Origin of the sequence: Parvibaculum sedimenti (assembly GCF_009184905.1) — a bacterium.
Lineage (GTDB): Bacteria > Pseudomonadota > Alphaproteobacteria > Parvibaculales > Parvibaculaceae > Parvibaculum > Parvibaculum sedimenti.
On sequence record NZ_WESC01000014.1, the window covers coordinates 56,557 to 98,622 of the forward strand.

Here is a 42,066-nt window from a genome sequence, read left to right on the forward strand (position 1 = left end):
CCCGAGACGTCATGGCCTTGAGCGACCATGCGAGCTTTCTGACCAGCAACATCAACTTCATGCTCGATGCCACGCTCGGCATGATCAATAACGAGCAGAACGGGATCATCAAGATATTCTCGGTGGCCGCCGTGGTCTTCCTGCCGCCGACGCTCGTTGCCAGCATTTACGGCATGAATTTCGACATTATTCCCGAACTGAAATGGCAATTCGGCTATCTCTGGGCCATCGGATTGATGGTCGCTTCCGCCATTGTGCCCTACTGGTATTTCAAGCGGCGCGGATGGCTCTAGACGATTGAACCTGTGAATATGAAAGCTGAGTAATAGGGGGCACTTATGTGCCAAATTCCCTTGCGGTAGTATGTGATAAAATGTTCACTACGCGCCGAACGGGGCGGCAGGTTCCGCCCGAAAAACCGGAGAAATCTGCGCTTTTTGGGGCGGTCCTGAACTGGTCCCGGAGACTGCAAACGGCGCGTCTGGCGCCTGAGAGGGACGAATGGGCCTCAAGGTTCTAATTCTGGGTGTAAACGGCTTCATCGGCAGCCATCTCAGCGAAGCGATATTGAGAACGAAGAGCGACTGGGAGGTCTATGGAATGGATCTCCAGCAGGACAAGCTGGAAGGCTGCATGGGCCACCCGCGCTTCCACTTCGTCGAAGGCGACATCACGATCAACAAGGAGTGGATCGAGTATCACGTCCGCAAATGCGATGTGGTGCTGCCGCTGGTCGCCATCGCGACGCCTGCCATCTATGTCTCCGACCCGCTGCGCGTCTTCGAACTCGACTTCGAGGCCAATCTCGCCATCGTGCGCTATTGCGTGCGCTACAAGAAGCGCGTCGTCTTCCCCTCGACCTCGGAAGTCTACGGCATGTCGCCGGACCAGGAGTTCGACGAGGAGACCAGCAATCTGGTGCTCGGCCCCATCGGCAAGCAGCGCTGGATCTATTCCTGCTCGAAGCAGCTTCTCGACCGCGTGATCCACGCCTATGGCCTGAAGGACCAGCTGCGCTATACGCTGTTCCGTCCCTTCAACTTTATCGGTCCGCGCCTCGACAACATCATGGCCGCCAATGAGGGCTCGTCGCGTGTGCTGACGCAGTTCCTCGGCAATATCCTGCGTGGCAAGGACATCCAGCTCGTCGATGGCGGCGCGCAGAAGCGCTGCTTCATCTATATCGACGACGCGATCGAGGCCCTGATGCGCATTCTCGAAAACGAGAACGGTATCGCCGATCAGCGCATTTTCAACATCGGCAATCCGACGGCCGAACTGTCGATCGCTGAGCTCGCCGAGATGATGCTTTCCGTTGTTGCCGAGTTCCCCGGCTATGAGAACGTGGCGGACCGCGTGAAGCTCGTGAACACGAGCTCGGGCGAATATTACGGCAAGGGCTATCAGGACATGCTGGTGCGCGTGCCTTCCATCAAGGCGATCCAGTCGCTCGGCTGGAATCCCTCGACCGATGTTCGCTCCGCCATTCGCAAGACGGTCGAATATTATATCGACCAGTTCGGTCCCGCCGCCGACCAGAATGCTGTCGAAACAGAGTTGCTGTGACAGACGGCAAATTGCCGTCTGCCTTTAGTGGAATGACATGAGCGCATCGAGGCTCGCCATCAAGATCGACGTCGACACCGACCGCGGTACGCGGGAGGGCGTGCCGGCCTTGAGGGACCTTCTCGCGCGAAAGGGCATTCCCGCGACCTTTCTCTTCTCGCTTGGGCCGGACAATACGGGGCGCGCCATTCGCCGTATCTTCCGGCCGGGCTTCTTCAGCAAGGTGAGCCGCACCAGCGTCGTCTCGACCTATGGGTTGCGGACGCTGATGAACGGCGTCGTCCTGCCGGGGCCGATGATCGCGAAGAAAAATGCTGCCATCCTGCGTTCGGTCGTCGATGCCGGGTTCGAGACGGGCATTCACTGCTGGGACCATGTGTTCTGGCAGGATAAGCTTTTCTCGCTGAGCGAGACGAGGGTGGCCGAAGAGTTCGGCAAGGCGGGCCGAGCCTATGAAGAGGTTTTCGGACAGGCCGCAAAAACGGCGGGCTCTGCGGGCTGGCAGGCCAATGCGGCGAGCCTCGCCGCCTATGATGCCGCCAATCTCGACTATGCGACCGATGTGCGCGGCGGCGCGCCCTTCATTCCGGTGGCGGATGGGCGCCGGTTCCGGACGTTGCAAATCCCGACGACCTTGCCGACGCTCGACGAGTTGATGGGCCGTCCGGAATATCCGGCGGAGCGCCTTGCCGACGCGTTGCTCGATCACCTCGCGGGTGGGCTCGATGTCTTCACCATTCACGCCGAAATCGAAGGAATGAGCATGGCCCAATGGTTCTCGGCGTTTCTCGACCGGGCGAGGGATCGCGGCGTCTCCTTCGTGTCGCTTGCCGACGAGGCGGCGAAGCTCAACACGGATCGCGCCTCCATTCCGGTCGCAACGCTTGAACAGGGCGAGATCGACGGGCGCTCAGGCACGCTTGCCGTGCAGGGCGCGCGCATTGAAGGGCTGGCCGCATGACGCGCTATCTTCCGCTGATTTTCACCGGCGTTCTTCTCAACGCCGCCGCGCAGCTGGCGTTGAAGCAGGGCATGCGCCAGATCGGCCATTTCGATTTCAGCCCCGCGACGCTTTTCGCCATGAGCTGGCGCATCGGCACCAACGGCTATGTCGTTTTCGGGCTCGCTTGCTATGTCGTCAGTGTCGCTGTCTGGCTGCTAGCCCTGTCGCGTGTCGAAGTGAGTTTCGCCTATCCCTTGCTCTCGGTTGGCTACATCGTGACCGCCGTTGCCGCCTGGTATTTCTTCGGCGAGGCGGTGACGCCGGTCCGCATTGCCGGGATCGCCGTCATCATTGTCGGCGTCATCATGATCTCACGCAGTTGATCGAGAGCGTAAAACCATGAGCGAAGACATGACCACCGAGACGCATGCACAAACGCTGACCAAGACGCCCGATATCAGCATCGTCATTCCCGTTTACAACGAGGAAAAGAACCTGCCGCTGTTGTTCGAGCGACTGACGGCTGTAGTCGACAAGCTCGACCGCCCGGCAGAGATTGTCCTCACCGATGACGGCAGCAAGGACAATTCGCTCGCACTGATGAAGAGCTATGTCGAAAAGCGCCCCGACATCATGCGCGTCGTCGAGTTCGACCGGAATTACGGCCAGCACATGGCGGTCATGGCGGGCTTCGAGACCGCGCGGGGCGACATCATCGTGACCCTCGACGCCGACCTCCAGAACCCGCCCGAGGAAATCCCCAAGCTGATCGCCGAGATGGATGCGGGGCACGATGTCGTCGGCTCCTATCGCCGCAACCGGCAGGACAGCGTTTTCCGCACGCTGCCGTCGCGTATCATCAATCTTATCCGTGAGCGCATCACCGGCATCAAGATGCGCGATCAGGGCTGCATGCTGCGGGCCTATCGTCGAAACATCGTGCGCATGATCGTCGAAAGTGGAGAGACGTCGACCTTCATTCCCGCGCTCGCCCAGTTCTATGCCGAGCGGCCGAGCGAGGTGGAGGTGGAACATGCCGCGCGCCACGCCGGCACGTCGAACTACAATCTCTACAAGCTCATCCGTCTGAACTTCGACCTGATGACGGGCTTCAGCCTCGTGCCGCTGCAGGTCTTCACCATGGTCGGCATGGCGGTTTCGGCAGCGAGCCTGCTTCTCGTCGTCTACATGTTCCTGCGCCGCATTTTCCTCGGGCCGGAAGTCGAGGGCATCTTCACGCTCTTCGCCATCCTCTTCTTCCTGCTCGGCGTGGTCATCACGGGTCTCGGCATCGTCGGTGAATATGTCGGGCGTATCTATCAGCAGATCCGGCAGCGCGCGCGTTTCCGCATTCGCGCCATCCACGAGAAAAATTGAGGATGGCCGAACACAAGCCCGCCAAGCAGGGGATCGTCGTCTTCGCTTATAGCGAGGTGGGCCATGCCTGCCTCAAGGCGCTGATCGATCGCGGCGAAAACATACTCGCGCTTTTCACGCATGAGGATTCGCCGGACGAGCGGCAATGGTTCCGCTCCTGCGCGGCGCTGGCAAAGGCGCATGGCATTCCCGTCTATACGGTGGAGCCGAGAGAGGGCGACACGGTCGAGCGCATCGTCAGCGATCTCGCGCCGGATCTGATCTTCTCCTTCTACTATCGCAAGATGATCCCGGAGCGCATTCTCCGCCATGCGCGGCTCGGCGCCTACAATATGCATGGCTCGCTCTTGCCGCGCTATCGTGGGCGCGCGCCGCTCAATTGGGCGATCATTCACGGCGAGTCCGAAACGGGCGTGACTCTGCATGTCATGGTGAAGGAAGCCGATGCGGGCGACGTCATCGACATGGAAGCGGTTTCGATCGGCCCCGAGGAAACGGCGGGCCAGGTCGCGGAGCGCATTCCTGCCGCCGCCGTGCGCCTCGTCCTGCGCCAGATCGACGGGCTCAAGGCGGGCACTGCGCCGCGCCATGTGCAGGATGTCAGGAAGGCAACCTATTTCGGCATTCGTAAACCGGAAGATGGCCGTATCGATTGGCGCCAGACGGCGCGGCAGGTCTTCAATCTTGTCCGCGCCGTGGCGCCGCCCTTTCCGGGCGCCTTCACCGATGCGGCGGGCCGCCGCGTCATGATCTGGCGCGCGCGTGTGAGCGAAGGAAGCGGTAAGCCCGGGGAGGTGCTTTCGCTGCGCCCGCTCGTCGTCGCGGCGGGCGAGGGGGCGGTCGAGGTCGTGCATTTCGGCTTCGAAGGAGAAGATGAAGCGGGCGCCAGCGAGGCAATGCTGGCGACGCTCAAGGTTGGCGACAGACTGGGAGAAAGTGCGTGAAGCTCGACGAGATTCTGAAAGGGCACCGCGCCGTCCCGCTGCTCTTCGCGGCGCTGCTCGCGCTCTTCTTCCTGTTCGACATTGGCGGACGCAGCGTCTCATCGCCGGACGAGGGGCGTTATATCGAAATCCCCCGCGAGATGGTGGAAACCGGCGACTACGTGTTGCCGCGCCTCGACGGCGTTCTCTATTTCGAAAAGCCGCCACTTTTCTACTGGCTCGAAGCATCGGCTGTGAAGGTTCTGGGCATTACGGAAGGCACGATGCGCCTCTGGCCTGCGATCCTCGCCTTCATCGGTTGCCTGATGACCTATGGCATCGGCCGCCGCTTCTATGGCCGAACCGCGGGCCTCGTCTCGGCGGCAATCCTTGCGACGACGCTTCTTTATTACGCGCTGGCGCGGTTCATCATCCTCGACATGCTCGAAAGCGTGACGATGGCGGCATCGCTTTTCGCTTTCCTGCTCTCCGCGGAAGAGAAGGACGACAAGCGCGCGATCTGGTGGGCGCGGGCAGGGCATGTCGCTGCGGCGCTCGCGGTGCTCTCAAAAGGCCTTATCGGCTTCGTGCTGCCGGGCGCGGTCGGCCTGGTCTGGATTGCGCTGTCCGGCCGCTGGTCCTTCGTTCGGCGCGCGCTTTGTCCGTCCGGCATTCTTCTCTTCCTCCTCATTGCGACGCCGTGGCATGTGCTGGCCGCGATGCGGAACCACGACTTCCTCTGGTTCTACTTCGTCCATGAACATCTGATGCGCTTCACGACCGATGTGCATCGGCGTGACGGACCGATCTACTATTTCGTCGCCATCCTCGCCGTCGGTTTCCTGCCCTGGACGGGCTATCTCTGGCATGCGGTGAAGGACGCGCTGCCCTCCGGCTGGAAGACGCGCGGCGAAAAGCCGGTCGAGCTTTTCTTCCTTGTCTGGGCGGCGGTCATCTTCGTCTTCTTCTCCGTGTCGAGTTCGAAGCTGCCGCCTTACATCCTTCCGATCTTTCCGCCGCTCGCGCTGCTCGTCGGCAGGGTTGTTGCGCCGCGCATTGAGGCGGGACTGCCGGATGCGTTGCCGGTGGGTCGATATTTCTTCGCCGCAGTCTTCGGGCTTCTCGGACTTGCCGTGCCGGTTGCCTACGCCGTCCCCGCCTTGCGGGCGAATGGCGACGTCGGCCCCTATCTCGATGTCGTGAAGCCGCTCGTCTTCACGATGTCGGCGCTTTTCATCGGCGCGTCGCTCGCCGCGCTCTTCCTGTCGCGGCGTTTCGGCATGCGCGCGACTTTCGTGAGCGTCATCGTCGCGGGCGCGCTCGGCTGGATCGGCGTCAGTCTCGTCGCCTCGAAGGCCGATCCAAATTCGATCAAGCCGGTGGCGGAAGTCATCAACAAATATCGCCAGCATGGCGAGCGCGTCGCGAGCGTCGGAACCCTGTTCTATGACCTGCCCGTCTATATCAAGGACAAGGTCATCGTCGTGAACAACAGGGCCGAGTTCGACTTTGGCATGACGCAGGAAGATGTCAGCCAGTATGTGATGCAGATGGACGACTTCTCGAAGCTCTGGAATGGCCACGACCTCATGTTCATGGTGGTGCGGACCAATCTCTTCGAGACATGGAAGGCGCAGGGCATGCCGCTCCATATGTGCGTCATCAAGCGCACGGAACGCGCCATCGGCCTTTCGAATTATCCGATCTTCGACGGCAAGGGGCAGATGATCTGCGACCCCTGGTACGATCTTGAGGACAAGCCCGATTTTCACCCGAAGGATGGCGATCAGCAGACGCGCCACACGCCGGAATGACGAGTCGCGCATCATGAGCTTGCCGAGCCGCACGGACTGGATCTGGATCAGGCATGCGCCCGTGCAGGGGCAGGAGTCGCGCTATTACGGCCAGCTCGATGTCGCCTGCGAGCCGGTGAATCCGGTCGTGGCCTCGGTGCTTGCCCGCCAGCTTCCGCCGGTCGCCGTCTGGATGGCGACGCCGATGAGCCGCACCAGGGCGACGGCGCTGGCATTGAAGCCCGGCGTTGATCCCATCGAGATACCGGACCTGAACGAGCAGCATTATGGCCTCTGGCAGGGCCGCAGCCACAATGATGTCTATGCGGCGAGCCGTGGTCTCGAATGGACGAACCCGGCCCATATCCGCCCGCCCGAAGGCGAGAGTTTCGCCGACCTCGCGATCCGCGTGGCTGGTGCTGTGGATCGCCTGACAGAGCATTACGCGGGTCATTCCATCATCGCCGTCGCTCACGCCACGACGATCCGTGCCGCCATCGGCCATGCGCTCGGCCTCGATCCCGCGACGTCTCTCCGTATCGAGATCGCACCCCTGTCGCTGACGCGCCTCAACTGCCGCATCGTGAATGGCGATGCCCTATGGGGCGTCGGCTGCATCAATTTCGAAGTGCCGGCGGTGCGTTAATCCGCGGCGTGGGCCGCCTTGCCGCGCTTGTGCGTCAGTATGGCGTTGAGCCTCTGTTCCAGATAGCGCAGTGCCGCCACCAGCTTCGACGTGCGCTGGCCTGTGATGTCCTGAAAGGACGCGGCCATGAAGATGCCCCGCGCATGGGTTTCGATCTCGTCGCAGAGATCGCCATTGGCGCCCTGACGGCGCAATTGTTCGCCAATGTCCTGTAGCCGCTCGACGGCAGCCAGAATGTCGAGAGTCGCCCGCTCGGCCGAAGCGGCAATCGCCTCGGCGTCCTGCGCGGGCTCCACAGGGCGTAGCACGAGTCCCTCGCGCGGTTTTACGGCGGCGAGATCCTGCTGCGTTTCCACGATGGACCGGCGCATGTCCTCGAGATCGCGGTAAAGCGCGTCGAGGTCGGCCGAGGATTTGGCGTTCCTGGCCGCTTCGGTGTGCCGCTCGATCGCTTCGAGCAGGCGGTCGGTCTCGGCGGCGCGGGTGCGGCGCGCGAATTCGGCCAGGAACCAGCGCCCGCGCGGCGTCTCCATGACGGCGCTTTCGATGGCGTCGAAGTCGTTGGGCGCGTCGAAATCGCGCTGGGCGTCGGCCGGTTCGCTCATCATGGGTCCGCCGGACTTGGGAAAGATCGTTCAAGTATCCGGGCGATTGCTTACCTTTTGCTTACCATGTGTCCGCGCTTGCCCGGGCCCGCCGGACGTGGCACCCATGTGCCGATATTTTCGATACATGAGGCCGCCATGACCACCCGCCGACTTCCCATCGATATCGAGGCCGTGAAAGGGTTCATGGACGTGGAAGAGGGCTGGGCGCTCCATGACGCGGCGCTTGAAGCCTCGAAGCTCGGGCCGTGCCTTGAAATCGGCTCCTATTGTGGCAAGTCGACAGTCTATCTCGGGACCGCCTGCCAGCGGAACGGCGCGGTGCTCTATGCGCTCGACCATCACTATGGGTCGGAGGAAAACCAGAAGGGCTGGGAGCATCACGACACGACGCTCTACGACCCGGAGACGGACAGGCTCAACACCTTCCCGATCTTCCGCCACACGCTACGCATGGCAAAACTCGAGGACACCGTGGTCCCCATTGTCGCGCCGTCGGCCGTCGCCTCGAAAGGCTGGGCGACGCCTCTCGGCATGGTCTTCGTCGATGGCGGGCACGGCATGGAGCCGGCGCTTGCCGACTACCGCCACTGGGCCCCGCGCGTCGTCCCCGGCGGCATCCTCGCGATCCACGACGTCTTTCCCGACCCGAAAGACGGCGGCCGCCCGCCACATGAGATTTTCATGATGGCGCTGGCGTCGAACCTCTTTGCGGAGGAGCGGGCGGTGAAGAGTCTGCGGGTGTTGCGGCGGGCGATTTAAGCCAAGTCGACTTCTAAGCGCCGACGTTCGTAGATTTCTATCGTCTGCCGGTCGCCATCAACCAGTCGTTCATAGAAATGTTCGTCGTGAGCCCATTCGGGGAAGCTAATGCAACGGACTACGATGTCGTCTTCCACCGTCGCAAAGGACAGGGCCCAGTCATTTGGAAGGCTGGTCTCCACAAAATCAAAGAACTCTGCCGGATAAGGCGTGGGCCACCAGTGATCTCGTACGCTGTGGATATATATCCGAATTCCGCCGTCATCCCAACGCGCGATGGCCCAAACCGGGTATGCCTCGCCTAGCGCTAAATCCTGAATCTCTCCGCCTATGCGGATGTATTGCTGAAGCCGATTTTTAGTAGCCCCGTCCGGCAACTGATCCAGGTCGTTGATTGTGCAGCGGGCTTTGATCATCGGGCGTCTACTCCGTCGTTTCCGCGAACGTCCGTTACATGTCGCGATCGCGCGTGACGTGATACGCAAAGCAGCCTGCCAGCTTCTCAGGGATGTCGGGTAAGTTTTTCTTCATCCAGACCTTTATGTCTTTCTCTTCGGAGGGAGATGCGCCGCCGCTCCATTTTGTAATGTAGTGATTGTTGAGCGGATCGCCGGAAAAGAAGAGAAACGTCTCATCAGACACGAAGGTCTGGACATAGATAATGCTCCAGTCGTTGTCTCTGAACGATTGAAGAACTGTCACTTTTGGCAAATGCAGCTGCTGGGAAATCGCCGGGGCCAAAGCAGCCTTGCGTTCTGTGGTAAGGCTGCGATCTACGCCCTCGCATGGCGAGGCGTTTCCGTGAGATGCAGAGGCGAGGGTGGCGATGGCGGAAAGAGCGATGCAGAACCAGAGCGACCTTTTCTTCGTTGGTCTCTGGCGGTTCATCGGTCGCTACTCCGCCGCTTCCGCCAACGTCCGCTCGGCGAATAGGCGCGAGGCGGGCGTTGCACCTGTCACGGCATCCGTCGCGAGGATGACGGCAGCCGCCGTCCAGGCGGGCTTTTCCGCCGGCCAGGCAACATTTTCGACGAACTGATAGCCCATCCAGTAGGCGCCGCAATCGGCGCGCCATTGGTGCTGCCATGAGAGCAGCGCTTCCGCCTTCTGGCGCTCGCCCGCGACGAGCAGCGCCATGACGAGTTCGGCGCTTTCGGCGACTGTCACCCAGGGCTGGTCGAGCACACAGCGGCAACCCTTGCCCTCGGCGACGAAGATGTCCCACTTGGAGGCGAGGCGGCGGCGTGCCGCTTCGCCGGTGATGACGCCGGCGAGGACGGGGTAGTACCAGTCCATCGAATAGCGCGCCTTCGACTCCCATGTGCGGTCGAAGCGATGCGGCTTGTCGCGCAACGCCTCGCCGAGGCGGGTGCGGGCGGCCGCCCAGTCATGCGAGGACTTGCCAAGTTCCTGCGCGATATGGATCGCGCATTCGAGGCTCTTGTAGATCGAGGACGAGCCGGTGATCAGCGAGTCGTCTTCCGGCGTATGCGGATCGTTGGCGGCCCAGCGAATGTCGCCATGTGGGCTCTGATGCGCGACGACGAACTGCATCGCCGCTTCGACATGTGGCCAGATCGTGCCGAGCCATTGCTTGTCGCGCGTGATGAGATAATGGTGCCAGGCGCCGGTTGCGATATAGGCGGTGAAATTCGTGTCGCGGATGGGCTTGCCCGCGCCTTCGTCGCCGCCCGTGTAGTGGTCGTCCTCGTCGAAGGGCACGGCGCTGCCGAGCTGGCCCCACCAGGAGCCATCCTTCAACTGCGTTTCCATCAGATAGCGGAAGGCGAGCCGCGCGCGCTCCACCTCGCCGATAACGGTAAGGCCCATGGCCGCTTCCGTATGGTTCCACGGATCGATGACGCCGCCGTCATACCAGGGGATAGCGCCATTATCGCGCTGCAGGTCCAGAATGCGGGAGCGGGCGCCGTCGAAGAAATCTTCCGGGATCGGATCGCCATAGGTCAGATGCGTCATGCCGTTCCCTTGGTGAAGTAGAGAACGACGCTCTTGCCCATCAGCGGCGCGGCGACCTTTTCAAGCGTGCGCGTCAGCCGCGGACGCTCCAGAATGTCCCATTCGAGAAAGCGCTTGTAGGCGTTGACCGCAGGCACATCCTCGCGCTTCACGCCGAAGGCGCATTTGAGCCACCAATAGGGCGAGTGAAGCCCATGCGCCCAATGCCGGTAGAAATGCTTGAGACCTTTGGCTTCGACCGCACCCTTGAGCTCGCCTTCCTTGAAGATGCGAACATGGCCGCCGGGCTCATTGTGATAGTCGTCGCTGAGCGCCCAGCAAACCCATTCGGTCCAGAAGCGCGGCACGCTGATGGCGAGCGTTCCGCCCGGCTTCAGCACACGCTCGATCTCGCTCACGGCCTGGCGGTAGTCGGGAATGTGCTCCAGCACTTCCGAACAGATGATCTTGTCGAACGTGCCGTCCGCGAAGGGGAGGGACAGGGCGTTGCCGACCGAGAGCGAATAGTGATGCTTGTTAATTTCGTCCGCATCCGTCCAGGCCGGGAAGAGGCCGGGCTTGCCCGGCGTCTCGTCCGACGCACCGAAACAGGCGGCAAAGCCGTCGCGCGTATGCTTCACATCCTCGAAGCCGAGGTCGATGCCGACCACGTGGCAGCGGGCGTGAAAATACATGGCATGGACATGGCGTCCCCTGCCGCAACCGAGGTCGAGAGCGCGGTCGCCCTCCTTAAGCCCTAGCACGTTCAGATCGACGGTCTGCATCAGCTATTGTCTGCCTGTAAATTTCGGTGACCTCGCGTGCGGCGCGTTCCCATTTGAAATTCCTGAGAATGCGTTCGCGGCCGGCCGCGCCGAGACGGGCGCGCAGTTCCGGATCGTCGAGCAGGGTGGCGATCGCCTGAGCGAGCGCCGGCGGATTGGAGTGGGGCACGACGAGGCCCGCATCGCCCACGACTTCCGGCAGCGAGCCGCCCGTGGTGGCGATGACCGGCGTGCCGCAGGACATGGCTTCGCCGCAGGGAAAGCCGAAGCCTTCATAGACGGAGGGCGAAATGGCGATGGTCGCCTCGGCATAGATCTCGGTGATCTGCTCGTCGGTGATACCGCCGACGAATTCCACCTTGTCCATGATACCGAAGGCGCGCAGCTCGTCGGATGTATTGCCTTCGCGCAGCCGGCCGATGACCTTGAGCTTCAGGTCGGGCCGCGTCTTCAGCAGTTCCGCATAGGCGCGGATGAGATAGATGAGGCCCTTCAGCGGCACGTCGGCGCTGGCGCAGGCGACGATCAGATCGTCGCGGCGCTTGATATGCGGCATGGGGCGGAACTGGATGTGGTCGATGCCGTGCAGCACCAGCCGCGTGCGCTCCGGCTTCACGCCGAATTCGCTCACGATGTCGCGCCGCGTGCTTTCGGAGACGACGATCAGCGGATCGAGCTCGCGCGCGACCTTGATCTGCATGTTGAGGAAAGAATACCAGCGGCGCTTGAGTATCTTCAGTGTCAGCGTCTTGGCGTGTTCGATGTCGATGCGGCGATCCATCGTGATCGGATGATGGATGGTGCCGACGATGGGCAGCCCCATGTCGCGGAGCTTGAGAAGGCCCCAGCCCAGCGTCTGGTTGTCGTGGCAGATGTCGTAATCCTGCACCGTGCCGCGCACGTAGCGCGCCATGCGCTCGCAGAACGTATAGGGCTCGGAGAAGCCGCCGGTCGCATGGGCGAACCACTCATAAAGGTCGATCGGCCAGGCAAACATCCAGGGGCGGAGCGACTTGATCGGATGGGGATTGGCATAGAGATCGAGGGAGGGAAGCTTGATGAGCTTCACGCGGGGGTCGAGCTCGGGATAGGGCGGGCCGGAGATCACGTCGATCTGGTGGCCCATATCGGCCAGTGCCTTGGAGATGTGGCGCATATAGACGCCCTGACCGCCCGTGGTCGGGTTCGAGCGGTAGCTCGGCAGCAGGATGCGGAGCGGCCGGTCGCCGGCAATCGCCGCGAGCCGGGAATGCTTGTCCCTATGTTCCGCGGCGGGCGCCGGCTCGATCAGAGCTTCGGCCGCGTCTTCCCGTTCCAGCGCCTGCTGCGACATGCGTCGTCTTCCTTGTCTTATTTCGTCGCCGCAGTCGGCGCGGTCAAATCGGGGCTAACCCCTCATTTACCCCATGCTGCGTCGCATTCAAAATGGCGGCGGATCATAACGGCTAGGGGGGATTCCAACAACCCACTAACAATTATGTAAGCCGCTTTCGGGGCATGCGAAAACGCCCCGGATTCGGTCCCGGGGCGCTTGTCGATGCGAGGGATCAGCCGAAGCGGCGCTTCAGCCAGTCGGTCATCAGCCGGTTGAGCGCTTCCGGCTGCTCTGCCTGCGTCCAGTGCCCGCACTCAGGGATTACATGCTTTTCGAGGTCTGGAACAAATCGCTCCATGCCGTCCGCCATTGAAGGCCGGAGCACGATGTCGTCCGCCGCCGAGATCATAAGGCTCGGCACGCTCACCTTCTCGACGAGACCTTCGGAGTCCTTCCAGTTGCGGGAGAAGTTCCGGTACCAGTTGATGCCGCCGGTGAAGCCCGATTTCCTGAAAGCGGCCGTGTAATAGGCGAGCTCTTCCTCGTTGAGCAGCACCTTGCCCGGCCAGAGGCTTTCATCCGCCGCGAAACCCTTGAGGAAGGCGAGATTCTTTTCAGACGCGGGCCGCGCGTCGAACTCGGCAAGCGTCATGCCGCTCTTGCGATACCAGAAGCGCATGGAGCGGGCGACGTCCTTGTCGAGCAGCGCGTCGGCCTCGCCATATTTCTGGAAGAAGACGATATACATGTCCTCGCCGAAGACGGCGCGCATGCCTTCGATGGGATCGATAGGGGAGCGCGGCATGAAGGGCGTGTTGACGCCAATGACGCCTGACACGCGGTCGGGATGACGCAGCGCCATCTGCCAGACGACGATGCCGCCCCAGTCATGGCCGGCGAAGATCGCCTTTTCGAGGCCGAGCGCGTCGAGCATTCCGGCGAGGTCGTCCGTCAGATGCTTCATGTCATAGAGCGGCACGGCTTCCGGCCCCTTTGGGCCCACCGTGTTGCCATAGCCGCGCTGGTCCGGCGCGATGACTCGGAAGCCTGCCTTGGCAAGCGCGGGCAACTGGTGCCGCCATGAATAGGCGAGTTCGGGAAAGCCGTGGCACAACACCACCGGCACGCCGTCCTTCGGGCCCTGTTCATAAACGGCCATGTCGATGCCGTTCGTCTTGACGTAATACGGCTCTGGAAATGCCATGTGGTGTCCTCCCTGTTTCTTTTAAGCCGCCGTCTTCAGCCGCTCGAAATCCGCCGTCGGCGAAAGGCCGAGCTTGGACAGCATTTCGCGACGGCCGGGCCCGAGCTTCGGCGGATAGAAGGCGGCGTTGCGTTTCTTGCCCTTCGCCCAGATGAAAAGAACCTTTGCGAAGTTCCACGGATTCTTCAGCCAGAGCGAGGGATGCTCGATCATGTGGAAGCCGCGCATGAAGGCGCGCATCAGCTGCATGTCGGAGCGTATGGCGGTCATCATGCCGTCCTCGACGAAGCTGCCGATGAGCCGCGCCTTGAGGCCTGGTTTGTAGTCGGGATCGAGTGCGTTCTTCGCGGTGCGGATCGCGGCCATGTCCTGCTGCACCATCGTGTCGTAATAGGGGCGCAGCTCCGCATCGACCTTCGCGTGGTATTTGACGGCGCGTTCAGCCGCGTCGCGCGTTTCCTCGAGCACGTCGCGCAGGATATGCGCCGACACGGCGGCAAAGGAGCAGCCGCGCCCGTAGAGCGGATTGGTGCGGATGAGACCGTCGCCGATGGGGAAATAGTTGAGAGCGACGGGCTTGCCGTCCTTGATCATATAGCGCCAGCGGCTCACCAGCTCGCCCATGCCATAGACGCGGCCCTTCGGCTCCGATGTCTCCGCCGCCGTCCATTTGGCGATGCCCGGAATCTCCGCGCAGATCGCGTCGAAGGTTTCGGGCTTCACGATGCAGCGGCGGATTTCCATTTCGGTTTCCGGCACTGCGAGCGTGATCGAGAAGCAGCGGTTGTCGGCGGGGAAAAGGCCGTATTTGATGTAGCGCATGTCGGCCGCGCCGGGCGCGTCGCCACGCTCCGGCGGCTCCACGCCATCTCGCAGGCGATAATGCCGCGTGAAATAGACGATGCCCGCGGGCGCCGCCACTTCATTGATCGCTGCGCCTTTCTCGCGCAGCCAATCGATGCCGAGGCTGTTCTTGCCGCCTGCATCGACCACGATGTCGGCGAATATCTCGCGCCGGCCCGTATCGTCATCCTCCGCGATCACGCCCCGCACACGCAAACTGCCGGCGCTGCGTTCGGTAATGAGACCGCGCACACGCGTCGGCGTATGAAAGTGGATATGCGGCTGGCGGGCCACATAGCGGCGCATCACAAGTTCGAGTGTCGTGCGGCGGCTGGTCAGAATGGTAAGGTCGTCATCCTCCGGCACCGGTTTGTAGAGGTGGCGGAGCTTCGGCGGAATATTCTCGGCAAAACCGATCTCGACGCAGCCCGCATCGAGCAGGTCCTTCATGAGGTCCGGGTAATTGTCGCGAATGAGCTTGTGCAGCCGGGCGAGGAAGGCGTGGCTGTGGCGCAGATGGCCGACGCCTTTCCGCTCCCATTGCTCGAATGCTTCGTCGGCGGAGGTTTCAGGCGGGGGCGGGTCACGGTCGAGGATCGTGATTTCGCGGCCCGTCGGCCCGAGCGCCAGTGCCGTCGAAAGTCCGGCGATCCCTGCGCCGATGATCAGAACCTGTTCGCCCATGCCTGCTCCCCACTTCGCCCGTTTTCGGGTCTCTCCACGAAACTGGACCGTGGTATAGTGATAAAGATAGGGAGCGGGGTGTGGCCTGTCCAGCGGGGCTGTGTGCGATTTCGTGGTTTATCCCGCAGACGGGAGCTTGAGCCCCGCCACGACAAGGCAGAGCCAGCCGATCATGAAGGCGACGCCGCCCAGGGGCGTGACCAGCACCAGCGCCTTGCTGCCCGTCAGTCCAAGGAAATAAAGCGAGCCCGAGAAAAGCACGATGCCCGCGACGAAGGCCCAGCCTGCCGTCGAGACGAGGGCGCTCGGCTCGCGTGAGGCGAGCCAGGCGACCGCCAGCAGCGCGAGCGCATGATACATATGGTAACGGACGCCAATTTCGAAGGTGGTAATCTGCTCCGGCGGCACGCGATGGGCGAGACCATGAGAGCCGAAGGCGCCGAGCGCGACCGCGAGGAAGCCAGACAGAGCGCCGATGGTGAGCCAGAGTTTCATGATCCTGTTTCCTTTAGCGGGCATGTTGATGACGCGCAGTCTAGGCGAAGAAGTGCAATCGCCCAAGCCGACGGAAGGGCCTATGCGGCAAGGTAAAAAACTGACCCAAGGAGATTTTTCATGAGGTCGTGTGCGTTGTGGATTCTTTCCCTGATCGTTGCCTTGTTTATCTCGGCTCCAGCTTCTGCAGGGCTCTTCAACAAGCGCATGGATATTCCGGCAGGCACGAAGGTCGAGCGCGACATTCCCTATGGCCGCTACAAGGACCAGCGCCTCGATGTCTTCATGCCTGCAGGCGTGAAAGGCGCGCCGATCATCCTGATGGTGCATGGTGGCGCATGGGCCGTGGGCGACAAGGAAATGGATCGTGTGGTCGAGAACAAGGTCGCGCATTGGGTGCCGAGGGGCGTGATCTTCGTGTCGGTCAATTACCGCATGATCCCGGATGCCGATCCTGTAACACAGGCGGACGATGTCGCGCGGGCGCTCGCCTTTGTGCAGAACAATGCAGCTTCATGGGGCGGAGATCCGGCGCGTGTGGTTCTGATGGGGCATTCGGCGGGCGCGCATCTGGTGATGCTTTTGACCGCGGACACAAGGATCGCGGCTGCTCAGGGCGCGAAGCCCTGGCTCGGCACGGTGTCGCTCGATAGCGGCGCGATGAACGTGCCCGAAATCATGAACGCCAAGCACTACCGCTTCTATGACCGCGCCTTTGGCGACGACCCTGCCTATTGGGAAAAGGCTTCACCCTATCAACGCCTGATGGGGCGTCCGAAACCCATCTTCATCGTCTGTTCGACAAAGCGCGAGGACTCCTGCCCGCAGGGACGCGCCTTTGCCGAGAAGGCGAGGGCGATGGGTGGCCGCGTCGGCGTGCTGCCGGTCGCGCTCACGCATCGCGAGGTGAATGAAGAGCTTGGCCTTCCGAGCGGCTATACGAACGCGGTCGATGACTTTCTGCGGATGTTGGGCTTGCCATGAGGCTCAATCCGCTCGTCCCGGAACTATATGTAAGCGATTTCGATCGCAGCCTTGGCTTCTACCGCGACGGGCTCGGCTTCGAGATTCTCTACATGCGCGGCGATGAGCGCTTCGCCTTCCTCGTCCGCGAAGGTGCGCAGCTGATGATTGAGCAGCCCGTCGATCCGGAGCGCATATGGAATACGGCGGAGCTTGCGGCGCCTTTCGGGCGCGGCATCAACTTCCAGATACGCGTCGGCGATGTCGATGCGCTACATGCCTCGCTTGAGGCGCATGGCGTTCCGTTCTTCCGGCCGATGGAAGAGAAGTGGTATCGCCGCGACGACGAGCTTCTCGGCAATCGTCAGTTCCTCGTGCAGGACCCGGATGGCTATCTGCTGCGCTTCTATCAGGATCTCGGCGCAACGCCGGTGACCCGCGCCTGACCGGCCTTATTTCGGCGCGCCGAGGCTGCGGCGAAGCGTGTTGAGCGCGGCCTCGCGGACGCTGGGAAGGTCCGTCGTCGGATCGATCAGGCATTGGGTGCTGATGCCGAGGAGAAGACTGCCCACCATGAGCGCCGATGTCTCGGCCACGAGGTCGAGCGCCACCGTGCCGTCTCTCTGGCCCTTTTCGATGAGTGTCCGGAAGCGTTCCTTCGCCCGCTGGTGAGAGGCGGCAAATGCGGTTCGCAGGCGGGAGAGGGTGGCGACGGAACCCGCCAGGGCGACGAAATAGGAGCGCACCGCCTGCTCCTCCTCGAGGTTCCGCAGATAGACGTCCACCGAGGCGAGAATCGCTTCGAGACCGGAGAGGTTTTCGATGTGATGGCCCGCCGCCAGTTCGTCCGACCGATCATGCAGATAGTCGATCAGCGCCTCGATCAGCCCGTCCTTCGAGCCGAATCGTTGGCTGGCGAGGCCGCGGCTATAGCCGGCCCGTGCGCCCACCTTTTCGAAGGTCGCTGCCTGAAAGCCTTCTTCTGCAATGAGTTCTGCGGCCGCGAGCAGCAGGCTGCGGTCGGATTGGGCGCGCCGTTCCGCCTGGGTGCGGCGAGCGGGCGCATGCTTTTCGGTCTCGAGCGACATATTTTCTATTTACATAGTTGTTGGACGTATAGCAACATTCATCCCAAGAACCAATGCCGCCGGAGAGGTCCGGCGTCCCGCCTGCGACGGCAACGACTGAACGGGGCGGTAGAACAGGGAGAGAGAACCTATGACGATTCCTCAGGAAATCGCCGACACCATTGTCGATCCGAAGGCCTATGCCGATGGAAAGCGTATCGACGACGCCTTCTCGTTTCTCCGCAAGGAAATGCCCCTCGCCCAGGCGACGCCGACGGACTACGACCCGTTCTGGGTGGTGACGAAGCATGCCGACATTCAGGAAGTCGAGCGGCAGAACGATCTCTTCCACAATGGCGACCGCGCCGCGACGCTGACGCCCCGGGAAGTCGACCAGAAGGTGCGCGAGATGATGGGCGGTTCGCCGCACCTCGTCCGTTCGCTGGTCCAGATGGATAACCCGGACCACATGGCCTATCGCCGCATTACGCAGGGCGCCTTCCTGCCGCAGAACCTGCGCAAGCTCGAAGACCGCATCCGTGAGATTGCGCGCGGCTTTGTCGATCGCATGGCGGAGAAGGGTGGCACCTGCGATTTCGCCCGCGACATTTCTTTCCTCTATCCGCTGCATGTCATCATGGAAGTGCTCGGTGTGCCCGAGGTCGATGAGCCGCGCATGCTCAAGCTGACGCAGGAACTTTTCGGAAGCGCCGACCCCGAGCTGAATCGCCTCGGTGCCGAGGTGAAGGATCCGGCGGCCGGTCTCGCCGCCGTCGCCGAGACGGTGGGTGAGTTCATCACCTATTTCAACGAGATGACCGAAGACCGCCGCCGCAAGCCGCGCGAGGATCTTGCCAGCCTCATCGCCAATGCGACGATCGACGGTCAGCCGCTCGATCATTTTGCAGCCATGTCCTACTACATCATCGCCGCAACAGCGGGCCATGACACGACCTCGAACACCACGGCGGGCGGCCTCTGGGCCATCGCCGAGCGTCCGGACCAGTTCAAACGTCTCAAGGCCGATCCCTCGCTCATCCCGTCCTTCCTTGAAGAGACGATCCGCTGGGTGACGCCGGTGAAGCACTTCATGCGCACGGCGACTGCCGACGCCGAAGTGCATGGCCAGAAGATCGCCAAGGGTGACTGGATGATGCTTTGCTATCCGTCCGGCAATCGCGATGAGGACGTGTTCGCCGATCCCTTCGAGTTCAAGATCGACCGTTCCCCCAACAAGCATGTCGCCTTCGGCTATGGCGCGCATGTCTGCCTCGGCCAGCATCTCGGCCGCATGGAAATGCGTGTGCTCTGGGAAGAGCTTCTGCCGCGTTTGGAGAGCGTCGAGCTGAACGGTACGCCCAGGCTGATGCAGGCGAACTTCGTCTGCGGACCGAAGTCGGTCCCGATCCGTTACAAGATGCATTGAGCGCATCTCTAGGAGGGAGAGCGTTTCATGAAAACCTGGCAATGCCGGACCTGCGGTTTCATCTATGACGAAGCCGAAGGTCTGCCGGAGGAAGGAATTCCTGCCGGCACAAAATGGGAAGAAATACCGGACGACTGGATCTGTCCAATGTGCGGAACGCCCAAGGCCGACTTCGACATGATCGAACTCGACTGAACGATAAGGAGCCGGCGCCTTATGAGGCGCCGGTTTTCCTTCGTTGGTTGACGTAGCGGCATGTGGCGCGAGTGTTGACCGCGCCGATGCCGCACTTCATTGTTCTCAAAACACGAAAATAACGGTCGGCAAGGTCGGCCAGGGGAGGTTTTGCCATGCTTACCAAGGCGGATGATTTTCCGATTCATCAAACAGCGGAGCCGATTGCCTATTCGGGCACGGACCGCAATTTCTACGACCGTTATTTCTTCAACGGCTACACCAAATCGGGAGACGTTTTCTTCGCCGCCGCGCTGGGCGTCTACCCGCATATCAACATCATGGATGCGTCCTTCTGCGTCGTCGTGAACGGTGTGCAGCACAATATCCACGCCTCGCGCTTCCTCAACATGGAGCGCATGGACACGCATGTCGGTCCGATCTCGGTCGATGTCGTCGAGCCGCTGCAGTCGCTCCGCATCCGTGTCGCCGACAACGAACATGGCATCCGCGCCGATGTGACTTTCCATGCGCGCACCCGCGCCCTGAAGGAGCCGCGCTTCACGCGCCGCAACGGGCCGCGCACGCTTATGGACCTCACGCGCCTCACGCAGAACGGCACTTACGAAGGCTGGATCGAAGTGAAGGGCCAGCGGTTCGAGGTGAAGCGCGACACCTTCTGGGGTACACGCGACCGTTCTTGGGGTGTGCGGACCATCGGCGCTTCCGATCCGCAGCCCATGGTTCCGCCCATGCCTTTCCAGTTCTACTGGCTCTGGGCGCCGCTCAACTTCGAAGACCGCATCACGCTTTATCACGTCAATGACGATGAGCATGGCGATGCGTGGAACCAGAACGCGGTCATGTGCCCCGAAGGCGGCGAGCCGGAAGAAATTTCGAATTGCCATTCGGAGCTTCAGTACATTCCCGGCTCGCGCCATGCCAAATCCGCGACCATCTTTCTCGACCACCACAAGGGTGGCCGGTCGCGCATCGACCTCACGCCCAAGTGGAACTTCTACATGCTGGGCCTCGGCTACGGCCATCCCGAATGGTCGCATGGTGCCTATAAGGGCGAGCTCGCGGTTGGCTATGAGGAGTTCAAGCTCTCCGAAGTGCCGAGCTACGTGCCGCCGCACCTCCACATCCAGGCCTTTGTCGATGCGAAGCTGACGCTGCCCGACGGTTCGACGCGCGCGGGCTCGGGCGTTCTCGAGCAGCTCATCATCGGCCCGCATGCGCCGTCCGGCTTCAGCGACATCCTCGATCCGTTCAAGGGCTGAGAGGGCATCATGGAAGAACTTGCAAGGCGCTTTGGTGTCTACCTTGCGCACAAGATGCCCCAGGCTTCGAATATCGAGGTCGCGGACGTCTCGCGCATTCACGGCGGCGCCAGCCGCGAAACCTTCCGGCTCAATGCGGCCTGGGACGAGGGCGGGCATCGCGTGGTGCGTCCTCTCATCCTGCGTCGCGATCCTGTGGCGAGCCTCATCGAGACCGAGCGCGATCTGGAATACAACGCCTATCGCGCTTTTCATCCCACGGGCCTGCCGGTGCCGGAGCCGCTCTATCTCGAAACCGATCTGAAATGGCTCGATCGGCCTTTCTTCGTGATGGAACAGATAGTCGGTTGCGCGGCGGGCGCGCCCTTCACGCCCGATCCCTATGGTCCGCTTGCGGAGAAGCTCGGCAAGCAATTCTGGACCCATCTCGGTCACATCGCTGCCGCCGATCCGGAGAAGCTCGGCGTCAGCATGGAGCCCGTCGCGCCTGATGAAAGTTGGAAGCGCGAACTCGACAAGTGGGAAAAGGTCATCGACGAGGATGAGCTTTGCCCGCAGCCGGTCGCCCGCGCGGCCATTCGTTGGATGCGTCGCAATCCGCCGCCGCCCGCGCAGAAGATCTGCGTCGTGCATGGTGACTACCGCACCGGCAATTTCCTCTTCAATCCGGAAGGGGAGATCAAGGCGATCCTCGATTGGGAAATGTGCCATCTCGGCGATCCGCTGGAGGATTTGTGCTGGGCGGCCGACCCGCTCTGGGGCTTCGACAACAAGGAGCGTCCGGGCGGCATGTTGAGCCGCGCGGAATCGCTGCGCCTCTGGCAAGAGGCGAGTGGCCTTGAGATCGATCCCAAGGGCTTGCGCTGGTGGGAGATCTTCAATTCGCTGAAGGGTCTCGCCATCTGGATTTCGGCGGGCAAGGAATATCAATCGGGCGCGAATCGCGATCCGATCCTCGCCCTGTCGAGCATCTATCCGACCGACGTTCACAACCGGGTGCTTGCGAAGGAACTCGCTGCCCTGTCGAAGGAGGCCCGCGCATGAAACCCGATGCAGACGTCATGCTCGGCGGCTTCGCCGGCACTCTGTTGATGGACATAGCCCCGCAGCTCGGTGGCGAATATACGCTCGGAAGCGTCGGCATCATTTCGATGTCGATGCTGATGATGGCGCAGGAAGTCGATCGTGCCGCCGAGATCCGCTACCAGGAGAATGCGCAGTTGCGCGCGCTTTTCGCAGAAGCGGCCAGGATCGTCGATGACAAGGATCTCGCAAAGAGGCTCGATGCCGCCTCTGCGACGAAGGACGAGTCGCTCCGCGTTCGCGCGCTCGACGCTTCGAACGACGCCCTGAAGAAGCTCCTGATCGAGCTTCAGGCCCTCGCCGAGGTTTCGAAAGCTCCCTGGGCCGCCGGTCTTGAGAGCAAGATCTGGGACTTCCTGCTCGGCAGCGTCGAAGCCCGCCGCTTCGTCTTCCCGGCCCTCGGCTAGGCTGAAATCGGGCAGCTCCTCCTCGGTCGGGGGAGCTGCCCCCCTCTTGCGCGGGCTATCCCATCGGCTATGACTGAGCGGCCCGGACAAATGGGTCACTCGGGGGTCATTCGGGCCACATCATGCCGCTCGCACTACGCCTGTCCGTCTTCTATGCCTCGCTCTGCCTGTTCTCGGGCGTGCAGGTGCCTTTCTTTCCCGTCTGGCTGAAGGCGAAGGGGCTCGGACCCCAGGAAATCTCCATCATCATGGCGGCGACCATGTTCCTGCGCATCGCCGCGGGGCCATTGTTCGCCTTCCTCGCCGACCGGCTGGATAATCGCCGCCGTGTCGTCATCGCGCTTGCCTGGGGTTCGCTGATCGCAGTCTGCCTCTATACGGTGAGCAACGGCTTCTGGCAGATATTCCTCGTCACGCTGCTGCTGATGTCGCTCTGGCCGTCGATCACGCCGCTGATTGAGGCACTGGCCATGAAGGCGGCGCATGACCACGGCATCGATTACGGACGTGTGCGCCTCTGGTGCTCCATCACCTTCATTGGCGCGAGCCTCGGCGTCGGCTGGCTGCTCGGGTGGCAAAGCCCGCTCGTCATTTCCACCTGTCTCATCCTCGCGATCATGGTCAATCTCGCTGGCGCCTATCTCCTTGCGCCGGAAGTGCCAACCCGGATGCGCAGTACACGGAATGGCGGTCAGCTCCGCGCCGCGCTTGCCATCGCCCGCGAACCCTTGTTTCTCATCGGTCTCGTGACCGCGAGCCTCATCCAGTCGACCCATGCGGTATATTACGCTTTCGGGACGTTGAATTGGCAGAAGCTCGGCTACAGCAACGAAGTGATCGGCATTCTCTGGGGTGTCGGTGTCGTGGCCGAAATTATCCTTTTCGCCTTTTCGGGCAAGGTGGTGGCGAGGGTAGGGGCTGTGCGTATGATGTCGCTCGGCGCGGCGGCTTCCGTCCTGCGTTGGGGTGTCACGGCCATGAGCCCGCCGCTCTGGGTGCTCTTTCCGCTTCAAACCCTCCATGCCTTCACCTATTGCGCGGCGCATCTCGGCACGATCCATTTTCTGGCGCGTGCCACGCCGCGCTCGCTTGCCGCCACCGCGCAGAGCCTCTACGCATCTCTTTCGGCGGGCGTTATGATGGGTGCCATGACGTTGGCCGCCGGTTCGCTCTACCAGTCGTTCGGACCACGGGCCTATCTGTTGAGCGCCGCTGTCGGCGCCGTTTCATTTTTCGGCACGCTCATCATCGGTGCACGCTGGAGCGGTGGGCCGTTGCTGGTGTTGGAAGAAGAGGGAAGTAACGATGACGATCGAGATCCTGCCCACGGGCGCGGCGCTGGGTGCTGAGGTTCGCGGGTTCGATATTTCGAAGCCCTTGAGCGGCGGCGACGCGACGGCGCTGAAAGAGGCGTGGGCAGATCACATCGTTCTGCTCTTTCGTGGCCAGAACCTTACCGACGACGATCTCATTCGCTTCTCGCGCCATTTCGGCCCTCTCGACATCGCGCCCGCCAGCGCCACCGATTATGCGGGCGCACAGGAAAAGTCGCGGCCGGAAATCTGGATCATCTCGAACGTGGTCGAGAACGGAAAACCCATCGGCGCGTTGGGCGACAAGGAGGCCGAGTGGCACACCGACATGTCCTATGTCGCGGAGCCGCCCATGGCGAGCGTTCTCTACTCGCTCGAAATTCCAGATCGTGGCGGCGACACGAGCTTCGCCAATATGTACAAGGCTTATGAAACGCTGCCCGCCGAATTGAGGCGTGCGACCGAAGGGCGTCTCGCCAATCATGACTCCAGCACCACCAGCGTCGGCGAATTGCGCGCCGGCGCGGGCGCCGTCCTCAATGTGCGTCAGGCGCCGGGTGCGAAGCACCCGATGGTGCGCACTCATCCGGTGACGGGCGGCAAAGCGCTCTATCTCGGTCGCCGTCTCAATGCCTATGTCGAAGGTCTCGAACTCGAAGAAAGCGAGCGCCTCCTTGATGCGCTCTGGGCGCATTGCGCCAAGCCGGAATTCGCCTGGACGCATCAGTGGAGGGTAGGCGATCTCCTGATCTGGGATAACCGCTGCGCTATTCATCGCCGCGATGCGTTCGACGGAAGGCAGCGCCGCGTCATGCATCGCACGCAGATCAAGGGCGACACGCCGAGGTAGGTCGTGCTTCCCTTGCGGCATGCCGCAAGGTCAATGCGCCGCGCGAACTCCCTCAAATCTTTGTGCGTTGACAAGACTCCCCACGCGTTCAGTTATTGAGCAAACAGAAACTCGACAGGGAGACAAACATGCGCGCTATCGTTCTGAAAGACGGCGTCGGTATCGACCACCTTCAGCTTGAAACCCGCGAGGTGCCGAGGGCCGGGCCGGGTGAAATCGTCGTTCGGCTCAAGGCTGGATCGCTCAACTATCGCGATCTCGCAACGGTCAATGGCTTTGGGCGCTCGGGTCCGGGCGCGCCCCTCGTGCCGCTGTCGGATGGCGCGGGCGAGGTGGTGGAAGTCGGCGCGGGCGTGACGCGGGTGAAACTCGGCGATCATGTCTGCCCGCAATTCTTCCAGACATGGTTCTCGGGCGGCCCGTCGCTTGCCGCGATCTCGCAGCCCCTCGGTGGTCCACTCGACGGTTGCGCGCAAGACTACATCAAGCTCTCCGCCGAAGGCGTCGCCAAAGCGCCGAAGAGCTATACGGCGGAAGAAGCTGCGACGCTTCCTTGCGCCGCGCTCACCGCTTGGCGCGCGCTCGTCGTCGAAGGAAGCATCAAGGCGGGCGATACCGTTCTGCTTCAGGGCACGGGTGGCGTTTCGATCTTTGCGTTGCAATTTGCCAAGGCCGCGGGCGCGCGCGTCATCATCACCTCGTCATCTGATGAAAAGCTCGAACGCGCAAGAGCGCTCGGCGCGGATCTCACCATCAACTACAGGAAAACGCCGGCCTGGGCGGACGAAGCCCGCAAGCTCACGCGCGGCTATGGCGTCGATCATGTCGTCGAGGTAGGTGGAGCGGACACGCTGTCGCAGTCGATCATGGCGGCGCGTATCGGTGGACATGTCGCCGTCATCGGCATTCTGTCTGGTCTGGTGAAGGATGTGAACGTTGCCGCGATCTTCTCGCAGAACCTTCGCATCACCGGCATCTCGGTCGGCAGCCGGGCACATTTCGAAGATATGGTCCGTGCGATCGAGGTCAACGACATCCATCCCGTTATCGACAAGCGTTATCCGCTCGAAGATGCGCGTGCTGCCTTCATGACGATGGCGGGTGCCTCCCACTTCGGAAAGATCGTCCTGAACATCGCCTGACGCATTTTGCCGCTCCCATTTGGGATGTTTGGCGGAGCCGGAAAGCGTATAGTCCGGCTCCATCGGCGCGTGTCCGGGAGGTCGCGTCCTTAACGAGGGTGGAGAACATGTTCCAGAAGATCGCGTCGGGGACCGTCCTGATGCTCGCATTGGTCCTGCCTTCCGTCGCTTCGGCGGATTGCTCCCACAAGGATTTCCGCGACAAGCAGGCGCGCATCGCCGCCATCGTTCATCAGGAGCAGGGAAGCGACGCCCGCAAGGCGCATCAGCTTCAGGTCCAGAGCCACGCCATCGCCGACGACCTGACGCATGGCGACATCATCGCCCTCGGCCACGCTTGCGGTGAGTTGGACGATCTCATCGCCAATGCGGCGAAGCAACACCCTTGAGCCGGGCGATGGCGGAAGGGGTGAATGCTTATCCCCACAGCGCCCGTTCCGGCGGCATCATCACGCTGCCGTCGTAACGAATGCCGTGCTCGCGGTCTTTCGCGAGCAGAAGCGGCCCGTCGAGGTCGACGAAGGTGGCGCCTTGCGCAATGAGCGCGGCGGGTGCCATGGCGAGCGACGTCGCGACCATGCAGCCTACCATCACGTCGAGCTTGCGCCGCCTGGCGCAGCGAATGACCGAGAGCGCCTCAGTGAGCCCGCCCGTCTTGTCGAGTTTCACATTCACATATTGATAGAGGCCGACGAGCCTCGTCATGCCTTCGAGCCCATGCGCGGATTCGTCCGCGCAAAGTGGAATGGGAGAGGTGAGCCCGCGCAGGGCTTCGTCCTCCTTTGCAGGCAGCGGCTGCTCGATCAGCGCGACATTGAATTTCGCGAGTTCCGTGGCGAGTGGCAGCACGTCGTCGGCCTTCCAGCCTTCATTCGCATCGACGATGAGCGTCGCCTCGGGCGCGCCTTCGCGCACCGCCGCGACGCGGGCGATGTCCTGTCCGTCGCCGCCGAGTTTCAGCTTCAGCAGCGGTCGCGCAGCGGCGGTCCGTGCTGCCTCGCGCATGGCGTCGGGCTCGGCAAGGCTCAGCGTGTAGGCGGTGGTGAGGGGTTTTGGTTCTTCGAGGCCTGCGAGCTTCCAGACAGGCTCGCCCGTGAGTTTCGCTTCCAGATCCCAAAGTGCGCAATCGACCGCATTGCGCGCGGCGCCGCGCGGCATGGCGCGCTGCAGTTCCTCGCGTGTCATGCCGTCGGCAAGCGCCTGGCTCGCGCCTTTGATCGAGGCCATGACGTCCTTCACGGTTTCCCCATAGCGGCCATAGGGGACGCATTCGCCGCGGCCCGTCGCGCTGCCGTCGCGAATGGTGACGGTGACGACATGGGCTTCCGTTTTCGATCCGCGTGAAATGGTGAAGGCGCCCGCGATGGGCCAGGTCTCGGTTTCGACGGAAATCTCGCGCATCGTCTGGATTCTTTCTTTCCACTCGTCATGGCCCGCTTATGCGGCGCGTGACGAATAGAGAGAGTGGAGGGCAATCATCTGGCCGGATGATGCCTTTCTCGCGCAAGGCCGCCAAGTCCAAAGATGCACGTTTCTGCGGATGTCAGATGCGGCCCGCATACCAGGAACCGTTCCAGTGCTCGCCGGGCGGGTTCGCCTCATATTGGGCAATCCGCGCTTCGTAGAAATCGTAAAGCGTCGAAATCGCGCCGTTGAGCTTGCGGCATTCGGTGATCGCCGCTCGCGCATCGGCCCAGCGCTGGTTGCGATAGGCCGAGAAGATCAGCGCATGCGCTTCCTGCAGCGCACGGAACTTGGGATTGGCGCGCATGATCGGGTCGCCCAGCAACGCAAAGACACGTCGGCCTTCGGGGTGGCGCGGCGTCGAGATGAGGTCGATTTCGAGGAGCGCATAGCGGTCGCCCACTGCGCGCTGCGTGCCTTCGCCCACAATGATGGCCGGGCCATAGTTCCGTGCATTGCGCTGGAGATGGGCGCCGAAGCTCACCGGTTCGCCGAGGACGCCGTAATCGAATTGGAGGATCGCGCCCATATTGCCCGTGGTCGCGAGCCCGGTGTCGATGCCGATCGAAAGGCTCAGCGGCACATGGCTCAGATGCTGGCGCCGCGCGTCCTCTTCGAGGAATTCGTTCAGCGCTTCGAGATTTTCGACCATGCGCAGCGCCGCGTCGCAGCCCTTGGACGCGTGTTCGTTGACGTCGAAAGGCGCGTTCCAGACAGCATAAAGCGTGTCGCCCACGGTGCGGTCCACCATGCCGTTGCGGTCCTGAACGATCTTCACCATCGGCGAGAAGAAGCGGTTGAGGATATCGGCATAGGCCTGGGGATCTTCGAGATAACGGTCGGCGATGATGTTGAAGCCGCGAAGACCCGCGACCACCGAGGTCACGGGCTTGAGCTGTCCCTCCGCCTGGACGAGGTTCGGATGCGCATGCACCCTGGCAAGGCCCGACGGCGAGAGGCGGCGCGAAAACTGGGCGTCGATGAACTGCGTCTGCTCCTCGGAATGGAGCTTCGTCATCAGCGCGCAGGTCAGGCTCGCGGCGATCAGCGTGAGGCCGCCAAGCGAGGGGTCGATGAGCCAGCGATGCGTCTCGAAGGCCCACCATGAGGCGTAGACGCCGCCGCAGCCGAGCAGCAGCGTGAGCATGAAGCCCCAGCGGAAGCGGAACAGGCTGAGCAGGATGATGACGAGAATGCCACCGACGAAAATGTAGAGCTGTTCGGCAGCCGTGGCCCAGCCCGGCCGCGTCAGGAAGGCGCCATCGAGGATCTGGTCGATTGCATTGGCTGCGATGGCGCCGGACGGCATCTGAATACCCGTCGGCGTGTCGTAGAGCCGTTGTGTGCCATTGGCCGAAACGCCGATCACGGCGACGCGGTCCTTGAGCGAGGAAATATCGGTGTCGCCATCAAGCAGCTTCGAGGCCGACATGGCGATCCGCGTGTCCGGCCCGCCGAAATAAAGCTGCAGCGCGCCATTGATGCTGGTCAGCGCGGCAAGGCCTGTATCGTCAATGGACACCTGTTCGACGCCCGGCTCCATGCCGAAAGTGAAGCCCATTTCGGATTCGGCGACATTCGCGTGGTAGCCCGTGCCGCCGCGCATCACGCGCAGCGCCTCGAGGATGTTGGAGGGATAGAGCGTTCCGCCGAGATTGACGAGCATGGGGAGCGTGCGCACGGCGGTCCCCGGCGTCTGGTCGGGTAGCGTTGCGCCGCCGCCTTTGGCTGCGGCCTCGAAGGAGGCAAGGCTCGGGCGCCAGAGCGCATAGGTGGCGGCATAGTGGCGGGCATCGCTGCCTTGCGAAGCAATATTGGCATGCGCGACCGGCGCGCGGACGTCGCCGAGCGGCGCCTTGCCCGGCTCGAAGGAAATCACCGAGGGCGTGGCCGCCAGCAGCGCTGCGAATGCCTGTTCGTGATCGGGCAGGCTGGCGAGGCCTTCCCGCAGTTCATAGGAGGTTGAATCCGGCAGCGGCGTCCAGAGCTTCAGCAGCGAGGCCGTCGAGGTCGGGTCCTCCTCGTAAAGCGGCATGTCGAGGAGGATTGCGCTGGCGCCTGCGGCCCGCACGGCATTCACGAGATCCACGAGCCGCTTGCGCGGCCAGGGCCAGGTGTCATAGCGCTGCGCGCTTTCGGAGCCGATGTCGATATAGACCGCATGGGGGCCGTCGGGCCCGGCCTTGCGCGGCTCGATGCGCTGATAGATGTCGAAGACGTGGTCGCGCAGCGCCGTCGCCAGACCGCCGATGTCATAAATCGAAAGGGCGAGGCTCAGCACGAGCACGAGGCCCGGCAGGATCGCCGAAAGTCTGTGGAATGCAGGTGTCGATTCCATCGTCTCTCTCACGCATCGCCGGCCTGTTTCGGCGCGGCCATGCCCCGGTTCTGGACACTGTGTATCTGCCGTTGTCCTGTTGCGAGACAATGACAGCATCGCCAAGGTCGGCGGTGCAGCTTCCGTTCCAGCGGGAGTGGAGAGTTAACGGGAACCTTTCCCGGCCCCCGTCGCGTCGCGCGGAAAGGGCCGGGAAGGGAGGTCGTCTCGCGCTTCTGCGCTTACTTCGTGTGGCCGGCGGCCTTTTCGAGAAAGGCGATCAGGTCCTTGCGGTCCTCGGGCTTCTTCAACCCGATGAAGGTCATGTTCGTGCCGGGAACGAAGGCGGCGGGCTTCTCAAGATAGGCGAAGAGGTTGTCCTCGCTCCACTTCAGGCCTTCCGTGCCCTTCTTCGTCATGGCGGCGGAATATTTGTAGCCGGCATGCGAAGCAGCTGGGCGATCGAGGATGCCATGCAGGTTCGGACCGACCCGGTTCGGACCACCTTCCTCGACGGTGTGGCAGGCGGCGCACTTCTTGAAAACCTTTTCGCCCTTTTCGGCGTCGCCACCTTTCCAGTCGTCGTTGGCCGAAGCTACGCCCGCGAGCGACATGGCGAGCGCAAATGTGGCCAATCCGTTCAGAACCGCCTTCATGATGGAATCTCCTTGGTGTTCTCTAATTCTTGCGTACGCGGGCACAGCGGAGCGGCGCGCTCCGTCTGGCTATGGCGTCCGCTCCTAGGCTAAACTAACTTTCGGCCTAGGTAAGGGCATGCGTCAAACTGGCGCGTGAATTTTTGGACACCTGGAGGCGGTTTGGCGGAAGCATCAGGCGCTCAAGGGCCCTCCGGTCAGGGGGCTGCCGCCTCCTATGCGGTCATAGACAGGGTGGGCGGATTCACTTTCCGCCCGGCGGGAGACTGGTCTGTGACCCCCATTCTCGCGATCGACGACGATCTGCGCGCCTTCGTCGCCGCAAAGCCAGTTGGGGAAAGCGCCGTTTTCGACATGTCGGCCCTCATCCGTCTCGACACCGCCGGCGCATGGCTCATCGATCGCACGGTTGCCTCGCTCGAAGCGCAGGGCGTCAAGGTCAGCTATGAGGGGCTGAAGGAGGGACACAAGATCCTGCTCGACAAGGTGGGCGAGGGCGGGGTGCCAAAGCCCACCGTTCCGGAGCGGTCGTCGCTCTATGTCGAGGTAGTGGGGCGTATCGGCGCCGCGGTCGTGGCCATGGGGTTGGAGACGCTCACCTTCGTCGAGTTCCTGGGCCATGTCCTCGCCACGATCTGGCGCAGCATCCGCCACCCGAGCCGGTTCCGCCTGACGCCGCTCGTCCATCACATGGAAAAGGCGGGCTTCGACGCGCTTCCACTCGTCTGCCTGCTCACCTTTCTCATCGGCGCGGTGATCGCGCAGCAGGGCGCGACGCAGCTTCGCCGCTTCGGTGCGGATGTCTTTACCGTCAACCTCATCGCCATCATCTTCCTGCGCGAAGTCGGTATCCTGCTCACCGCCATCATCGTCGCGGGCCGTTCCGGCAGCGCCTTCACCGCCGAAATCGGTTCGATGAAGATGCGCGAGGAAATCGACGCCATGCGCACCCTCGGCCTCGATCCGATGGACATGCTGGTGGTGCCGCGCGTCCTCGCGCTGCTCTTCACCATGCCGCTTCTTGCCTTTATCGGCGACATCATGGGTCTCATCGGTGGCGGTGTCGTCGCGGTCATGCAGCTCAACATGTCGCCCGCCGTCTATATAGAAAGGCTTCGCGCGGCGGCCGATTTCTGGACATTCGGCGTAGGTCTTCTGAAGGCGCCCTTCATGGCGATCGTCATCGCGCTTGTCGGCTGCCGTGCCGGCCTCGATGTTACGGGCAGCGCGGAATCCGTTGGTACACAGACGACGAGTTCGGTCGTCCGCTCGATCTTCCTCGTCATCATTCTCGATGCGATCTTCGCCATGTTCTTCACCGCAGTGGGGATCTGATGGAGAGCGGGAACCAGATCGTCGAGGAACCGATCATTGAGGTGCAGGGCCTTCTGACGAAGTTCGACGATCACGTCATCCACGAGAATCTCGATCTCTCGGTGAAGCGGGGCGAAGTGCTGGGCATCGTCGGCGGTTCGGGCACAGGCAAGTCCGTGCTTCTGCGCACCATCCTCGGGCTCAAGTCGCCGGATGGCGGCAATATCCGTGTCTTCGGGAAAGACCTCGAAATGCTGCCGGAAGATGAACGCCGCGCGCAGGAACGGCGGTGGGGCGTGCTCTTTCAGGAGGGTGCGCTTTTCTCCGCACTCACCGTCGCCCAGAACGTGCAGGTCGCCTATCGCGAACATCTCCATATGGGCCAGAAGCTCATGGATGAGCTGGCGGCGGTGAAGATCGCCATGGTGGGGCTTCGCTCCGGTGCGGCCGATCTCTTCCCCTCGGAGCTTTCCGGCGGCATGAAGAAGAGGGCGGGGCTTGCCCGCGCGCTTGCGCTCGACCCTGAAATCCTCTTTCTCGACGAGCCCACGGCGGGCCTCGACCCCATCGGTGCCGCCGCTTTCGACGAACTCATTACAGACCTCGCGCACACGCTCGGCCTCACCGTCGTCATGGTGACCCACGATCTCGACACGCTTTACGCGACCTGCGACAGGATAGCTGTGCTGGCCGAGCGGCGTGTTATCCTGATTGGAACGATTGACGACATGTTGCAGAGCGAGCACCCCTGGATCAGGGAATATTTCCACGGCCCGCGCGCGCGCGCGGCCTTTGCTGGCAAGTAGGCGAACCCGGGCGACATCATGGAAATCAAATCGAACAATGTCCTGATCGGGACTTTCGCGCTGGTGGTGCTGGCCTGCATCTTCGGCTTTGCGCTCTGGATCAGCCAGGTGCAGCTCGATCGCCAATATTCCTACTACCAGATCATTTTTCGCGGCTCCGTCTCCGGCCTGAGCAAATCGGGCTCCGTTCAATTCAACGGCCTACCGGTCGGGCGTGTGATGGATCTTCACCTTGCCGAGAACGATCCGAGCGAGGTCGTCGCGCTGATCCAGCTCGACGCGCGCACGCCTGTGAAGGAAGACTCGATCGCCCAGCTCGAAGCCTCGGGCATCACCGGCGTCGCCGTCATCCAGATCACTGGCGGCAGCCCCGGCTCACAGCTTCTGAAGCCGAAGAATGGCGAGGCCTATGCGGTCATTCGCGGTGCACCCTCGACCTTGCAGGAGCTTGCGAAGTCGGCGCCCGAAACGCTGCAGAGCGCGAACAAGCTGTTGCAGGAGCTGAACGCGACGCTCGCCAACAATCAGAAGTCGATCGGCCATGTGGTCGAGAACCTCGACAGGCTCTCGACCGAGCTTGCCGACAGTTCGGGCGACATGAAGAGGGCGATCAAGAACCTGGCCGATGCGTCGGAACATTTCAGCTCTCTCAGCCGCAGCGCCGACAGTCTCGTCAAGAATGATGCCAAGGGACTCATCGCAGATCTGCGCAACACCTCGGATTCCTATCGCAAGGTTGCGGAGAATCTCGATCAGCTTCTGCGCGTCAACGGTCCGGCGATCAATCGCATGAGCAGGGACGGGCTGACCCAGATCCCGCAGCTCGTCTCGGAGACGCGCGACCTCGTCACCGCGCTCGATCGTATCGTTTCCCGCGCCCAGGACGATCCGGCGCGCTTCCTCATCGGCAAAAACGTTCCGGAAGTGAAAGCACAATGAACCCGCTTCATCGTTTCGCGCGGCGCAGTGCGGCGCTTGTCCTTCTCCTTCCGCTTTGCGCCTGCGCGCTGGCGAACGTCGCCAGCGAGCCGCCGCCGCAGCTCTTCACGCTGACAGCGGGGCATCCCGCGCCGGCATCGTCCAATGCGCTGAAGCCCGCTCAGGTCGTGGTGGATGAGTTCTCCGCCCCCGCCGTCATCGACAGTGCGCGCATCGTTCAGCAGTCGGGCGTGAACGAACTCAAATATTACGCCGACGCCCGCTGGGCGGACCGGGCGCCGCGCCTGATCCAGAACCTCATGGTCGAGACGATGGAAAACTCCGGTCGCTTCGCTTCCGTCGCGACGCGGGGCGCCGATCTCCGCGGCGATTACGAGCTCACAGGCGATATCCGCCAGTTCGCCGTCGACGCGACGAACCCGTCGGGCCTTACGGTGAAGATCGAGCTTTACGCGCGGCTGGTGCTTGAAAACGAACGCACCATCGTCGCCGTCAAATCCTTCGGTGCCTCCGTGCCCGTCAGCGGCAGCGGCATATCCGCCATTGTCGCGGCCTATGACATCGGCCTCCGCCAGACTCTCGAAGGCATAGCGGTCTGGGCCGACGAAAACGCCCGTCTCGCAGCGGCAAAGGCCGCCGCTCCGCAGAGCTAGGCCAGCTTGCCGCTCGCCTGGGCAAGAATCAGATAGGCCTTGCCGGTGTCCGAGGTGAGATAGGTTTCGGCGAGGATGTTCTCCCTATCGCGCGTCGATGCGGAGGCGAGCAGCCGTTCGAAGAGCGAGACGAACCTGTCGACATGGTCGCGGAACTCCTCGTCGCCGCGATATTTGACGGCGATACGGTCGTAGAGCTGGCGGCCCGCGATATTGTAAAGCCGCCGCGCGAAGACATTGCGCTCGCCCGCCTGATAGCGCTGCCAGAGTTCGGCGGGCGGGCTTTGTTCCAGCGCGCGGTCGAGGTCGACGGCGAGTGCCTGCAATGTCTCGATGACCTGAAGCGACGAGCGGTGGAATTCGCTGTCGCTCATGCCGTCGGTCAGCTCGCCGGGCTTCGGCGGCGCGTCCCGGTCGGGCAGGCGCTCGGCTGCGGCGAGCAGATCGGAAATGCCCCAGTTGCGCGAGGTGTCGGCAGGCCGAGAGGCATCCGGCCATGCCATGTCCGGACGGGGCGGGGGCGGCGGCGTTTCGCCCGCATGAGCAGGCGCCGCGTAACCGGGAGACGTGCGGTCCAGCGTCCGCGCATGCCGCGTCACGATGTCGGCGATGGAGGCGAGCGCCGAAAGCTGGTCCTGCAAGACATGATTGAGCGACGCCGCGCTCGCAGCCGCCTCCACGGGCATGCGTGAGAGCCGCGCTTCGAGTTCGCTGGAGGCTTCCTGCATCGCGCGGCCCGCTTCCTTCGCCGCGCCGCCAAGGCGGATCATGGCGGCGTTGAAGCGCTCGCCCGCATGGTCGCTGTCGGACACGGCCTTGGTCACGATGACGCGCAAGGCGTTCGTGCGCTCCGCAATATCGGTGGATAGCGTGGCCGCCGCCTTCGTCACATCATTGGCCATCATGGATGTCGCGGCGCGGATCTGGGTCACCGTTGCGCCAATGGCGTCTGCCGCGGCTCGCGTCACGTCTTCACCGAGCGCGCCCGTGGCGCCACGTAACTCGTCGACCGTTGCGCCGATGGCCCGCGTTGCCGCGCCCGCCGACCGGCTGATCGTGCCCGACGCTTCGCTCATCTCCGCGACCGCGCGCAGAATGTCGGCGGAGATCGTTTCGTCGAGCGCCTTGGCTCGTTCCGCCGCATTGTCGAACGTGGCGTTGAGACGCGCGGCAAGTTCCGCCGCGGCGTGGCCGATCTCCTGCGTCCGTTCGTTCATCGCCTGATCGGCAGCGAGCATATTGTCGCGATGCTCCTCGAAAACGGCTTCGAGCTTTTCGCGCTCCGTGCTGAGCCTCTCTGCCGCTTCGCCGATGAGTTGGCGCTTCGTCTCATAGCGCTGCGCCAGCGTGTCGGCCTGTGAAAGCGCCGCATTCGCCACGACTTCGAGGCGCGAGGCCTGCCTGTCGAGCATGGAGGTGGTGGCGTCCGCGCCCGCGCGCGCGGCCTCGCTCACCCGGGCGAGCGTTTCCGTCTGCGCGACGATGCGCGTGCCGGCATCGTCGAGCGTCGTTGCCGCCTTGTCGACGAGCCCGCGCACGGCATCCACCTGTTCGCGGATCGAGCGGGCGACCGTGTCGCTCTCGCTGCCGATGGCGCGGGCAAGTTCGCCGAGGCCCTCGCGCTGCTCGCTGAGAAGTTCACCCATCACGCGGGTGCGCTCTTCCGCGCGGCCCGTGCCTTTGTCGATCGCGTCGAGTTCTTCCGCGACCAGCGCGTTGAGACGCACGGTCTCGGCCAGCGCTTGCGCCAGCCCTTCCTTCATCGCATCGAGCTCGCGGCGCACGGCCTGCGAAATGGTGATGATCTCTTCGCTCGCCGGATCGGCGGGGTCGGTCATGCGGATCGCGGTGCGCGCCAGCGCCTCCGCCATGAGCTTCATCTCCTGTCCGCGCCAGATGGCATAGGCGGCGAACCAGACGAGAATGATGGGCAGCGCCGCGCCGAGGCCGATCAGCACGAGCTCGTTCGGCGTGAGCTTCGATAGCCCCTCCGCGCCGTAAAAACCCCAGAGGTAAGCCGCCGCCGCGCCGACGCAGAAGAGGCTCGCCACCGCCGCCGCCGCCGGAATGCGCCTCGAAGGCCGCCGCGCGATCAGCCGGTAGAGCGCGCCCGCCGCAGGCGAGTCCTCATTGGCCGCCTTCACCGGCAGCTCATTGGCTGCCGGAGATTCCGCGGTTTCAGGCGCCCTGGGCGCCAAATCCAGTGTTTTCATGGTCTTTTGCCCCTAGCCGAAGCTCGAACTTCAACCTGTCGGAAGGCGGCCTGTCCGTCAACCGGCCAGCGCCCCGGGCGGCCCCCGGTGTGAATGGTAGGGTCGATTCTGCCGATTTTTCCGCATAAGCCCGCCGAAATGCGGGCGGGGGGCCACAGGCGGTTAACGCTTCGCTACCACATGCCCGGCTAGGCTCGCCAAGGCCCGCGACACGGCTTTCGGAGAAGACCCATGCCCGCAATCATGCAGCCGCTCGATCTCGCCCACCTCGCTCAATACACGCTGGGCAACCGCGACCTTGAGGCCGAACTCCTCGGACTGTTCCGCGCGCAGGCGCAGCTCTATCTCGACCGGCTGAGCGACGCGACGGACGACAAGGAGTGGCGCGATGCCGCCCACAGCCTCAAAGGCTCCGCCCGCGGCCTCGGCGCCTTCGCGCTGGGCGACATCGCCGAGGAGGCCGAGCGGCTCGCCGACCAGACCGCGAGGGCGCCGATGATCGAACGCCTCCGCGCTGCGGTCGCCGAGGTCAATCTCTATATCGATGAAGTTGTCGGCTGAACCCCGGCTGCTGCCGCAATCGCGCTGACGGCGAGGATCACCGTTTTCCGCGCCTGCGCCACCGATAGCCCCTGTTCCATCCGCAGTCTTCTCCAGCTGTCGAAACTCATCAGCAGGTCGAGCGCCTCGAATTGCATGCGGTCATGCTTGAGCGCGGGGGGAAGCGCCTTGCGCAATGTCGTGCGCTGCATCTTCGTCAATGTATCGTGATCCTCGCGGAGAACGGCGGAGCGGTATTTGTGAACATCGGCCGCGATCTTGAACGGCATGATCTTCTCGAAAACGCGGATGCGTCGGTCGATCATGGCTTCGAGCCGGGTCGGCCAGTCGCCTTCCGGCAAGGGTCCGGCGGCGATGGGCTCGATCTCCGCGAGCATCACGTCCGAGATTTCGCGGTAAAGGCTGTCCATGTCGTTGAAATGACGGAAGACAGTGCGCAGGCCCACATCAGCTCTTGCCGACACATCCTCGGCGCCCGGCGAGATGTTGCCCTCGCGCACGAGTTCGAGCATTGCCTCGACAATGCGCCGGCGGTTTTCCTGCCCGCGCAGGCGACGTCCGTCTTCCTTGTCGGTGGTTTCTTCAGCTTGTTGCATCGGCTCGTCCGCGCAGTAATTCCCACGCAGTTATGATGCCCACGGCGATGAAAGAAAAGACCGCGCCATATTGACCCGGCACCGCATGGGGCAGGGGACGCCACAGGAGGAAGAGGAACAGCCCGAGCGCGAGCTCGCCCATATGAACGAGCAGCAGGGGCAGGGCCATCATGCGGAAGCGCGTGGCGACCAGCAGGTCGACGGCGCCGAGCGTGATTTGCCCGACGCCGACCGCACCGATGAAGAAAAGCGCGATCTCCCGCGCCTGCCCAAGATCGAGCCCGGCAATGGCGGTAAGCCCGCCGTCGGGCGCGAAGAGATGGATCGATCCGCGCGCGAGGTTGACCGCGCCGAGAAGCGAGAGAACGGCAATGACCGCACGAGACGGTGGGCGCATGATCGTCCTCCCGTTTTTCGTCATTTGGGCTCGAAGGCGAGCGTCGAGCGGATGAGAAGCTGTCCCGCGAGACCGGCCTCGCGGTGGTTCGAGAGGGCAAGCACCTCCGGCGAGGTGACGAGGGCGGCAAAGCTTGCGGCCGAGGCATATTCGACGAGGCCCACCTCGTCCCAGAGATCGCCGACCTCGCCGATCACGACATCCTTCAAATCAGCAAAGAAAAGAAAGCGCCCGCCATTCGCGGCCACGATCTTCTCCATTTCCGTCGCATAGCGCATATAGGCCTCGCGCCCGCTGATCTTCTCCGCGCGCCCGTCCTTATATTGGGCGACGTCGTGGAACTTCAGCAGGTTGAGCATGACGATCGGCGCGGTGTCTTGCGAGCCCGCGAGCCCCATCAGCTTTTCGCGTTTCGGATAGACGGCAATTTCGTAATTCATGATCTCCTCCCTCATGCTTTCTCGCTGATCAATGCATCGATGATCTTGACGAGCTCGGCGGGCTTGTCTTCCTGCAGGAAATGTCCACCATCTTTTATGATAACATGCTTCTGCCCCTTCGCGCCCGGCACGCGCTCGTGGAAAATGCGTTCGCCGCCCTTGCTCACCGGGTCGCCATCGCTGAAGGCGGTCAGCACCGGCTTGTCGAACGCTTCCAGCACCTTCCACGCCGCCTTGTTCTCGGCGACGGAAGGATGCTCCGGCGTGATCGGCACGAGCGCGGGAAAGCGCCGCGCGCCCGCCTTGAAATTTTCCTCCGGGTAGGGCGCGTCATAGGCGGCCTTCTCCGCCGCGCTCAGCTCGCGCAAGCTCCCCATGTTGACGATTTCGCCCACCGGCAGCACCGGCACGGACTGGCTGAAGTCGAGCCATGCCTGAAAGGCGTCCGTTCGCCCGGTGCCGATGGGCAGGCCCGTATTGGCGACGATGACGCGCGCGAAGCGTTCAGGAAAGGCGGCGACGAGGCGCAGGCCGATAAGTCCGCCCCAGTCCTGACAGAAGAGGGTGATGTCCTTCAGATCCTTCGCGACCAGCCAGTCGCTCATCCATTTCACATGGCGCTCGTAGGTGTAGTCCGACTGCTCGCTCGGCTTGTCGGAGCGCCCGAAGCCGATGAGATCCGGCGCCACCACGCGGTGCCCCCGCGCCGCGAGGCCGGGGATCATGTGCCGGTAGAGATAGGACCACGAGGGCTCGCCATGCATGAGGAGAACGGGCTCGGCATCCTTCGGGCCCTCATCGACCGAATGAATGCGCAGCACCGTGCCGTCGGTGTCCGTCACATCCACATAGGTCGGCGCGAAGGTGTAGTCCGGCAAATTCGCGAAACACGCATCCGGCGTTCTCAGCACGTTCATGGGCCGTCTCCTCTACTGGGCGTTTCACGCCTCGATAATATTGACATGAAGAATGTCACTATATAAAAACGTGTCAAGGGGGTGGAGAGGACCATGATGAAAGCCGTCTTGAGCCGCGCCGGGAGCGCGCTTCTCACCAGCCGCGCCTTGCGCGACACGCGCCGCGCCGTTCACGCGCTTCACCGCCGAGTGAAAGGCGGGGCGCCCACGGTTCTTTATTTTCATCAGGCAGACGATCCCTACAGCCAAATCGCCGCGCAGGCGCTTTCCGCCATTGCAGCGCGCTACAAGGTGGCGCTGGTGTCCATGCTCGTTTCCCCGCCGGAGGACTCCGCCGCGCCTGAGCGCGCCATGCTGCGCGCCTATGCGTTAAGGGATGCGCCGCGCCTTGCCGCCGAATATGGCTTTGAATTTCCCGCCAACGCGGCTTCGCCCGATGCGCCCCTCGTTGCGCTCTGCAACGCCGTATTGCTCGCGGCGAAGACGCGAGGGACGTTTTTCGAGGTTGCGCCGCTCGCGGGCCGCGCGCTCTTCGCGGGCGATGCCGCCGCGTTGCGTGATCTCGCGGCGAAACACGGCGCGTCGGAGCCGGAGGCCGTCGCGCACAGCCTTGCCGAAGGCGACGCGATGCGAAAGCGCCTCGGCCATTATCTCGGCGGCATGTTCTATTTCGAGGGCGAATGGTATTGGGGCATAGACCGCCTCTGCCATCTCGAGGCGCGTCTCGCCTCCATCGGCCTTGACAGCCTGCCGAAGGGCGCCGCGCAGATCGCCCCCCGGCGCGATATGCGCCTCATTGCCTTTCCGAAGGGTGGCCCGCGCCTCGTCATCGACTACTGGTTTTCCTTCCGCAGCCCCTATTCGTGGATTTCATTCCCACGCATGAAGAAACTCGCGCATCACTACGATGCGGAGCTGCGTCTGCGCTTCATCCTGCCGATGGTGATGCGCGGCCTGCCCGTGCCGCGCGTCAAGCGCATGTACATCATGCTCGACACGAAGCGCGAGGCGGAACTCGCCGGAATTCCCTTCGGCACCGTCGTCGATCCCGTGGGCGCAGGCGCCGAGCGCGCGCTCGCCGTCCTGCATCGCGCCATGAAGCTCGGCCGCGGCGAAGACTTCGCGGAGCTTGGCCAGCGCGCCGCCTTTGCCGACGGCATCGACCTCGCCTCCGATGCAGGCCTCTACGATGTCGCCCGCCGCGCCGGTCTCGACGAGGCGGCCGTCAAGGCCGCGCTCGGCGACGAAAGCTGGCGGCCGGTCGCGGAAGAAAACCGCAAGGCCCTCTTTGCGGCAGGCCTCTGGGGCGCCCCCACCTTCCGCGTCAACGACATGCCCGCCCATTGGGGCCAGGACCGCTTCTGGGCGCTGGAGGAGGATATTCTGGGTATCCTGGAAGGCGCAAAACCCTGAGGGAGAAGGACATGACCGGCAAGCAGCATCCCACCCGCCGCCGCGTGCTGGGCGTCGGCGCCGCTGCGCTTGGCGTCGCGAGCAGCGGCACGGCCTTCGGCGCGCCCGCCGCGCTGAGGTCGAAAAAGCCCAACATCCTTTTCGTGATGACCGATCAGGAGCGCTCGGCCTCGCTTCCCGGCAACCTCGATCTCCCGGCGCATGACTGGATGCGCGAGCGCGGCACCTTCTTCCCGAAATACAACGTCAACACGACGCCGTGTTCGCCCTCGCGCTCGGTGATCTATTTCGGCCGCCACACGCAGCAGACCGACATGGTGGTGAATGACGGCGCGCCGCCTTTCCCCGTGCTCAACACGAAGCTCCGCTCCATCGGCCATCATCTGCGCGATCTGGGCTACTACACCGCCTACAAGGGCAAGTGGCACCTGAGCGATCTTCCGCATGCGGCGCAACTGGGCTACGGCCCCTATGCGAAGACCGACAAGGCGCTGGAAGCCTTCGGTTTCAGCGACTACAACATCGATGGCGATCCGCACGGCAAGGTCTGGGACGGCTACCGCTTCGACGGCCCAACCGTCAGCGCCTCGATCCAGTGGCTCGACGAGGTCGGTCGCAAGCTCGACAAGCCCTGGTTCCTCGCCGTCAACCTCGTCAATCCGCATGACATATGCTTCTTCGAAGCATGGCCCGGGCAGACCGCCACGCGCGGCAACCCGGACGTGCTCTCGCCCCTCGCGCCCGCGCCCGCGAACGACATCTACGACAAGGACTGGAGCGACATCCCGCTTCCCGAAAGCTTCTATCGCCAGCCCGCCGACAACGAGCCCTGGGCGGTGAAGTCCTATCGCGGCATCTGCGATCTCACCTATGGCAGGTTGCCCGACGACGAGCACATCTGGCGCAGGAACCAGAGCTATTATTTCAACTGCATGCGCGACGCGAGCACCAAGATCCGTCGCCTCTTCTCGGCGCTCGAAACATTCGGCCTCGCCGACAACACCATTGTCGTCTACACCGCCGATCATGGCGAGATGGCGGGCGCGCAGCGCCTGCGCCAGAAGGGCCCGGTGATCTTCAAGGAGAATGTCGCCGTCCCGCTCTACATCAGCCACCCCGACGCGCGCACCCCGCGCAGCGTCGACAGCCTCGGCAACACGCTCGATCTTTTGCCGACGATCTATGAATTCGCGGGCGGCGATGTGGGCCAGCTCGAAGACCCGCTGGGCAAGCTTCCGGGCGTCAGCCTCGCCGCCGCGGTGACGGGCGGCAGAACGGAGCGCGACGCGCGCGGCGCTTTCTACAATTACGGCGTTCCCTTCTACATCGACCCGCAGATGATGGAAGCGATGATGCGTGAGGGTCGCACGCCCTCCATGTCGTCGATCTTCATCGAAGCGCTGAAGCTCGGCCATCTCGGACCCAGCCGCACCAATCGCGGCCTCCATCGCGGCGTCTATGACGGGCGCTACAAATTCGCGCGCTTCTTCGCGCTGGGCGAGCATCACATCCCGAAAGACTGGGACATGCTCCTCGCGCATAACGACCTCGCGCTCTACGACACCGAGACAGACCCGAACGAGCTCAACAATCTCGCCCGCGATCCCGAAGCCCACAAGGACCTCATCTGGTCCCTCTGCCAGAAAACCACAGCCCTCATCGAAACCGAAATCGGCCGCGACGAAGGCCAGGAATTCGGTAAGCGATGTTTCGTTCACACCTTGACTGGATAATTCCAAGGGAGCAGATCTTTGATCTGGCTTTGCTTGTGTCCG

45 protein-coding genes (1 of these 45 only partly in view) are annotated in these 42,066 nt (G+C 63.0%); 27 read left to right on the forward strand and 18 right to left on the reverse strand.

Features of this window, described 5'->3' with window-relative positions; genetic code table 11:
- The 8 genes from F2P47_RS14430 to F2P47_RS14465 all read left to right on the forward strand — a co-directional run.
- A protein-coding gene (locus F2P47_RS14430) for a magnesium transporter CorA family protein (RefSeq protein ID WP_152217082.1) crosses the window boundary here: on the forward strand, positions 1–293 show its 3' end. It extends 676 nt beyond the left edge of the window; 293 of the gene's 969 nt are visible here — the last part of the coding sequence; its start codon lies beyond the left edge, outside the window; its stop codon occupies positions 291–293.
- 208 nt (positions 294–501) lie between these two features.
- On the forward strand, positions 502–1,566 hold the full coding sequence (locus F2P47_RS14435) for a bifunctional UDP-4-keto-pentose/UDP-xylose synthase (RefSeq protein WP_152217083.1): 1,065 nt from the start codon (positions 502–504) through the stop codon (positions 1,564–1,566).
- Positions 1,567–1,603: 37 nt separating this feature from the next.
- Positions 1,604–2,527, forward strand: coding sequence for a polysaccharide deacetylase family protein (locus F2P47_RS14440; RefSeq protein ID WP_152217084.1), 924 nt, complete (start codon positions 1,604–1,606; stop codon positions 2,525–2,527).
- The gene (locus F2P47_RS14445) at positions 2,524–2,892 is read left to right on the forward strand and encodes a DMT family transporter (protein WP_152217085.1); all 369 of its coding nucleotides are present in this window, start codon (positions 2,524–2,526) and stop codon (positions 2,890–2,892) included. The genes F2P47_RS14440 and F2P47_RS14445 overlap by 4 nt, the downstream gene beginning before the upstream one ends.
- Before the next feature lie 16 nt (positions 2,893–2,908).
- Complete coding sequence (locus F2P47_RS14450) at positions 2,909–3,886, forward strand: glycosyltransferase (RefSeq protein WP_204886704.1); 978 nt, start codon at positions 2,909–2,911, stop codon at positions 3,884–3,886.
- A gap of 2 nt (positions 3,887–3,888) precedes the next feature.
- Positions 3,889–4,830, forward strand: a complete 942-nt coding sequence (locus tag F2P47_RS14455; protein WP_152217086.1) for a formyltransferase — start codon at positions 3,889–3,891, stop codon at positions 4,828–4,830.
- Entirely contained in the window at positions 4,827–6,623 is a 1,797-nt protein-coding gene (locus F2P47_RS14460; RefSeq protein ID WP_152217087.1) for a glycosyltransferase family 39 protein, read from the forward strand. Before F2P47_RS14455 ends, F2P47_RS14460 begins: the two co-directional genes overlap by 4 nt.
- Positions 6,624–6,636: 13 nt before the next feature.
- Positions 6,637–7,248 carry a histidine phosphatase family protein gene (locus F2P47_RS14465; protein WP_185681132.1) on the forward strand — a complete coding sequence of 204 codons (612 nt, stop codon included), beginning with the start codon at positions 6,637–6,639 and terminating at the stop codon, positions 7,246–7,248.
- Here the strand turns inward: F2P47_RS14465 and F2P47_RS14470 are convergent.
- Entirely contained in the window at positions 7,245–7,856 is a 612-nt protein-coding gene (locus F2P47_RS14470; RefSeq protein WP_152217089.1) for a hypothetical protein, read from the reverse strand. The genes F2P47_RS14465 and F2P47_RS14470 overlap by 4 nt on opposite strands.
- 135 nt (positions 7,857–7,991) lie before the next feature.
- On the opposite strand from F2P47_RS14470, the gene F2P47_RS14475 reads away from it, so the two are divergent.
- Complete coding sequence (locus F2P47_RS14475; protein WP_152217090.1) at positions 7,992–8,615, forward strand: class I SAM-dependent methyltransferase; 624 nt, start codon at positions 7,992–7,994, stop codon at positions 8,613–8,615.
- Here F2P47_RS14475 and F2P47_RS14480 read toward each other — a convergent pair.
- From F2P47_RS14480 to F2P47_RS14515, 8 genes are all read right to left on the reverse strand, one after another.
- Positions 8,612–9,031 carry a hypothetical protein gene (locus F2P47_RS14480; protein ID WP_152217091.1) on the reverse strand — a complete coding sequence of 140 codons (420 nt, stop codon included), beginning with the start codon at positions 9,029–9,031 and terminating at the stop codon, positions 8,612–8,614. The genes F2P47_RS14475 and F2P47_RS14480 overlap by 4 nt on opposite strands.
- A 34-nt stretch (positions 9,032–9,065) precedes the next feature.
- On the reverse strand, positions 9,066–9,503 hold the full coding sequence (locus F2P47_RS14485) for a hypothetical protein (RefSeq protein ID WP_152217092.1): 438 nt from the start codon (positions 9,501–9,503) through the stop codon (positions 9,066–9,068).
- A gap of 6 nt (positions 9,504–9,509) precedes the next feature.
- Positions 9,510–10,592 carry a prenyltransferase/squalene oxidase repeat-containing protein gene (locus F2P47_RS14490; RefSeq protein WP_152217093.1) on the reverse strand — a complete coding sequence of 361 codons (1,083 nt, stop codon included), beginning with the start codon at positions 10,590–10,592 and terminating at the stop codon, positions 9,510–9,512.
- On the reverse strand, positions 10,589–11,356 hold the full coding sequence (locus tag F2P47_RS14495; protein WP_152217094.1) for a class I SAM-dependent methyltransferase: 768 nt from the start codon (positions 11,354–11,356) through the stop codon (positions 10,589–10,591). Before F2P47_RS14495 ends, F2P47_RS14490 begins: the two co-directional genes overlap by 4 nt.
- The gene (locus F2P47_RS14500; RefSeq protein ID WP_152217095.1) at positions 11,322–12,689 is read right to left on the reverse strand and encodes a glycosyltransferase family 4 protein; all 1,368 of its coding nucleotides are present in this window, start codon (positions 12,687–12,689) and stop codon (positions 11,322–11,324) included. Before F2P47_RS14500 ends, F2P47_RS14495 begins: the two co-directional genes overlap by 35 nt.
- Positions 12,690–12,903: 214 nt before the next feature.
- Complete coding sequence (locus F2P47_RS14505) at positions 12,904–13,875, reverse strand: alpha/beta fold hydrolase (protein ID WP_152217096.1); 972 nt, start codon at positions 13,873–13,875, stop codon at positions 12,904–12,906.
- Between the two features lie 21 nt (positions 13,876–13,896).
- Complete coding sequence (locus F2P47_RS14510) at positions 13,897–15,402, reverse strand: FAD-dependent oxidoreductase (protein ID WP_152217097.1); 1,506 nt, start codon at positions 15,400–15,402, stop codon at positions 13,897–13,899.
- Positions 15,403–15,519: 117 nt separating this feature from the next.
- Positions 15,520–15,897 (reverse strand): DUF423 domain-containing protein, encoded by a 378-nt coding sequence (locus F2P47_RS14515; protein ID WP_204886706.1) that lies wholly within the window; start codon positions 15,895–15,897, stop codon positions 15,520–15,522.
- Positions 15,898–16,017: 120 nt separating this feature from the next.
- Between F2P47_RS14515 and F2P47_RS14520 the strand changes: the two genes are divergently transcribed.
- Positions 16,018–16,881 (forward strand): alpha/beta hydrolase, encoded by an 864-nt coding sequence (locus F2P47_RS14520; protein WP_152217098.1) that lies wholly within the window; start codon positions 16,018–16,020, stop codon positions 16,879–16,881.
- A complete protein-coding gene (locus tag F2P47_RS14525; protein WP_152217099.1) occupies positions 16,878–17,306 on the forward strand; it encodes a bleomycin resistance protein in 429 nt (142 codons plus the stop codon). The genes F2P47_RS14520 and F2P47_RS14525 overlap by 4 nt, the downstream gene beginning before the upstream one ends.
- Positions 17,307–17,312: 6 nt before the next feature.
- On the opposite strand, the gene F2P47_RS14530 is transcribed toward F2P47_RS14525, so the two are convergent.
- The gene (locus tag F2P47_RS14530) at positions 17,313–17,948 is read right to left on the reverse strand and encodes a TetR/AcrR family transcriptional regulator (RefSeq protein ID WP_152217100.1); all 636 of its coding nucleotides are present in this window, start codon (positions 17,946–17,948) and stop codon (positions 17,313–17,315) included.
- Between the two features lie 130 nt (positions 17,949–18,078).
- Here F2P47_RS14530 and F2P47_RS14535 point away from each other — a divergent pair, with 130 nt between their 5' ends.
- From F2P47_RS14535 to F2P47_RS14575, 9 genes are all read left to right on the forward strand, one after another.
- Positions 18,079–19,353, forward strand: a complete 1,275-nt coding sequence (locus F2P47_RS14535) for a cytochrome P450 (RefSeq protein WP_152217101.1) — start codon at positions 18,079–18,081, stop codon at positions 19,351–19,353.
- Positions 19,354–19,380: 27 nt separating this feature from the next.
- Positions 19,381–19,548, forward strand: coding sequence for a rubredoxin (locus F2P47_RS14540; protein WP_152217102.1), 168 nt, complete (start codon positions 19,381–19,383; stop codon positions 19,546–19,548).
- A gap of 155 nt (positions 19,549–19,703) precedes the next feature.
- On the forward strand, positions 19,704–20,810 hold the full coding sequence (locus tag F2P47_RS14545) for an Rv3169 family protein (RefSeq protein ID WP_152217103.1): 1,107 nt from the start codon (positions 19,704–19,706) through the stop codon (positions 20,808–20,810).
- Positions 20,811–20,819: 9 nt separating this feature from the next.
- On the forward strand, positions 20,820–21,854 hold the full coding sequence (locus F2P47_RS14550) for a phosphotransferase family protein (RefSeq protein ID WP_152217104.1): 1,035 nt from the start codon (positions 20,820–20,822) through the stop codon (positions 21,852–21,854).
- Positions 21,851–22,300: a hypothetical protein gene (locus tag F2P47_RS14555; protein ID WP_152217105.1), complete on the forward strand. Its 450-nt coding sequence runs from the start codon at positions 21,851–21,853 to the stop codon at positions 22,298–22,300. Before F2P47_RS14550 ends, F2P47_RS14555 begins: the two co-directional genes overlap by 4 nt.
- Positions 22,301–22,422: 122 nt before the next feature.
- On the forward strand, positions 22,423–23,649 hold the full coding sequence (locus F2P47_RS14560; RefSeq protein ID WP_152217106.1) for an MFS transporter: 1,227 nt from the start codon (positions 22,423–22,425) through the stop codon (positions 23,647–23,649).
- On the forward strand, positions 23,606–24,463 hold the full coding sequence (locus F2P47_RS14565) for a TauD/TfdA dioxygenase family protein (protein ID WP_152217107.1): 858 nt from the start codon (positions 23,606–23,608) through the stop codon (positions 24,461–24,463). Before F2P47_RS14560 ends, F2P47_RS14565 begins: the two co-directional genes overlap by 44 nt.
- 128 nt (positions 24,464–24,591) lie before the next feature.
- Positions 24,592–25,605 carry a zinc-dependent alcohol dehydrogenase family protein gene (locus tag F2P47_RS14570; RefSeq protein WP_152217108.1) on the forward strand — a complete coding sequence of 338 codons (1,014 nt, stop codon included), beginning with the start codon at positions 24,592–24,594 and terminating at the stop codon, positions 25,603–25,605.
- A gap of 107 nt (positions 25,606–25,712) precedes the next feature.
- Entirely contained in the window at positions 25,713–25,994 is a 282-nt protein-coding gene (locus F2P47_RS14575) for a hypothetical protein (protein WP_152217109.1), read from the forward strand.
- 28 nt (positions 25,995–26,022) lie between these two features.
- On the opposite strand, the gene dgcA is transcribed toward F2P47_RS14575, so the two are convergent.
- From dgcA to F2P47_RS14590, 3 genes are all read right to left on the reverse strand, one after another.
- Positions 26,023–27,006 (reverse strand): N-acetyl-D-Glu racemase DgcA, encoded by a 984-nt coding sequence (dgcA, locus tag F2P47_RS14580; RefSeq protein WP_152217110.1) that lies wholly within the window; start codon positions 27,004–27,006, stop codon positions 26,023–26,025.
- Between the two features lie 142 nt (positions 27,007–27,148).
- Positions 27,149–29,407: a CHASE2 domain-containing protein gene (locus F2P47_RS14585; protein WP_185681133.1), complete on the reverse strand. Its 2,259-nt coding sequence runs from the start codon at positions 29,405–29,407 to the stop codon at positions 27,149–27,151.
- 221 nt (positions 29,408–29,628) lie between these two features.
- Positions 29,629–30,042 carry a c-type cytochrome gene (locus tag F2P47_RS14590; protein WP_152217112.1) on the reverse strand — a complete coding sequence of 138 codons (414 nt, stop codon included), beginning with the start codon at positions 30,040–30,042 and terminating at the stop codon, positions 29,629–29,631.
- Between the two features lie 273 nt (positions 30,043–30,315).
- Here F2P47_RS14590 and F2P47_RS14595 point away from each other — a divergent pair, with 273 nt between their 5' ends.
- Genes F2P47_RS14595 through F2P47_RS14610 form a run of 4 tightly spaced genes read left to right on the forward strand, consistent with a single transcriptional unit; the run spans position 30,316 to position 33,754 of the window.
- On the forward strand, positions 30,316–31,377 hold the full coding sequence (locus tag F2P47_RS14595) for an MlaE family ABC transporter permease (protein ID WP_152217113.1): 1,062 nt from the start codon (positions 30,316–30,318) through the stop codon (positions 31,375–31,377).
- Positions 31,377–32,162 carry an ABC transporter ATP-binding protein gene (locus tag F2P47_RS14600; protein WP_152217114.1) on the forward strand — a complete coding sequence of 262 codons (786 nt, stop codon included), beginning with the start codon at positions 31,377–31,379 and terminating at the stop codon, positions 32,160–32,162. Before F2P47_RS14595 ends, F2P47_RS14600 begins: the two co-directional genes overlap by 1 nt.
- An 18-nt stretch (positions 32,163–32,180) precedes the next feature.
- Positions 32,181–33,101: an MlaD family protein gene (locus F2P47_RS14605; RefSeq protein ID WP_152217115.1), complete on the forward strand. Its 921-nt coding sequence runs from the start codon at positions 32,181–32,183 to the stop codon at positions 33,099–33,101.
- The gene (locus tag F2P47_RS14610) at positions 33,098–33,754 is read left to right on the forward strand and encodes an ABC-type transport auxiliary lipoprotein family protein (protein ID WP_152217116.1); all 657 of its coding nucleotides are present in this window, start codon (positions 33,098–33,100) and stop codon (positions 33,752–33,754) included. Before F2P47_RS14605 ends, F2P47_RS14610 begins: the two co-directional genes overlap by 4 nt.
- Here F2P47_RS14610 and F2P47_RS14615 read toward each other — a convergent pair.
- A complete protein-coding gene (locus F2P47_RS14615) occupies positions 33,751–35,967 on the reverse strand; it encodes a coiled-coil domain-containing protein (RefSeq protein ID WP_152217117.1) in 2,217 nt (738 codons plus the stop codon). The genes F2P47_RS14610 and F2P47_RS14615 overlap by 4 nt on opposite strands.
- A gap of 231 nt (positions 35,968–36,198) precedes the next feature.
- Between F2P47_RS14615 and F2P47_RS14620 the strand changes: the two genes are divergently transcribed.
- Complete coding sequence (locus F2P47_RS14620) at positions 36,199–36,528, forward strand: Hpt domain-containing protein (protein ID WP_152217118.1); 330 nt, start codon at positions 36,199–36,201, stop codon at positions 36,526–36,528.
- Here F2P47_RS14620 and F2P47_RS14625 read toward each other — a convergent pair.
- From F2P47_RS14625 to F2P47_RS14640, 4 genes are read right to left on the reverse strand one after another with little or no spacing between them, the layout of a single operon-like run.
- Positions 36,504–37,124 carry a TetR/AcrR family transcriptional regulator gene (locus F2P47_RS14625; RefSeq protein WP_152217119.1) on the reverse strand — a complete coding sequence of 207 codons (621 nt, stop codon included), beginning with the start codon at positions 37,122–37,124 and terminating at the stop codon, positions 36,504–36,506. The two genes, F2P47_RS14620 and F2P47_RS14625, sit on opposite strands and share 25 nt — an antisense overlap.
- Positions 37,111–37,521, reverse strand: coding sequence for a hypothetical protein (locus F2P47_RS14630; RefSeq protein ID WP_152217120.1), 411 nt, complete (start codon positions 37,519–37,521; stop codon positions 37,111–37,113). The genes F2P47_RS14625 and F2P47_RS14630 overlap by 14 nt, the downstream gene beginning before the upstream one ends.
- Positions 37,522–37,541: 20 nt before the next feature.
- Entirely contained in the window at positions 37,542–37,961 is a 420-nt protein-coding gene (locus F2P47_RS14635; RefSeq protein ID WP_152217121.1) for a DUF1330 domain-containing protein, read from the reverse strand.
- 11 nt (positions 37,962–37,972) lie between these two features.
- Positions 37,973–38,878 (reverse strand): haloalkane dehalogenase, encoded by a 906-nt coding sequence (locus F2P47_RS14640; RefSeq protein WP_152217122.1) that lies wholly within the window; start codon positions 38,876–38,878, stop codon positions 37,973–37,975.
- Between the two features lie 93 nt (positions 38,879–38,971).
- Here F2P47_RS14640 and F2P47_RS17735 point away from each other — a divergent pair, with 93 nt between their 5' ends.
- Together F2P47_RS17735 and F2P47_RS14650 are read left to right on the forward strand one after the other, a co-directional pair.
- Positions 38,972–40,291 carry a DsbA family protein gene (locus F2P47_RS17735; RefSeq protein ID WP_185681134.1) on the forward strand — a complete coding sequence of 440 codons (1,320 nt, stop codon included), beginning with the start codon at positions 38,972–38,974 and terminating at the stop codon, positions 40,289–40,291.
- Positions 40,292–40,302: 11 nt separating this feature from the next.
- Positions 40,303–42,024 (forward strand): sulfatase family protein, encoded by a 1,722-nt coding sequence (locus tag F2P47_RS14650; protein ID WP_152217123.1) that lies wholly within the window; start codon positions 40,303–40,305, stop codon positions 42,022–42,024.
- Positions 42,025–42,066: the final 42 nt, after the last annotated feature.

Bases quoted from the DNA above. Each gene is read 5' to 3' on its own strand.
- F2P47_RS14435 (WP_152217083.1), top strand. From the start codon at position 502: ATGGGCCTCAAGGTTCTAATTCTGGGTGTAAACGGCTTCATCGGCAGC.
- F2P47_RS14440 (WP_152217084.1), top strand. From the start codon at position 1,604: ATGAGCGCATCGAGGCTCGCCATCAAGATCGACGTCGACACCGACCGC.
- F2P47_RS14445 (WP_152217085.1), top strand. From the start codon at position 2,524: ATGACGCGCTATCTTCCGCTGATTTTCACCGGCGTTCTTCTCAACGCC.
- F2P47_RS14450 (WP_204886704.1), top strand. From the start codon at position 2,909: ATGAGCGAAGACATGACCACCGAGACGCATGCACAAACGCTGACCAAG.
- F2P47_RS14455 (WP_152217086.1), top strand. From the start codon at position 3,889: ATGGCCGAACACAAGCCCGCCAAGCAGGGGATCGTCGTCTTCGCTTAT.
- F2P47_RS14465 (WP_185681132.1), top strand. From the start codon at position 6,637: ATGAGCTTGCCGAGCCGCACGGACTGGATCTGGATCAGGCATGCGCCC.
- F2P47_RS14470 (WP_152217089.1), bottom strand. From the start codon at position 7,856: ATGATGAGCGAACCGGCCGACGCCCAGCGCGATTTCGACGCGCCCAAC.
- F2P47_RS14475 (WP_152217090.1), top strand. From the start codon at position 7,992: ATGACCACCCGCCGACTTCCCATCGATATCGAGGCCGTGAAAGGGTTC.
- F2P47_RS14480 (WP_152217091.1), bottom strand. From the start codon at position 9,031: ATGATCAAAGCCCGCTGCACAATCAACGACCTGGATCAGTTGCCGGAC.
- F2P47_RS14485 (WP_152217092.1), bottom strand. From the start codon at position 9,503: ATGAACCGCCAGAGACCAACGAAGAAAAGGTCGCTCTGGTTCTGCATC.
- F2P47_RS14490 (WP_152217093.1), bottom strand. From the start codon at position 10,592: ATGACGCATCTGACCTATGGCGATCCGATCCCGGAAGATTTCTTCGAC.
- F2P47_RS14495 (WP_152217094.1), bottom strand. From the start codon at position 11,356: ATGCAGACCGTCGATCTGAACGTGCTAGGGCTTAAGGAGGGCGACCGC.
- F2P47_RS14500 (WP_152217095.1), bottom strand. From the start codon at position 12,689: ATGTCGCAGCAGGCGCTGGAACGGGAAGACGCGGCCGAAGCTCTGATC.
- F2P47_RS14505 (WP_152217096.1), bottom strand. From the start codon at position 13,875: ATGGCATTTCCAGAGCCGTATTACGTCAAGACGAACGGCATCGACATG.
- F2P47_RS14510 (WP_152217097.1), bottom strand. From the start codon at position 15,402: ATGGGCGAACAGGTTCTGATCATCGGCGCAGGGATCGCCGGACTTTCG.
- F2P47_RS14515 (WP_204886706.1), bottom strand. From the start codon at position 15,897: ATGAAACTCTGGCTCACCATCGGCGCTCTGTCTGGCTTCCTCGCGGTC.
- F2P47_RS14520 (WP_152217098.1), top strand. From the start codon at position 16,018: ATGAGGTCGTGTGCGTTGTGGATTCTTTCCCTGATCGTTGCCTTGTTT.
- F2P47_RS14525 (WP_152217099.1), top strand. From the start codon at position 16,878: ATGAGGCTCAATCCGCTCGTCCCGGAACTATATGTAAGCGATTTCGAT.
- F2P47_RS14530 (WP_152217100.1), bottom strand. From the start codon at position 17,948: ATGTCGCTCGAGACCGAAAAGCATGCGCCCGCTCGCCGCACCCAGGCG.
- F2P47_RS14535 (WP_152217101.1), top strand. From the start codon at position 18,079: ATGACGATTCCTCAGGAAATCGCCGACACCATTGTCGATCCGAAGGCC.
- F2P47_RS14540 (WP_152217102.1), top strand. From the start codon at position 19,381: ATGAAAACCTGGCAATGCCGGACCTGCGGTTTCATCTATGACGAAGCC.
- F2P47_RS14545 (WP_152217103.1), top strand. From the start codon at position 19,704: ATGCTTACCAAGGCGGATGATTTTCCGATTCATCAAACAGCGGAGCCG.
- F2P47_RS14550 (WP_152217104.1), top strand. From the start codon at position 20,820: ATGGAAGAACTTGCAAGGCGCTTTGGTGTCTACCTTGCGCACAAGATG.
- F2P47_RS14555 (WP_152217105.1), top strand. From the start codon at position 21,851: ATGAAACCCGATGCAGACGTCATGCTCGGCGGCTTCGCCGGCACTCTG.
- F2P47_RS14560 (WP_152217106.1), top strand. From the start codon at position 22,423: ATGCCGCTCGCACTACGCCTGTCCGTCTTCTATGCCTCGCTCTGCCTG.
- F2P47_RS14565 (WP_152217107.1), top strand. From the start codon at position 23,606: ATGACGATCGAGATCCTGCCCACGGGCGCGGCGCTGGGTGCTGAGGTT.
- F2P47_RS14570 (WP_152217108.1), top strand. From the start codon at position 24,592: ATGCGCGCTATCGTTCTGAAAGACGGCGTCGGTATCGACCACCTTCAG.
- F2P47_RS14575 (WP_152217109.1), top strand. From the start codon at position 25,713: ATGTTCCAGAAGATCGCGTCGGGGACCGTCCTGATGCTCGCATTGGTC.
- dgcA (WP_152217110.1), bottom strand. From the start codon at position 27,006: ATGCGCGAGATTTCCGTCGAAACCGAGACCTGGCCCATCGCGGGCGCC.
- F2P47_RS14585 (WP_185681133.1), bottom strand. From the start codon at position 29,407: ATGGAATCGACACCTGCATTCCACAGACTTTCGGCGATCCTGCCGGGC.
- F2P47_RS14590 (WP_152217112.1), bottom strand. From the start codon at position 30,042: ATGAAGGCGGTTCTGAACGGATTGGCCACATTTGCGCTCGCCATGTCG.
- F2P47_RS14600 (WP_152217114.1), top strand. From the start codon at position 31,377: ATGGAGAGCGGGAACCAGATCGTCGAGGAACCGATCATTGAGGTGCAG.
- F2P47_RS14605 (WP_152217115.1), top strand. From the start codon at position 32,181: ATGGAAATCAAATCGAACAATGTCCTGATCGGGACTTTCGCGCTGGTG.
- F2P47_RS14610 (WP_152217116.1), top strand. From the start codon at position 33,098: ATGAACCCGCTTCATCGTTTCGCGCGGCGCAGTGCGGCGCTTGTCCTT.
- F2P47_RS14615 (WP_152217117.1), bottom strand. From the start codon at position 35,967: ATGAAAACACTGGATTTGGCGCCCAGGGCGCCTGAAACCGCGGAATCT.
- F2P47_RS14620 (WP_152217118.1), top strand. From the start codon at position 36,199: ATGCCCGCAATCATGCAGCCGCTCGATCTCGCCCACCTCGCTCAATAC.
- F2P47_RS14625 (WP_152217119.1), bottom strand. From the start codon at position 37,124: ATGCAACAAGCTGAAGAAACCACCGACAAGGAAGACGGACGTCGCCTG.
- F2P47_RS14630 (WP_152217120.1), bottom strand. From the start codon at position 37,521: ATGCGCCCACCGTCTCGTGCGGTCATTGCCGTTCTCTCGCTTCTCGGC.
- F2P47_RS14635 (WP_152217121.1), bottom strand. From the start codon at position 37,961: ATGAATTACGAAATTGCCGTCTATCCGAAACGCGAAAAGCTGATGGGG.
- F2P47_RS14640 (WP_152217122.1), bottom strand. From the start codon at position 38,878: ATGAACGTGCTGAGAACGCCGGATGCGTGTTTCGCGAATTTGCCGGAC.
- F2P47_RS17735 (WP_185681134.1), top strand. From the start codon at position 38,972: ATGATGAAAGCCGTCTTGAGCCGCGCCGGGAGCGCGCTTCTCACCAGC.
- F2P47_RS14650 (WP_152217123.1), top strand. From the start codon at position 40,303: ATGACCGGCAAGCAGCATCCCACCCGCCGCCGCGTGCTGGGCGTCGGC.